This window comes from Dietzia aurantiaca (genome assembly GCF_021033825.1).
In the GTDB taxonomy this organism is placed as follows: domain Bacteria; phylum Actinomycetota; class Actinomycetes; order Mycobacteriales; family Mycobacteriaceae; genus Dietzia; species Dietzia aurantiaca.
Window position 1 is genome coordinate 1 of the sequence record NZ_JAIFXZ010000019.1, and the last position, 57,671, is coordinate 57,671.

At 69.8% G+C, this 57,671-nt stretch carries 53 protein-coding genes (1 of these 53 running past the window's edge); 17 read left to right on the forward strand and 36 right to left on the reverse strand.

Annotated features, from left to right (window positions below):
- Window positions 1–23 precede the first annotated feature (23 nt).
- The 4 genes from K3888_RS15905 to K3888_RS15920 form a co-directional block, all read right to left on the reverse strand.
- A complete protein-coding gene (locus K3888_RS15905) occupies window positions 24–851 on the reverse strand; it encodes an AAA family ATPase (RefSeq protein WP_230931263.1) in 828 nt (275 codons plus the stop codon).
- Complete coding sequence (locus K3888_RS15910; RefSeq protein ID WP_230931264.1) at window positions 848–1,909, reverse strand: hypothetical protein; 1,062 nt, start codon at window positions 1,907–1,909, stop codon at window positions 848–850. Before K3888_RS15910 ends, K3888_RS15905 begins: the two co-directional genes overlap by 4 nt.
- A 295-nt stretch (window positions 1,910–2,204) precedes the next feature.
- Entirely contained in the window at window positions 2,205–2,969 is a 765-nt protein-coding gene (locus K3888_RS15915) for a hypothetical protein (protein ID WP_230931265.1), read from the reverse strand.
- Window positions 2,966–3,163, reverse strand: a complete 198-nt coding sequence (locus tag K3888_RS15920; protein WP_230931266.1) for a hypothetical protein — start codon at window positions 3,161–3,163, stop codon at window positions 2,966–2,968. Before K3888_RS15920 ends, K3888_RS15915 begins: the two co-directional genes overlap by 4 nt.
- 555 nt (window positions 3,164–3,718) lie before the next feature.
- On the opposite strand from K3888_RS15920, the gene K3888_RS15925 reads away from it, so the two are divergent.
- On the forward strand, window positions 3,719–4,870 hold the full coding sequence (locus K3888_RS15925) for a hypothetical protein (protein ID WP_230931267.1): 1,152 nt from the start codon (window positions 3,719–3,721) through the stop codon (window positions 4,868–4,870).
- A 452-nt stretch (window positions 4,871–5,322) separates the two neighbouring features.
- On the opposite strand, the gene K3888_RS15930 is transcribed toward K3888_RS15925, so the two are convergent.
- Complete coding sequence (locus K3888_RS15930; RefSeq protein WP_230931268.1) at window positions 5,323–6,003, reverse strand: DUF732 domain-containing protein; 681 nt, start codon at window positions 6,001–6,003, stop codon at window positions 5,323–5,325.
- Window positions 6,004–6,493: 490 nt separating this feature from the next.
- Here K3888_RS15930 and K3888_RS15935 point away from each other — a divergent pair, with 490 nt between their 5' ends.
- Window positions 6,494–8,383: an MDR family MFS transporter gene (locus tag K3888_RS15935; RefSeq protein WP_230931269.1), complete on the forward strand. Its 1,890-nt coding sequence runs from the start codon at window positions 6,494–6,496 to the stop codon at window positions 8,381–8,383.
- A 99-nt stretch (window positions 8,384–8,482) separates the two neighbouring features.
- Here K3888_RS15935 and K3888_RS15940 read toward each other — a convergent pair whose 3' ends face one another.
- The 24 genes from K3888_RS15940 to K3888_RS16055 all read right to left on the reverse strand — a co-directional run bounded on the left by K3888_RS15940 (window position 8,483) and on the right by K3888_RS16055 (window position 29,986).
- Window positions 8,483–8,932 (reverse strand): SRPBCC family protein, encoded by a 450-nt coding sequence (locus K3888_RS15940; protein ID WP_230931270.1) that lies wholly within the window; start codon window positions 8,930–8,932, stop codon window positions 8,483–8,485.
- Between the two features lie 128 nt (window positions 8,933–9,060).
- Window positions 9,061–9,720: an MBL fold metallo-hydrolase gene (locus tag K3888_RS15945; protein WP_230931271.1), complete on the reverse strand. Its 660-nt coding sequence runs from the start codon at window positions 9,718–9,720 to the stop codon at window positions 9,061–9,063.
- Window positions 9,717–10,802, reverse strand: a complete 1,086-nt coding sequence (locus K3888_RS15950; protein ID WP_230931272.1) for an S-(hydroxymethyl)mycothiol dehydrogenase — start codon at window positions 10,800–10,802, stop codon at window positions 9,717–9,719. Before K3888_RS15950 ends, K3888_RS15945 begins: the two co-directional genes overlap by 4 nt.
- Before the next feature lie 137 nt (window positions 10,803–10,939).
- Complete coding sequence (locus K3888_RS15955; RefSeq protein ID WP_230931273.1) at window positions 10,940–11,668, reverse strand: M23 family metallopeptidase; 729 nt, start codon at window positions 11,666–11,668, stop codon at window positions 10,940–10,942.
- A 176-nt stretch (window positions 11,669–11,844) separates the two neighbouring features.
- The gene (pyk, locus tag K3888_RS15960; RefSeq protein ID WP_230931274.1) at window positions 11,845–13,263 is read right to left on the reverse strand and encodes a pyruvate kinase; all 1,419 of its coding nucleotides are present in this window, start codon (window positions 13,261–13,263) and stop codon (window positions 11,845–11,847) included.
- A gap of 79 nt (window positions 13,264–13,342) precedes the next feature.
- Window positions 13,343–14,284: a prolipoprotein diacylglyceryl transferase gene (gene lgt / locus K3888_RS15965; protein ID WP_230931275.1), complete on the reverse strand. Its 942-nt coding sequence runs from the start codon at window positions 14,282–14,284 to the stop codon at window positions 13,343–13,345.
- Window positions 14,281–15,072 carry a tryptophan synthase subunit alpha gene (trpA, locus tag K3888_RS15970; RefSeq protein WP_230931276.1) on the reverse strand — a complete coding sequence of 264 codons (792 nt, stop codon included), beginning with the start codon at window positions 15,070–15,072 and terminating at the stop codon, window positions 14,281–14,283. Before trpA ends, lgt begins: the two co-directional genes overlap by 4 nt.
- The gene (gene trpB / locus K3888_RS15975) at window positions 15,069–16,364 is read right to left on the reverse strand and encodes a tryptophan synthase subunit beta (RefSeq protein WP_230931312.1); all 1,296 of its coding nucleotides are present in this window, start codon (window positions 16,362–16,364) and stop codon (window positions 15,069–15,071) included. Before trpB ends, trpA begins: the two co-directional genes overlap by 4 nt.
- Before the next feature lie 66 nt (window positions 16,365–16,430).
- Window positions 16,431–17,243: an indole-3-glycerol phosphate synthase TrpC gene (gene trpC / locus K3888_RS15980; RefSeq protein WP_230931277.1), complete on the reverse strand. Its 813-nt coding sequence runs from the start codon at window positions 17,241–17,243 to the stop codon at window positions 16,431–16,433.
- A gap of 98 nt (window positions 17,244–17,341) precedes the next feature.
- Window positions 17,342–17,989 (reverse strand): TIGR02234 family membrane protein, encoded by a 648-nt coding sequence (locus K3888_RS15985; RefSeq protein WP_230931278.1) that lies wholly within the window; start codon window positions 17,987–17,989, stop codon window positions 17,342–17,344.
- Complete coding sequence (locus K3888_RS15990; RefSeq protein WP_230931279.1) at window positions 17,986–19,560, reverse strand: anthranilate synthase component I; 1,575 nt, start codon at window positions 19,558–19,560, stop codon at window positions 17,986–17,988. Before K3888_RS15990 ends, K3888_RS15985 begins: the two co-directional genes overlap by 4 nt.
- Complete coding sequence (locus K3888_RS15995; RefSeq protein WP_230931280.1) at window positions 19,557–19,736, reverse strand: tautomerase family protein; 180 nt, start codon at window positions 19,734–19,736, stop codon at window positions 19,557–19,559. Before K3888_RS15995 ends, K3888_RS15990 begins: the two co-directional genes overlap by 4 nt.
- Before the next feature lie 5 nt (window positions 19,737–19,741).
- Window positions 19,742–20,095 carry a phosphoribosyl-AMP cyclohydrolase gene (hisI, locus tag K3888_RS16000; protein ID WP_230931281.1) on the reverse strand — a complete coding sequence of 118 codons (354 nt, stop codon included), beginning with the start codon at window positions 20,093–20,095 and terminating at the stop codon, window positions 19,742–19,744.
- Window positions 20,092–20,865 carry an imidazole glycerol phosphate synthase subunit HisF gene (hisF, locus tag K3888_RS16005; protein WP_230931282.1) on the reverse strand — a complete coding sequence of 258 codons (774 nt, stop codon included), beginning with the start codon at window positions 20,863–20,865 and terminating at the stop codon, window positions 20,092–20,094. The genes hisI and hisF overlap by 4 nt, the downstream gene beginning before the upstream one ends.
- 7 nt (window positions 20,866–20,872) lie before the next feature.
- A complete protein-coding gene (locus K3888_RS16010; protein ID WP_230931283.1) occupies window positions 20,873–21,787 on the reverse strand; it encodes an inositol monophosphatase family protein in 915 nt (304 codons plus the stop codon).
- A gap of 55 nt (window positions 21,788–21,842) precedes the next feature.
- Window positions 21,843–22,592 (reverse strand): bifunctional 1-(5-phosphoribosyl)-5-((5-phosphoribosylamino)methylideneamino)imidazole-4-carboxamide isomerase/phosphoribosylanthranilate isomerase PriA, encoded by a 750-nt coding sequence (gene priA, locus K3888_RS16015; RefSeq protein ID WP_230931284.1) that lies wholly within the window; start codon window positions 22,590–22,592, stop codon window positions 21,843–21,845.
- Between the two features lie 5 nt (window positions 22,593–22,597).
- Window positions 22,598–22,858: a hypothetical protein gene (locus tag K3888_RS16020; RefSeq protein ID WP_230931285.1), complete on the reverse strand. Its 261-nt coding sequence runs from the start codon at window positions 22,856–22,858 to the stop codon at window positions 22,598–22,600.
- 22 nt (window positions 22,859–22,880) lie between these two features.
- Window positions 22,881–23,546, reverse strand: a complete 666-nt coding sequence (gene hisH / locus K3888_RS16025) for an imidazole glycerol phosphate synthase subunit HisH (RefSeq protein WP_230931286.1) — start codon at window positions 23,544–23,546, stop codon at window positions 22,881–22,883.
- Window positions 23,543–24,790 carry an MFS transporter gene (locus K3888_RS16030; protein ID WP_230931287.1) on the reverse strand — a complete coding sequence of 416 codons (1,248 nt, stop codon included), beginning with the start codon at window positions 24,788–24,790 and terminating at the stop codon, window positions 23,543–23,545. The genes hisH and K3888_RS16030 overlap by 4 nt, the downstream gene beginning before the upstream one ends.
- Window positions 24,791–24,797: 7 nt before the next feature.
- Window positions 24,798–25,421 carry an imidazoleglycerol-phosphate dehydratase HisB gene (gene hisB, locus K3888_RS16035; RefSeq protein ID WP_230931288.1) on the reverse strand — a complete coding sequence of 208 codons (624 nt, stop codon included), beginning with the start codon at window positions 25,419–25,421 and terminating at the stop codon, window positions 24,798–24,800.
- Window positions 25,418–26,557 (reverse strand): histidinol-phosphate transaminase, encoded by a 1,140-nt coding sequence (locus K3888_RS16040; RefSeq protein ID WP_230931289.1) that lies wholly within the window; start codon window positions 26,555–26,557, stop codon window positions 25,418–25,420. The genes hisB and K3888_RS16040 overlap by 4 nt, the downstream gene beginning before the upstream one ends.
- Complete coding sequence (hisD, locus tag K3888_RS16045; protein WP_230931313.1) at window positions 26,554–27,891, reverse strand: histidinol dehydrogenase; 1,338 nt, start codon at window positions 27,889–27,891, stop codon at window positions 26,554–26,556. The genes K3888_RS16040 and hisD overlap by 4 nt, the downstream gene beginning before the upstream one ends.
- A gap of 173 nt (window positions 27,892–28,064) precedes the next feature.
- Window positions 28,065–28,811 (reverse strand): ABC transporter ATP-binding protein, encoded by a 747-nt coding sequence (locus K3888_RS16050; protein ID WP_372459585.1) that lies wholly within the window; start codon window positions 28,809–28,811, stop codon window positions 28,065–28,067.
- 119 nt (window positions 28,812–28,930) lie between these two features.
- The gene (locus K3888_RS16055) at window positions 28,931–29,986 is read right to left on the reverse strand and encodes an FtsX-like permease family protein (protein WP_230931290.1); all 1,056 of its coding nucleotides are present in this window, start codon (window positions 29,984–29,986) and stop codon (window positions 28,931–28,933) included.
- Between the two features lie 155 nt (window positions 29,987–30,141).
- Between K3888_RS16055 and K3888_RS16060 the strand changes: the two genes are divergently transcribed.
- From K3888_RS16060 to K3888_RS16110, 11 genes are all read left to right on the forward strand, one after another.
- Window positions 30,142–31,359, forward strand: a complete 1,218-nt coding sequence (locus K3888_RS16060) for a sensor histidine kinase (protein ID WP_230931291.1) — start codon at window positions 30,142–30,144, stop codon at window positions 31,357–31,359.
- Window positions 31,356–31,985 (forward strand): response regulator transcription factor, encoded by a 630-nt coding sequence (locus K3888_RS16065; protein ID WP_230931292.1) that lies wholly within the window; start codon window positions 31,356–31,358, stop codon window positions 31,983–31,985. Before K3888_RS16060 ends, K3888_RS16065 begins: the two co-directional genes overlap by 4 nt.
- Before the next feature lie 290 nt (window positions 31,986–32,275).
- Window positions 32,276–32,893: a helix-turn-helix domain-containing protein gene (locus tag K3888_RS16070; RefSeq protein WP_230931293.1), complete on the forward strand. Its 618-nt coding sequence runs from the start codon at window positions 32,276–32,278 to the stop codon at window positions 32,891–32,893.
- 127 nt (window positions 32,894–33,020) lie between these two features.
- Entirely contained in the window at window positions 33,021–33,632 is a 612-nt protein-coding gene (locus K3888_RS16075) for a biotin transporter BioY (RefSeq protein WP_230931294.1), read from the forward strand.
- 79 nt (window positions 33,633–33,711) lie between these two features.
- Window positions 33,712–34,389: an energy-coupling factor ABC transporter ATP-binding protein gene (locus tag K3888_RS16080; RefSeq protein ID WP_230931315.1), complete on the forward strand. Its 678-nt coding sequence runs from the start codon at window positions 33,712–33,714 to the stop codon at window positions 34,387–34,389.
- A complete protein-coding gene (locus K3888_RS16085) occupies window positions 34,390–34,989 on the forward strand; it encodes an energy-coupling factor transporter transmembrane component T family protein (RefSeq protein WP_230931295.1) in 600 nt (199 codons plus the stop codon).
- A 148-nt stretch (window positions 34,990–35,137) separates the two neighbouring features.
- Entirely contained in the window at window positions 35,138–37,966 is a 2,829-nt protein-coding gene (locus tag K3888_RS16090) for an aconitate hydratase (protein ID WP_230931296.1), read from the forward strand.
- Between the two features lie 63 nt (window positions 37,967–38,029).
- Window positions 38,030–39,517, forward strand: coding sequence for a DUF3375 domain-containing protein (locus tag K3888_RS16095; RefSeq protein ID WP_230931297.1), 1,488 nt, complete (start codon window positions 38,030–38,032; stop codon window positions 39,515–39,517).
- A gap of 2 nt (window positions 39,518–39,519) precedes the next feature.
- Window positions 39,520–40,224, forward strand: coding sequence for a DUF4194 domain-containing protein (locus tag K3888_RS16100; protein WP_230931298.1), 705 nt, complete (start codon window positions 39,520–39,522; stop codon window positions 40,222–40,224).
- Window positions 40,217–43,549, forward strand: a complete 3,333-nt coding sequence (locus tag K3888_RS16105; RefSeq protein ID WP_230931299.1) for an ATP-binding protein — start codon at window positions 40,217–40,219, stop codon at window positions 43,547–43,549. The genes K3888_RS16100 and K3888_RS16105 overlap by 8 nt, the downstream gene beginning before the upstream one ends.
- Window positions 43,536–44,738: a Wadjet anti-phage system protein JetD domain-containing protein gene (locus tag K3888_RS16110; RefSeq protein ID WP_230931300.1), complete on the forward strand. Its 1,203-nt coding sequence runs from the start codon at window positions 43,536–43,538 to the stop codon at window positions 44,736–44,738. The genes K3888_RS16105 and K3888_RS16110 overlap by 14 nt, the downstream gene beginning before the upstream one ends.
- Window positions 44,739–44,793: 55 nt before the next feature.
- On the opposite strand, the gene K3888_RS16115 is transcribed toward K3888_RS16110, so the two are convergent.
- From K3888_RS16115 to K3888_RS16140, 6 genes are all read right to left on the reverse strand, one after another.
- Window positions 44,794–45,840, reverse strand: coding sequence for an oxygenase MpaB family protein (locus tag K3888_RS16115; RefSeq protein ID WP_230931301.1), 1,047 nt, complete (start codon window positions 45,838–45,840; stop codon window positions 44,794–44,796).
- A 103-nt stretch (window positions 45,841–45,943) separates the two neighbouring features.
- A complete protein-coding gene (locus tag K3888_RS16120; protein WP_230931302.1) occupies window positions 45,944–46,891 on the reverse strand; it encodes a siderophore-interacting protein in 948 nt (315 codons plus the stop codon).
- A complete protein-coding gene (locus K3888_RS16125) occupies window positions 46,888–47,799 on the reverse strand; it encodes an ABC transporter ATP-binding protein (RefSeq protein ID WP_372459586.1) in 912 nt (303 codons plus the stop codon). Before K3888_RS16125 ends, K3888_RS16120 begins: the two co-directional genes overlap by 4 nt.
- The gene (locus K3888_RS16130) at window positions 47,799–48,857 is read right to left on the reverse strand and encodes a FecCD family ABC transporter permease (protein ID WP_230931303.1); all 1,059 of its coding nucleotides are present in this window, start codon (window positions 48,855–48,857) and stop codon (window positions 47,799–47,801) included. Before K3888_RS16130 ends, K3888_RS16125 begins: the two co-directional genes overlap by 1 nt.
- On the reverse strand, window positions 48,854–49,963 hold the full coding sequence (locus tag K3888_RS16135) for a FecCD family ABC transporter permease (protein WP_230931304.1): 1,110 nt from the start codon (window positions 49,961–49,963) through the stop codon (window positions 48,854–48,856). Before K3888_RS16135 ends, K3888_RS16130 begins: the two co-directional genes overlap by 4 nt.
- A gap of 4 nt (window positions 49,964–49,967) precedes the next feature.
- A complete protein-coding gene (locus K3888_RS16140) occupies window positions 49,968–51,071 on the reverse strand; it encodes an iron-siderophore ABC transporter substrate-binding protein (protein ID WP_230931305.1) in 1,104 nt (367 codons plus the stop codon).
- 221 nt (window positions 51,072–51,292) lie between these two features.
- Between K3888_RS16140 and K3888_RS16145 the strand changes: the two genes are divergently transcribed.
- Genes K3888_RS16145 through K3888_RS16160 form a run of 4 tightly spaced genes read left to right on the forward strand, consistent with a single transcriptional unit; the run spans window position 51,293 to window position 57,200 of the window.
- Window positions 51,293–52,783 carry a pyridoxal phosphate-dependent decarboxylase family protein gene (locus K3888_RS16145; RefSeq protein ID WP_230931306.1) on the forward strand — a complete coding sequence of 497 codons (1,491 nt, stop codon included), beginning with the start codon at window positions 51,293–51,295 and terminating at the stop codon, window positions 52,781–52,783.
- Entirely contained in the window at window positions 52,780–54,222 is a 1,443-nt protein-coding gene (locus tag K3888_RS16150; protein ID WP_230931307.1) for a lysine N(6)-hydroxylase/L-ornithine N(5)-oxygenase family protein, read from the forward strand. The genes K3888_RS16145 and K3888_RS16150 overlap by 4 nt, the downstream gene beginning before the upstream one ends.
- Window positions 54,219–56,810, forward strand: a complete 2,592-nt coding sequence (locus K3888_RS16155) for a GNAT family N-acetyltransferase (protein WP_230931308.1) — start codon at window positions 54,219–54,221, stop codon at window positions 56,808–56,810. Before K3888_RS16150 ends, K3888_RS16155 begins: the two co-directional genes overlap by 4 nt.
- Window positions 56,811–56,813: 3 nt before the next feature.
- On the forward strand, window positions 56,814–57,200 hold the full coding sequence (locus K3888_RS16160; RefSeq protein ID WP_230931309.1) for an MmcQ/YjbR family DNA-binding protein: 387 nt from the start codon (window positions 56,814–56,816) through the stop codon (window positions 57,198–57,200).
- 62 nt (window positions 57,201–57,262) lie between these two features.
- Here the strand turns inward: K3888_RS16160 and K3888_RS16165 are convergent, their stop codons facing one another.
- Window positions 57,263–57,671, reverse strand: the 3' portion of a protein-coding gene (locus tag K3888_RS16165; RefSeq protein ID WP_230931310.1) for a hypothetical protein. 86 nt of this gene lie beyond the right edge of the window; the window shows 409 of its 495 coding nt (coding positions 87–495); the start codon falls outside the window, past its right edge — the gene reads right to left on this strand; the stop codon is at window positions 57,263–57,265.

Here is a 57,671-nt window from a genome sequence, read left to right on the forward strand (position 1 = left end):
CGAGCAGAGTTACTACGCCGCTCTCAAACGAGAGCTTCAACCCACATAGGAGCGGCGGAGAACCTGGGGCGGTTCAGCTTCTTGTTGTCGGCGGTGGGCTTCTTTGTGTGGTGGATACCGAGCCATTCGACACCGCTGTTGACGAGCAGTTGGGTTGCGCGGTTCAGTCCGGACCCAGCTCGGTCCTCGTTCAAGTTCGGAACGAGGTCCTTGTACGAGTCAACAACGACGGTCCCCGGTTCCGCACCAGCGCGGTACTTGCTGACCTCCACGACCCACTCCGCAAACAGCTCCGGGGCATCGGCGGCATTGAAGTCGGGCGCTCCGGGATAAATCACCAAACGCTCCCCTACCAGACGCGCGGACGGCGAGTCCGGATCGACCATCCGCTTGATGGAGCGGCGAATCTGCGCCACACGGTCCATCGCGAGGTAGACCACGGGCCGTTCGTCCACTTCAACCGGGAACCCGAGTAGTGCTCCATTCCCGGAGTAGCCGAGCCTTGCGAGGACGAGCTGCTGCGCAAGCGTCGACTTCCCCACGCCGGGTGGACCTGCGATCATCAGCGACTCACCGGCAGCCCACAGCACCTCTGAACCTCGCCCCCACACGGGATCAGGTTCTGGTGCGCTGAACAGGAATTCTAGGCCCGTGACCGCGTTGCTTACTGCCCGTGCCATCACCTCCTCGGCACGCTCGCGCGCCAGCATCTCGCGGGCGAGTTCTCGGCGACGAAGCGTCGACAGTTCCAGTTGGAGCTTCTGGGCTTCGCCATCGTCAAGCGTTACATCGTCACCAGCGGCAATCGCATCAGGCACCGCGGTGAGGGGCGTTCGAGAAGGCTTGGTCATGACGCGTCCTCCGAACGGGTCCGGAAGATCAGCCGGCCATCCGGCCCTCTGGGGACGACGCCGCGCCTGCGCCCTTCTGCGACCGCCCCGCGCACCGCTCGCATGAACTCGACTTCGGCTGTAGCCGCATCGCGGGCGTGCCCATTGACCTCAGGGAAATCGGGGGAACCCCTCCGGGCCATCGTCTCGCCGTAAGACCACTGGATTGATATCAAGGCGCATGCCAGACCGGCGTGGCCCTCGGTCGCCATCATGACCGCCCGCCAGACGAGCTTTGTCATGTGCTCGTAGGCCGATGCTGCTCCGTCCGCACCGAAGCAGAACTCATCGACCAACCGGTGACGGTCGACAAGCTCCCGCAACTCTGGGGACATCTCGTGCGCGTCAGCGTCCGCCCCCGGCACCGAGTTCACCCAGTCGACAACCTCACTTTCGGGAATCGCCCGGTCCACGCTTCGCAGCACCGACCGCCTGCCTGAGATCGGCTCCGCGCCGACCTCGCGGAGGATTCGACCGAGGCGAGAAAGCCCGATTGCCGGGGCGCGACCGCGCTTGTCGCGGGCTGCGGGGTCGAGGAGGTCTACGACGACCGGGGCCGGGCTATCAGGGTCCTTCACGTTCATGGACCCTGGCAGCCGCATGATCCGGGCAAGGTCGTACACGTTGTCCACCCGCGCCCCCGGCTCGACGCTGTCGGCGACACGCTGGACGAGACCGCCCCACCGCAGCACGAGGTCAGCAACCCAACCACGATTCCGGTCGGTGACGTCGGCGGAGTCGTCGGCGGAGTTGCGCACCCGCCAATAGGCGTGGACGCCGTTCCCGGTGTGAACGACGGCAGCACACGGCGAGTCGAGCACGTCCGACAGCGCGTCCACGACCGCGAGCGCATTGTCCTCGGTGTGAAGGGTCTTATAGTCGAGGTCGCACCATAGCGCGCGAATCTTCGCCACGTCCCCGGCAGCCCGCGACACGGCTTCATCCGCCAGCGGACACACGGAAAAGTAGACGTTGTGATCGTCGGGCGGATCAACCTCTCGGAGGTCGCGCACGGCCATGATATCCGTGGGGAATCCTCGGACGGTGTCGACGCAGTACGCGAGACGGTCTGACGGTCGGTAGCCCAGCACCCGCAGGACTTCCCCGAGAGTAGGGCTCAGTGGGCGAATCGGCGTGGACGAGTGACGCTTGCCGGAGACCGGCGTTCGGGCGGATCGGTTACGTTTCTTAGCGGACACAGGGGTCCTTCCAGTAATGCGATACCCCGCCGCCAGCCAACCGGGATCGGCTGACGGCGGGGTATCGCGTGTTTTACGGGTGATGTGGCGGAGTCCGCCAGGGGCAGCGGTGGGGCTACTCGTCGTCCAGCTCGCTCAGCGGCGGGACCTCGGTGAGCTTCACGCCCGCCTCAGTCGCCTCCAGGCGGAGGATCGCGGCGTGGCGGCTACACAGGACGACCGGGATATGGACCATTCCCACCGACACCACGAACAACGGGGCGTCGAGAACGACGGGTCGCCGGTGGTCCCCCTCGACGTGCTCGAACTGCCCCGGCGATACGCACCGGTCACACGCCACGACGCGCCCCCGATGACGGGCCTGAGTCCACGTCTCCCGGTCGACCAACCGTGCGTACCGCAGAGGGTTCATACTGTGCGGGATGACGAGATGGTGTATCTCGTCGCGGATGTCGGTGTCCGAGCGTCCGTACTCCTCCTCCAGCGAGTCGTCCCCTTCGGCAAAGCCGGTCAGACGGGCCTTCACGAACGGACGGTGAACCAGCAGGCACGGCTGGGACGGGTCTCCCTCGGCGGACTGCGTGAGGAGACGCTGCACATCCTGGGAGTCGTTTGCGCCCCAGTCCGGCACGAACTCTCCCGAAGGAGGAGAGACACGCGCCCCGAGGCGTCCCGCTCGCGCCATCTCCACGAACCACCGGAGCCATTCGACTCGCCGGAACCCAGGCGAGTAGCCAGGTGTGGCGAGCTGGTCCGTCAACGCAGACGCCAGCGGCTCGCCCAGCTTCGAGTGGTGGTCGAGTCCGACTCCGAACATGAGCGCGGACGCAGCACGCTCCGCTGGGGTGAACTCTCGTGGCGTGTGGTTGTTGGCGCTCATGCGGCGTCACCGCCCGTCCCGACTCGGCGCATCGACTTGATCCAGTCGAGGACGTCAGCCTCGCTGTACCAGTTGGCCACGCCAATCCGGTGCGCGGCGAGTCGACCGTCAATGGTTGCGTACTTCACCAGTCGCTCGGTGATGGCGGGGACGCCATTCTCGCGGCAGAAGGTCGGGACATCTGCCTTTCGCATCGAAGGCATCTCCGAAGGAGTGCGTGTGGTTCCAGGGGCCTTGCTCATCGTGGTCCTCTCATAGAGAGGGGCGTTCGGTATCCAACAGCAAATTGCAGATCACGAGACACCCCAAAGCCGTACTTGAGTACGGCAGTGAAGCGGGCAGAAGCCCGCTCTTGCGTTGTCTCGTGACCCGACGAACCGTCCATTACCTGTAGGAATTAGCATCGCCGCGCTGGTTCACCATCCGTTGCGGAGAGACCTGAGGTACTCCACATGTGGCCTGAACAGTCACGCACTCTTCAGTTGTCCGCCCCGTTTCCGGGGCCGAGCTTTACTATACCGGTTCGATCCCGAACGGGCCTATAGCGACCTGAACCGTCTGGCCTGTCTGACCTGCGAAGACCTTACCGAACCGGATTCAGCCGTCTCGGGAGTACCGTTCCCTTCGTAGGCGTCGGAGACGCCGCAGGATATTCACCGCCAACCGTGCAGCCAGGGGCAGCCAAGACAGGGCGGATCAACGAACACTTCAGCCGATCCGGCTACCCACTCTTGATTCGAGGCTCACCCATGAACACTTACCGCTACCCCCAACTGACCGGCAGCGACGGTACAGCCCCCGGCGGCTACGTCACCGAGGGCGACGTCCTCGTCAACTCCACCGCCGACGGCGTAGACCTCAACGCGATCTACTCCGAGTACCGCGAGTCGCTGGAGCTGTACAACGCAGAACGTTCCGCGCTGGTGTCGCTGCTGTCGTTCTCAACCACCCGCGCATTCGACACCGTGCCCCAGGGCGCTCTGTCCGAGGGCTTCGAACTGGCGTCAGAGTTCGGCGTGCCGAAGGCAGCCGGGGTGCCGGTCGATGAGCTCCGTCTCGCGTACACGTTCGAGGACTACGACCGCGCAAGTCGGTTCACTTGGCGGGCATTGCGAGACATGACCCAAGATCAGGTGGATTCCGTCCACCGCGGCATCCTGGAGGCAAGCAACCGCCTCGTCACGACCTCAATCCTGGCGCGGTTGTTCGACCCGACCCAGGGCATCTCCCCCGAGGGCAACGCGGTCTACGGCCTCTTTAATGCAGACGGGTCATTTGTGCCCCCGTTTCTCGGTCGGTCGTGGGACCCGGCGACCACGAGCCACTACCTCACCTCCGGCTCCGACACCCTCGATCCGTCGGATGTGGAAAGCCTGATCCGCCTCGTCAAGCTCAAGGGCCACACCGCTTCCGGCCAGCGGCTCCTGCTGCTGGTGAACCCGAGCGAGTCCGAAACCATCGCCTCTTTCCGCGTGGGGGTCGAATCCGCCGACCTCACCCGCGCCCGCTACGACTTCGTGCCCTCCGGGACCGCCCCGGCGAGGTACGTCACCGAGCGACTGGAGGGCGCGGCCCCGCCGGTCGAGTACGGCGGGCTGCCGGTCATCGGGTCCTATGGGGACGCGCTGGTGATCGAGTCGATGTTCGTGCCGTCCGGGTACGTGGCGATGGCCGCCAGCGGCGGGCCGAACTCCGACCGCAACGTCGTCGGCCTCCGAGAGCACGAGAACCCCGCCTACCGGGGCCTGCGCCTCATCCCCGGCAACCAGCAGCGCTACCCGCTCGTGGAGAGCTTCTACGCCCAGTCGTTCGGCGTCGGCGTCCGTCGCCGGGGCGCAGCCGCCGTCATGCAGCTCACCGCAGACGCGGACTACACCGCGCCGACCGGCTGGAAGTGGTGACGGCGATGATCGGCGGAGACTTCCGGCGACAGTCCACCGAGGCCCAGCGCCCCCGCCGGGACGGTCGAACCCGGCGCGGGCGAGTTCTCCTGGGGGCCTGGGCTGGCTCCTCCGGGAGTTGCGCCCTACCGGGGCCGCGAGGCCTCCGAAACGCTCGCCGCAGCCCCTACGGGCAAGCGCACGAGCTAAACAATCACAGACTCCCGGCGGATACCTGCGTGCCCCGTCGGGCGCTCATGAGACTCCCTCTCAGAGCACGTCCCCCGGTTCTTGCCCCAAGCTCGCCGGGTGACGACGAAGGGCGGCTGGCCTGTTCGACTTGTCACAGCAGCCGCCCAAGCCGGAACGCCGGTCCGTCTGGTCCAGTTGACATGTCCTGGTCAGTGGCGGCGAGTCCGACAAAGCGACCCCGCTTCGGTATCGAGCCACCGGAGCGGGGTCGCTGCCGTTCGTCAGGGCATGTGCCGTGGACAGTAGACCACCATCGACATCATCGCGATATATCGAGCGGATGTGTCCGAGAGCCAGCCGTCACCCTCTATGGATTGGGCAGCAGAGGCCACCTCATCCGCAACTTGGGCAGCTGGGACCCCGCCGTCAAGCGCAGCGCAGACGGCCTCCGCCATCCCATCCAGTCGACTTAACGGAACATCTCCGGCAACTGGCCGAACGGCGGCCGCAAGCTCCGAGGCACTGCGGCTGCCGATCTCCGGCTCAACCGGTGGGCGCCATGACGTTGACGACGGAGCCTGAATTTGCAGAAGCTCCGGGCAATATTCGGCCATCGAGGCTTCAAGCACAACCGCTTCGTTCGGATAGTTCCAAGTCTCGCCAAACATAAGGTCAATATTCTCGGCGGCCTCGGACATCAAGCTGCCGCGCTCGATGATGTCGCAGCTGAACTGGGCGAAAGACTCCAGCGCCTCGGGCGGCTGCTTTCCGATGTGTGGCTCCAGCTCTGAGGCAAGGCGTACAGAGTTCCCGGTATAACTGTCTGGCCCGGTCGTTGCCGTGCTCTGGACCTCGGTCGTAGTCGCCGCCGTCGAGCCTTCGCCAGAATCCCCCGACGATGAGCACCCCGCCACGGCGAGCGCCGCAATCAATGCGACTGACGCCGCCACAAGTCTTTTCATGAGAGAAACCTTAACGGAATGTTGTCGCTGTCACTACATCGTGTCCGCACCCGCGATTAGCTCAGCGCCGCGTCTCCATCCCGCCGGTCCCCCAGCGCCGTCGTCCGCGAGGGCAAAACCCGGTGAAAACCCGTGACTGGGGGCAATTCGAGGGCGTTTCGGAGGGGTTCCGGGCCGGATCGAAGGCGACCCGAAAGCGTCTCAATCTATGCCTTGACCTGCGTGGACCCCAACAATCCTCGCAGGTCAGCGCGGTCCACACGAACCCACCCCGGTCGTTTTCAAAACCCGTCCAGTGTCGGTTCGAGTCCGACCGGGGGCACCACGTACGGCCGACCCTCTCCCGCCCTGTCCCACAGACGTGTCCCCGGACCGTCATTTGACGTCGGACGGCATGGCCCCCACATATACTCGCGTGGCATACGGCTGCTTCCCGCCGCTCTCTGCAGGGCGCCGCTTCCCGGCTCCCTGATCCGTAAGAGGAGACTCGTTGACGACCCCGAGATCCGCGGCACCCGACACAGGCGGCGACCGCGGTGGTACCGACCAGAGTGGTTCCGACGGCAGTGAACTGAGCCGCAGACAGATACTCGTCATTCTCGCGGGCCTGATGGCCGCGATGTTCCTGTCCAGCCTCGACCAGACCGTGGTCTCGACGGCGATCCGGACCATCGCCGACGACCTGGACGGGCTCAGCGCCCAGGCATGGGTCACCACGGCGTACCTGCTGACGTCGACCATCTCGACACCCCTGTACGGGAAATTGTCCGACATCTACGGACGCAAGCCGTTCTTCATCGTGGGCATCGTCATCTTCGTGGCAGGTTCGATACTGAGCTCGTCCTCCACGTCGATGTACGAACTCGCCGCGTTCCGCGGTTTCCAGGGCCTCGGCGCGGGCGCCCTGATGTCGCTGTCGCTGGCCATCCTCGGTGACATCCTCCCGCCCCGCGAGCGCGCCAAGTACCAGGGCTACATGCTGGCGGTCTTCGCCACGTCGTCGGTGCTCGGCCCGCTCATCGGCGGGTTCTTCGCCGCCACCAGCTCCATCCTGGGCATCGCCGGGTGGCGGTGGGTCTTCCTGGTCAACGTCCCGATCGGGGCGATCGCACTGACAATGGTCATCCTCACCCTCAACGTGAAGAACGTGCGGGTGCAGCAGCGGGTGGACTGGGCGGGCGCGGCCGCCATCATCGTGGCGCTCGTCCCGCTGCTGGTCGTCGCCGAGCAGGGCAGCACGTGGGGTTGGGGCTCGCCCATCGCGCTGGTGTGCTACATCGTCGGTGTTCTGGGCATCGGCGTGTTCGTCATCGTCGAGGCCCGCGCCGGCGACCACGCCCTGATCCCTTTGAGGCTGTTCCGCGATCGCACGTTCACGATCATCACCATCGGCAGCGTCATCGTGGGCATGGCCATGTTCGGGGGGCTGATGACCCTGCCGCTGTACATGCAGATCGTGCACGGCGCCGACCCCATGAAGTCCGGCCTCATGATGCTGCCGCTCGTGGTGGGCATGATGGGCGCCTCGATCGTCTCGGGCCAGCTCATCTCCAAGACCGGCTACATCCGCGGGTACCCGATCGCCGGTACCGCCATCGCCGCGGTGGGGCTGTTCCTGCTGTCGACCATCGATGCCCACACCTCGCTGTGGCTGGTGATGGCCTACATGTTCATCATGGGGATCGGCCTGGGTAACTGCATGCAGCCGCTGACCCTGATAATCCAGAACACGGCGAGGCCCCAGGAGATCGGCGTGGCCACCGCCGCTGCCACGTTCTTCCGTCAGCTCGGCGGCACCGCCGGCGTCGCGGTCTTCCTGTCCATCCTGTTCAGTCGCGTCGGAGGGGCGATCCGCGACCAGCTCGAGATCGCGGAGAAGAACGGCAGCCTCGCACGCGGGATCCAGGAAGGTCTGGCCGACCCGTCACTGCGGCAGGACAAGGAGGCCTACTCGATCCTGGAGGCCCTCGCGGATCCCGGCGGCGGGGCGGCGGCCGGCGCGCTCGAGGCCGCGACCAAGGATTCCGCGGTGATCAACCGTCTCCCCGCTGCCGTCGCGTACCCGTTCGAGCAGGGCTACGCGCTGAGCATGTCCAGCATCTACCTGGTGGCCGGGATCCTGGCCGTCATCGCCACGGTGGTCCTGTTCTTCCTGCCCCGCATCGTGCTGCGGACGACCTCACCGCAGGCGGACGCCGCCCGGGCCGCTGCAGCGGCCGCGGCCTCCAGCACACATCCGGAGGCCGCGGAGGTCGCCGCCAATTCAGCCCCGGTCGTGGCGGACGGTCCGCAGACTCCGGACGTGGGCGGAGCAGCCGACCCCAGCGGGGCCGGAGGGGCGACGACGACGAGCAGTTCCCCGCCCGACCCGGCACGCTGAGGCGCGGACACCCGGCGGGCCTGCCCGGGCCCGACCGAGCAGGCCCGACGGCCGGAGGAACGCTACCGTCCGGCGAGCTCCCCGTGCTGACTGCGCAGCCTACTTCTCGGCGTCGGCCTTGAGGTTGGTCAGCAGCTCGTGCTGGATCCGCTTGAGGCCGGCCGGGGCGAAGGTGCGCTCGAAGAAGCCACCGACTCCCCCGGCGCCGTCCCACGAGGTGGTCATCTCGACCAGCGAACCGCCGGTGGCCTCCCGCACGGTGTAGGTCGTGGCCATGGAGGAGTTCGCGTCCTGCTCCACGAGCGACCAGTGACCGGCGGCGTCCTCGACCGTGACGCTCACCTTGACGTCGCGGCTGCGCTTCTTGGTGGCCTGGAGGTGCCAGGCGGCGACGGTGCCCTGGCCCTGCCCGCCCTCAATCAGCCGGTAGGCACTGAACTGCTCGGGCTGGATGCGCGGGCGCACGCCCGCATAGTCGGCGATAGCCGTGGTCACGGCCTCGACTGGCGCCTCGATGACGATGGTGTTGGTGGCGGTGACCCTGGCCATGTGTGGTGTTCCTCCTCGCGAGGCCCGACCTGGTCGCGGACCGGTGTTCGCCGGACCGGCACCCACGGAAGGGCGCGTCGGACAGGAACCATCCTGCCCGACGCGCCCATCACCGTGCGAGGTGCGGATCAGTGCCCGCGCCGGATCCACTCCTCCAGGTGCGGGGACTCGTCCCCGACCTTGGTGCCGTCGCCGTGCCCGGTGTGCACGAGCGTCTCGGCGGGCAGGGTGAGGATGCGCTCCCGGATCGAGGTGATGATGGTCGGGAAGTCCGAATACGAACGGCCGGTGGCGCCCGGCCCCCCGGAGAACAGGGTGTCGCCGGAGAACAGGACTCCCGCCTCGGGGACATGGAAAACACATGATCCCGGCGAATGACCGGGGGTGTTCATGACGTTGACCCGCGTGCCCGCGATCTCCAGTTTCTGACCGTCCGCGAGGTCTCCGTGGGATACGTCGGGATGGGTCTCGTCCCACAGCATCTGGTCACCGGGGTGCACCAGAATCGGGGCGTCGAGTTTCTCGGACAGCTCTGGGGCCACCGTGATGTGGTCGTTGTGGGCGTGCGAACACAGGATGCCCTTGACCTTGCGCCCGGCCACCGCGTCGATGATCGGCTGAGCGGTGTGGGCGGCGTCGATCACGTACACCTCGGAGTCGTCACCGAGGATCCAGATGTTGTTGTCCACCTCCCATTCGCCGCCGTCGAGCGCGAAGATCCCGCTCGTGACGACCTTCTCGATCCGCAGCCCTCCGGTGTGACCGGCACTGGTGTAGGTCTCGCTCACAACGTCACCACCGATCGCAGGACAGAGCCCGCCTTCATCGCATCGAACGCCGCCTCGACCGCGTCGATACCGATCCGCTCCGAGACGAACTTGTCCAACGGCAGACGTCCCTGCAGGTGCAGATCGACGAGCATCGGGAAGTCGCGCTCCGGCAGGCAGTCCCCGTACCACGAGGACTTGAGGGAGCCGCCACGACCGAAGAAGTCGAGCAACGGCATCTCGAGTCGCATCTCCGGGGTCGGGACGCCGACCAGGACCACGGTCCCGGCGAGGTCTCGCGCGTAGAAGGCCTGCTCGTAGGTCTCCGGGCGACCGACCGCATCGATCACCACGTCCGCGCCGAACCCTCCGGTGAGCTCCTGGATCGCCGTCACCGGGTCCGTCCCGCGCGAGTTGACCGTGTGGGTGGCGCCGAAGTCCTTGGCCCATTCGAGTTTGGTGTCATCGATATCGACCGCCACGATCGTCGAGGCGCCGGCGAGCCGGGCGCCGACTATGGCCGCGACGCCCACTCCGCCACACCCGATGACCGCGACCGACTGGCCACGGCTCACGCCGCCGGTGTTGACGGCGGCGCCGATGCCGGCCATCACGCCGCATCCGAGCAGGCCCGCCACGGCCGGATCGGCCGACGGGTCCACCTTGGTGCACTGACCCTCGTGCACGATCGTCTTGTCGATGAACGCGCCGATACCGAGCGCGGGCGTGAGTTCGGTGCCGTCGGTCAGAGTCATCTTCTCGGAGGCGTTGTGGGTCGCGAAGCAGTACTGCTGCTGGCCGCGCTTACAGGCCCGGCACTCGCCGCACACCGCGCGCCAGTTGAGAACCACGAAATCGCCCTCGGCCACGTGTGTCACTCGCTCGCCCACGGTCTCCACGATTCCGGCGGCCTCGTGGCCGAGCAGGAACGGGTACTCGTCATTGATACCGCCGTCGCGGTACGCGAGGTCCGTATGGCAGACACCACACGCCTGTACGCGGACGATGACGTCGTTCGGCCCGGGGTCGGGGACCACGATGTCGACCAGCTCGACCTCGGCCCCCTTGCTGCGGGCGATGACGCCCTTGACGGTCTGCGACATTGATCGCCTCTCCGCTAGATCTGAATACTCCCGCACCACTGTGTCAGAAAGCCCGACCGGTGGCGCGACAACGGCTCGCGCCCCGCCTCCCGGGTGGGAGACGGGGCGCGAGATCAGGTGTCGAGCCGGTCGAAGTATCAGACGACGACGCCGTTGCCGCGCAGCCACGGCACCGGATCGATCCACTGGCCGGCGGCGTTGCGGACACCGAAGTGCAGGTGCGGGCCGGTCGAGTAACCACGGTTGCCGACGGTGCCGATGACCTGGCCGGCGTTGACGCGCTGGCCGACGGAGACGTAGTTCGTGTCGTTGTGGCCGTACTCCAACAGCTCGCCGTCATCGGTCTGGATACGGATCCACAGGCCGTAGCCGGACGCGGGCCCTGCGGCGACGACCTGGCCGGACTTGGCTGCGTACATCGGGGTTCCGATGGGCGCCCCGAAGTCGGTGCCGTTGTGGAACGTGCCCCACCGCGGGCCGAAGCCCGAGGTGATGGGACCGTGGGTGGGTGCGTGTGCGCCCCCGACGCCCGGGATGCCCAGCGAGCCGAGCATGGACGGATCGATCGCGAAGTCGTTCGCGTAGTCCCGCAACTGCTGCTCGTTCAGCCCGATGCCCTGGATCACGCCCTGTGCCATCTCGGCGAGCTGGTCAGGATTGACCTCCGCCGACTGCGCGGAGGCGGCGGGGGCGGCGGCCATGGCGACGCCACCGGAGAGGGCTGCACCGGCGACGGCGCCGGCGACGAGGCGACCCATCCGGGCCGACGAACGAACTGCACGGTGACGGCCGGTGGCCGCGACGGAGGCATCGACACCGAGCCGGTCGGCGAGCTCGGCGAAGGGGATGCGAGTGGCGTCGGTCATCAGGGAAACCTCAAAGTCTGTTGCGGGGTAGAGCAGAGGGCCGACCGGCTTCCCCGGTGGCCTCCAAAAAGGTAACAGAACTATATCGGCGCTGTCACGCCAAAAAAACAAATAGGCACAAAGATGCCGGTCAGCGAACTGCTGACCGGCACCTACGTGACGTTATCCGACAGTGATCAGTGGTCGGCCTCGCCCATTCGGTGAACCAGGATGAAGTTCGTGGACCCCTCGACCCCCGGCACATTCCCGGCCACGAGCACGATGAGATCGTCCTCGTTGTACCCCTCCAGCGGGAGCAGCATCTCGTCGGTGACCTTGACGACCTCCGCGGTGTCGTTGATCCGATCGGTGAGGAACGTCTCGGTGCCCCACGTCAGCGCCAGCTGGCTACGGATCCTCGGGTCGCCGGTGATCGCGATGAGCGGCAGGTGACTGTGCAGACGCGCCAACCGCCGCACGGTGTCGCCGGTCGAGGTGACCGCGACCAGAGCCTTCGCCCCCAGCCGCTCGCCGATCTCCTTGGCCGAGTACGAGATCACGCCGCGCTTCGTGCGCGGGATGTGAACGAGGTCCGGCGCCGCGGTGGAGTCCGACTCGACGGCGAGGGCGATCGACGACATCGTCCGAACCGCGTCGATCGGGTACTTGCCCACGGACGTCTCCCCGGACAGCATCACCGCGTCCGCGCCGTCGAGCACCGCGTTGGCCACGTCCGACGCCTCCGCCCGGGTCGGCCGGGAGTTCCCGATCATCGACTCCAGCATCTGGGTCGCGACGATCACGGGCTTGGCGTTCTCACGGGCGATCTGGATGGCCCGCTTCTGGACGAGCGGCACCTCCTGGAGCGGCAACTCCACGCCGAGATCGCCACGGGCGACCATGATCGCGTCGAACGCCAGCACGATGGCTTCGAGGTTCTTGATGGCCTCGGGCTTCTCCAGCTTGGCGATGACGGGCGCGTGGATGCCGACCTCGTCCATGATCTCGTGCACCAGGTCGACGTCGGCAGGCGAACGGACGAACGACAACGCGATGAAGTCCACGCCCAACTCGAGCGCGAAACGCAGGTCCGCGATGTCCTTCTCACTCAGCGCGGGGACGGAGACGTTCATTCCGGGCAAGGAGACGCCCTTGTTGTTGGAGACCGTTCCGCCCTCCGTGACCAGGCAGTGCACATCCTCGCCCTCGACCCGCTCAACGGTGAGGCCGATGTTGCCGTCATCCACGAGCAGACGGTCGCCGGGGCGCGCGTCATCCGCGAGCCCCTTGTAGGTGGTGGAGACGCGCTCCTTGGTGCCCTCGACCTCCGCGACGGTGATGACCACGCGGTCACCCTCCGCCCAGACGTGGCTGCCCTCGATGAAGCGGCCGAGGCGGATCTTGGGCCCCTGGAGGTCGGCGAGCACGCCCACGGCGCGGCCGGACTCGTCCGAGGCCTGACGGACCCAGCGGTAGTTCGTCTCGTGATCGGAATGCTCGCCGTGACTGAAATTCAGTCGCGCGACGTCCATTCCGGCGTCGACGAGTTCACGGATGCCGGCTTCGGAGGCGACGGCGGGACCCAGGGTGCAGACGATCTTCGTACGACGGTTCACCCGGACCAATCTAGTCCCCTCGGTCGGACTGCCGGTGAACCGGACGTCAACGACCGGCCAACGGGGGTGCTTCCCCCGACTATCCGGTGCCGTCGCCTCCCTCCGGGCGGTGCGAATCGGCGCCGGCACGGCCGGGTGCCGAGTCGTCGGTGTTGTCCGAGGCGACGGCGTCGATCTCGTCCGCAGCCCGCAGATCCGCGGGTTCCTCGCGGCCCCGACGGGCCCGCCAGACGTAGATCAACGCCACCAGCATCACGACCACCGAGACGATGGTGTTGATGCGGAGACCGAACACGAGGGTCGCCTCGTCGGCGCGCATGAGCTCCACCCAGAACCGACCGAAGCAGTACAGCGCCACGTACAGGGCGAAGACCCGGCCGTGGCCGAGCTGGAATCTGCGGTCGACCAACACCAGGACGACCGCCACGAGGACGTTCCACACCAGCTCGTAGAGGAACGTGGGGTGGACGGTCGCGAGCACCTGGCCGGTGGATCGCCCGATGGTCTCGGAGTAGCCGTAGGTCTCGTCGTAGCGCTGATAGATCTCCAACGCCCACGGGACATCGGTCTCGCGACCGTAGAGCTCCTGGTTGAAGTAGTTGCCCAGTCGGCCGATGCCCTGCGCCAACACGATGCCGGGAGCCACGGAGTCGCCGAACGCGCCGATGGCGCGGATGCCCTGCTGCCGCAGGCCGATGTAGGCGCCGAGCGCGCCGAACAGGACGGCGCCCCAGATACCGAGGCCGCCGTCCCAGATCTTCAGCGCGTCGACGGGGTTCTTCCCCTCACCGAAGTAGCGGTACCAGTCGGTCGCGACGTGATAGATGCGGCCGCCGATCAGCCCGAAGGGAATGGCCCACAACGCGGTGTCGATGACCACGCCGGCCCGACCGCCGCGGGAGACCCAGCGCCTCTCGCCCCACCAGATCGCGACGACGATGCCGAGGATGATCCACAGCGCATAGGCGCGCAGCGGCAGCGGTCCGATCTCCCACACCCCCTGCGGTGGGCTGGGGATCATGACGGACGCCCCGGCCGGCGCACGCCCTCGGCGAGCTCGGCGGTGAGACGGCCCAGTTCCCCGAGTCCCTCCGACGCGGCGGTGATCAACGCCGAACCGACGATTACGCCGTCGGCGTACGAGGCGATCTCGGCGGCCTGGTCGCCGTTGCGGACCCCGAGTCCGACGCCACAGGCCAGACCCGAGAGCTCGCGCACACGGGCCGTGAGCACCTCGGGGGCGTCCGTGACGACGTCCCGGGCGCCGGTCACCCCCATGACGGCCTGGACATAGACGAACCCACCGGTCTGTGCCAGCGTCATGGCGAGGCGTTCCGGCGTGGACGATGGCGCGACCAGGAATACCCTGTCCACGCCATGTGCGTCGGTGGCCGCGATCCACTCGTCCGCCTCGTCCGGGATCAGGTCCGGGGTGATCACTCCGGCTCCACCGGCCTCGGCGAAGTCGGCGGCGAACCGCTCGACGCCGTACTGCAGGATCGGATTCCAGTAGCTCATCACCGCCGGCACGGCGCCGGCCTCGGCGACGGCGCGGACCACCTCGAAGGTGTCGCGAACCCGGAAGCCGGCCTCGATGGCAGTGTTGGCGGCCGCCTGGATGGTCGGGCCGTCCATCATCGGGTCGGAGTACGGGATGCCCACCTCGACGACATCGCAGCCATTGGCCACCATCGAGCGCACGGCCTCGATCGATCCCTCCAGCGTCGGATACCCGGCCGGGTAGTACCCGATGAGCGCGGCCCGGCCCTCGGCCCGGCACCGCTCGAACACGTCACTGAGAACGCTCATCCCTCGACTCCCCCGTCCGCGTACGCACCCTCGCCGTCGTCGTCGGCCTGGTGTGAATCAACCCCGGCCTCGGGCGGGGCGCCCCCGTCCAACAAGCCGAACCACCGCGCGGCGGTGTCGACATCCTTGTCTCCTCGACCCGACACGTTGACCAGGATCAGCCCGACGCCCTCGGCGGCGAGCTGGGCCGCGCCCGCGACCGCGTGCGCGGACTCGATCGCCGGGATGATGCCCTCGGTGCGGCACAGCTGGGCGAAGGCATCCATGGCCTGCGAATCCGTGACAGGGCGGTACTCGGCCCGGCCGACCTCGGACAGGTGTGAGTGCTCCGGCCCGACGCCGGGGTAGTCCAGGCCCGCGGAGATGGAATGCGACTCGATGGTCTGGCCGTCCGCGTCCTGCATCAGGTGCGCGTACGAGCCCTGGAACACGCCCGGGCGGCCGGCGTTGACGGTGGCCGCGGTCCGCCCGGTGTCCACGCCGTCCCCGCCGGCCTCGCAGCCCACGAGTCGTACCGAGGCGTCGTCGATGAACGGATGGAACAGGCCGATCGCGTTGGAGCCGCCGCCGACGCACGCGACCGCCGCGTCCGGGAGCCGGCCCGCCTGGTCGAGCATCTGCGCTCGCGCTTCCGTTCCCACGATCCGCTGGAAATCACGGACCATCGCGGGGAACGGGTGGGGCCCGGCGGCCGTGCCGAAGGCGTAGTAGGTGTCATCCGCCCGGGACACCCAGTCCCGCATGGCCTCGTTGATGGCGTCCTTGAGCGTGGCCGAGCCGATCTCCACCGCCTCGACCTCCGCGCCCAGCAGCCGCATCCGGGCCACGTTCAGCGCCTGGCGCCGCACGTCGACCGCGCCCATGTAGACCTTGCACTCGAGCCCCAGCAACGCGCACGCGGTGGCGGTGGCGACACCGTGCTGACCGGCGCCCGTCTCGGCGATCACCCGCGACTTGCCCATCCGCTGGGCCAGCAGCGCCTGCCCGAGAACGTTGTTGATCTTGTGCGAGCCCGTGTGGTTGAGATCCTCACGCTTGAGGAACACGCGGGCTCCCACCTCGGCGCCGAACCGCTCCGCTTCGTACAGCGGTGACGGGCGTCCGGAGTAGTGACGCTGCAACCGGTCCAGCTCCCCGAGGTATTCCTCGTCTGCGCGCGCCTTGCCGTAGGCGTCGGTCACCTCGTCGATCACCGCCATGAGCGCCTCGGGGACATAGCGTCCGCCGAACAGCCCCCAGTGGCCCCTCTGATCGGGCTCGTGGCCGGTGGGGGTACGCAGAACGTCCCCCATCGTGGGAAGTGGTGGCAGATCGTAGGAAGTCACGATCCCAGTCTGCCGGAAGCCTGCGCAGAAGGCCTACCGGGGTCCCTGCGGGCAGGAGGGGTGAGCACCCGCCGTGGCCAGCGAGTTGCACGCCGCCCGCGGATCGCCCTGGGTCACCAGGCCCTCGCCCACGAGGACCGCGTCCGCGCCCACGCTCGCGTACGCCAGCAGATCCGAGGCGTCGCGAACGCCGGACTCGGCGATCTTCACGACCCCCGACGGCAGGCCCGGTGCGATGCGGGAGAACACGTCACGGTCGACCTCGAGAGTCTTGAGGTTGCGGGCGTTGACGCCGATGACCGTGGCACCGGCCTCGAGAGCGCGGTCCGCCTCCTCCTCGGTGTGCACCTCCACCAGGGCGGTCATGCCCAGGGACTCCGTACGGTCGAGCAGCGAGACCAGCGCCTCCTGCTCGAGCGCCGCGACGATGAGCAGGACCAGGTCCGCTCCGTGCGCCCGGGCCTCGTGGATCTGGTACGGACCCACGACGAAGTCCTTACGCAGGACGGGGATGTCCACGGCACGACGCACGGCGTCGAGATCCGCCAGGCTGCCGTTGAACCGGCGCTCCTCGGTCAGGCAGGAGATGATCCGCGCGCCACCGTCCTCGTACATCCGGGCCAGCACGGCGGGATCCGGGATGTCGGCGAGCTGCCCCTTGGACGGGCTCGCCCGCTTCACTTCGGCGATGACCCCGACTCCGGGGTCACGCAGCACCTTGAGCGCGTCGCGCGGTGCCGGGGCGGATTTGGCCGCCTTCTTCACCGACTCCAGGTCGATAACCGCCTCGCGGGCCGCGACGTCCTCGCGGACCCCGTCGAGAATCGAGTCGAGCACGGTGCCCACCGTGACCTCCCTCAGTAGAAATGGGGGAAAAGTGTGATCGAGATCAACAATAGAGGTCCGCGGCGAGGTTCCCGAATCGGGTCCGCCCGGCGGGCCCGTCACACTGTCGGATCGCGCCCGTCATCCAGGTCCTGCCACAGGTCACGGCCGGAGTCGGGATCCGGCTCAACAGTCGTAGCAGCGTCCTGTCGGCGGGCGGCGGGCGTGACGTACCGATCGTCGCGGCTCACCGCCCGCGCCGGCCGGAGCATGACCACGACGCCGGCGGCCAGGAGCGCGAACGCGCCCGCGCCGGTCGCCGCGGGCCCTGCCGCCCGGGCGGAGATCTCGGTGATCTGCGACCACTCCGGGACCGCTGCCGACCCCTCGGCGCCCGGTCCCGCGTCCGTACGGGCCTGCCCCTCGCTGCTCGTGACGACCGAGTGGGCTCGATCAGTGTCGATATCGCCCACGCCGGAGAGCACCAGCAACACTGCCGCGAGCCCCAGCAGTGCGATGACCGCGCCGATCACCCGTGCACCGATGCCCCGCACCAGGGCGACGGCGGCGATCGCCGCGACCGCACCGAGCGCCAACGGCACCAGGGCGGGTTGCCAATCGCTCCCGGTCAGGCTCCGGACGACCTCGCCCGACTGGTCGTTGAAGGCAACCACCTCGAGCCAGGTGGCCCGGGAGGCCAGCCACAACAGAACCGCGGCCACGAGAAGCAGAACGACGGGGACCAGAAGGCGGGCACGCTGCGTCACCGCGACTCCCCCTCGCCGATTCGGTCCGCGGAGCCCGGGTCCGCGGCGTCCCGCAGCGTCTCCGCGGACGCCACGGCGCGCAGGACCGCCATCGCCTTGTTGCGGCACTCCTCGTCCTCGGCGGCCGCCACGGAGTCCGCGACGATCCCCGCGCCCGCCTGGACGTAGGCGGTGCCGTCCTTGATCACCGCCGACCGGATAGCGATCGCCTGATCGGTGTTGCCCGCGAAATCGACGTATCCGACCACTCCCCCGTACACCCCACGGCGGGTGTCCTCGAGATCCTCGATGATCTGCAGTGCACGCGGCTTGGGCGAGCCGGAGAGGGTGCCGGCCGGGAAGCAGGCGGTCACCGCGTCGATGCCCGAACGTCCGTCGGTCAGCCTCCCGGTCACCGTGGACACGAGATGCATCACGTGGCTGTACCGCTCCACCTGACGGAACTCGGTCACGGTCACCGTGCCCGGCTCGCAGACCCGGCCCAGGTCGTTCCGGCCGAGGTCGACGAGCATGAGGTGCTCGGCATTCTCTTTGGCGTCATCCACCAGGTCCTTGGCGAGCAGGGTGTCGTGCTCGTCGTCGTCGCCCCGGGGCCTCGTCCCCGCGATCGGGTGCGTCGTCGCCATCCGGTCGGTGACCGTCACCAGGGCCTCGGGACTCGAGCCGACGATCGTGAACGCCGTGCCACCGAACCCGTCCTCGCCGGAGCCGTCCGGGATGGCCATCAGGAACATGTACGGGCTGGGGTTGGTGGTGCGCAGGATGCGGTAGACGTCCCGCGGCGAGGCCGAGGTGTCCACCTCGAACCGCTGACTGATCACCACCTGGAACGACTCGCCGGCGTGGATCTGCTCGATGATGTTCGCGACTCGGGAGTGGTAGGTCTCCTCGTCGGTACGGCGTCGTACCTCGGGCGTCGCGGCGTCGAACACGCTGACCCCCCCGCTTCCGGGAGCGGCAAGTCGGGCCGTCATCGACTCCACTCTCGCCACCGCGTCCTCGTACGCCTCCTCGATCCGCTCGTCGCTACCGTCCCAGTTGACGGCGTTGGCGATGAGATGGATGCGCCCCTCGTGGTGATCGAACGCGGCCAGGTCCGTGGCCAGCAACTGCACCAGCTCGGGCACCTGCAGGTCGTCTGTCGTGTCCGGCTCGATCCGTTCGAGTCTGCGCACGATGTCGTAACCGAGATAGCCCACCATGCCGGAGGTCAGCGGTGGCAGGCCCTCGATCTGATCCGTACGCAGCAGTTCGAGGGTGCGACGCAGCGCCGTCAACGGGTCGCCGCCCGTCGGCGCCCCGGCGGGCACGTTCCCCCACCAGGTCGCCTCACCCGCTTCATCGACCGTCAGCGCGGCGGCCGCACCGCAACCGATGAACGACCACCGCGACCACGACCTGCCGTGCTCGGCCGACTCGAGCAGGAACGTGCCCGGCCTGTCGTCGGCGAGCTTGGCGTAGGCCGACAGCGGGGTCTCGGAATCGGCGAGGACCGTACGGACGACCGGCACCACACGGTGTCCGGCCGCCAGGGCCCGGAACTGCTCGAGAGTCGTGGTCCGGGTGCTCATCCGAGAACCCTGCCCCCGACGCCGAAGGAGTCGTGAGGCATGTCAGCGACATGGACCCACACCTTGGCCGCGTCCTTGCCCGCTGCCTCGGCGTAGGCCGCGGTCACCGCGTCGATGACACGGGCCTTGTCCGCGGCGGGCATGCCGGCGAGCTGGTTGATCTGGATGAAGGGCACTGGGTTCAGTCCTCCCGGAGAAGTGTGGCGGTGTCGAAACAGCTGGTGGTGCCGTTGTGACAGGCTGCGCCCGTCTGGTCCACGCGCAGTAGCACGGTGTCGCCGTCGCAGTCGATCTCGACGCTGCGAACGGTCTGGACGTGCCCGGAGGTCTCGCCCTTCACCCACCGCTGCCCACGGGAGCGCGAGAAGTACACCCCGCGACGGGTCGCGAGGGTCTCGGCGAGGGCGGCGTCGTCCATCCAGGCCATCATGAGCACGCGATTCGACGTCGCGTCCTGGACGACCGCCGCGACAAGGCCGTCATCCGTGCGGGAGAGTCGCCCGGCGATCGCCGGGTCGAGGACGTGGTCGCTCATCGGACCGTGATCCCCTCGGACGCCATCGCCTTCTTGACGTCCCCGACGGTCATGTCCCCGAAGTGGAAGACGCTGGCCGCGAGCACCGCGTCGGCGCCCGCGTGGACGGCGGGCGCGAAGTGTTCCACCGCCCCGGCCCCGCCCGAGGCGATGACGGGGATGCTGACCGCCTCGCGGACCGCGCGCAGCATCGCCAGATCGAAACCCGCCTTGGTGCCGTCCGCGTCCATCGAGTTGAGAAGGATCTCGCCCACTCCGAGCTCCTGGCCGCGCTGCGCCCACTCGACCGCATCGATGCCGGTACCCCGGCGCCCGCCGTGGGTGGTGACCTCCCAACCGGACGGGGTGGGCTGCTCACCCTCCGGAACGGTGCGCGCGTCGACCGACAGGACGATGCACTGCGAGCCGAAGCGGCGGCTGAGCTCGCCGAGCAGCTCGGGGCGGGCGATGGCGGCGGTGTTGACGCTGACCTTGTCGGCGCCGGCGCGCAGCAGCTGGTTCACGTCGTCCTCGGTCCGGACGCCGCCCCCGACGGTGAGCGGGATGAAGATCTGCTCGGCGGTCCGCCTGACCACGTCGAGCATGGTGCCGCGCCCGGACGACGACGCGGTCACGTCGAGAAACGTCAGCTCATCGGCTCCCTGCTCGCCGTAGGCGGCCGCCAACTCGACCGGGTCGCCGGCGTCACGCAGGTCCAGGAAGTTGACCCCCTTGACCACACGGCCCGCGTCGACGTCCAGGCAGGGGATCACTCGGGTTGCAAGAGTCATGATCGGTTCACCGTCCTCCCTCGAGCCACGGACGAGGGCTCTCGGGTTCCGGGGCCGCCCGTCGACGACCCGCTTCGAAGAAGTTGCCCGGCTCGCCGAGCTGCGTGACTGTGTCCAGGACCTCGGCATGGGCCCGCGAGGACGCCGCCAGCATCGACTGCGACCGGGTGGACCACTGCTCACCCGCAAGGTCCGTGACCACACCCCCGGCGGCCCGGATATGCGACGCGCCCGCCGCGTTGTCCCAGGCGTGGTTCCCGAAGCTCACCGCGGCCGACAGCCTGCCCGAGGCCACGAACGCGAGGTCCACCCCGGTGGAACCGAACTTCCGAGTCCGGGCGGCGGCCAGTGTGAGCTGCTCGAAGACCTCGCGCCGGTAGGCCGGAGGGTAGGTGGCCCGGGCCCCGGTGTTGAGGGAGCCCAGACCGAGCGCGACGTCGCGGATCGACACGTCGGGCAGGGCCGGCACGATCTCGTCGTTCTCGCGCAGCCGGCCGCCGGCCACGGACGTGAAACGCAGCCCCAGCAGTGGCAGCCACGTCAGGCCCAGAACTGGTTGGCTCTCGTGGACCAGCGAGACCAGGATTCCCGTCGTGGGGATGCCGAGTGAATAGTTGGCGGTGCCGTCGATCGGGTCGACGACCCACAGCGTGCCCGTGTTGATGGGAGGGCCGCCGTACTCCTCCCCGTGGACCTCGAGCCCGGTGCCCTCCCGCAGTGCGTCGGAGATGCGGCGCTCGAGTTCCAGATCGAGCTCGGTGGCGAAGTCGGTGCGACTGCTCTTGGTCTGGACCCCCGGCGCTCCGAGGCCCTCGATGAACCGGGGCGTGGCCTCGTCGAGGACCCGGGTGGCGAGCGCGAGCGCCTCGTCCGGGTCGACGGGGAGATCCGTCGGCAGGGTGTTTCCGGGTTGATCTTCCATCTCGGGCCTCCTGCTCGAGGTCATGCTGCGGGTGCCTACCAGGTGGTCGTGGCGCTCAGCGGGTGCTTACCGCAGCGAGCGCCTCGGGCAGCGTGAAGCGGCCGGCGTACAGCGCCTTCCCGACGATCGCCCCTTCGACGCCCTCCGGGACGAGCGAGGCGATCGCCTCGAGGTCCGCGACCGAGGACACGCCACCGGAGGCGACGACCGGCGCGTCGGTGGCCGTGCACACCTGCGAGAGCATCTCGAGGTTGGGGCCGCCCAGCATGCCGTCCTTGGAGACGTCCGTCACGACGTAACGTGCGCACCCGTCACGGTCCAGGCGCTCGAGCACCTCCCAGAGGTTGCCGCCGTCGGAGACCCAGCCGCGGCCACGCAGCCGGGGGTCGCCGTCCACGACCCGAACATCCAGCCCCACTGCGATCCGGTCACCGTGGCGGGCGATCGCCGAACGGCACCAGTCGGGGTTCTCCAGGGCGGCCGTGCCCAGGTTCACTCGCGCGCAGCCGGTCGCCAGAGCGGCCTCCAACGACTCGTCGTCGCGGATACCCCCGGACATCTCGACCTTGACGTCGAGCGTGCCCACCACCTCGGCGAGGATCTCCCGGTTGCTCCCGCGGCCGAACGCCGCATCGAGGTCGACGAGGTGCACCCACTCGGCTCCATCGCGCTGCCACTGCATCGCCGCGTCCAGCGGTGATCCGTAGGAGGTCTCTGTCCCCGCCTCGCCCTGGACGAGGCGGACGGCCTGCCCGTCCGCGACATCGACAGCGGGCAGGAGTTCGAGGTAAGAAGCGTTGCTCACGGGGGTCAGCCTAGTCCGTGCGGGCCGGGGTCACCGTCATCGGCCACCTCGCCCGAGGGGTCATCCCCGTACTCCGCGCGGATCGCGCGATCGGTGATCCTTCTCGACGCCACACCCATCGCCACGATGGTCAGGACGATCCCGGCGAGCGCCGCCACGGCACGGCCGACCGGGCCTACCGGGAGCACCGCCACCACGACCGCGGTGAGCGCGAGTCCGAGCACGCCCGCGCCCGCCACCCACAGAGCGAGCGAGGCGAACGACACCGGCGCCGGGGACTTTCCTCCCCTAGCCAATGGCGCGGATCCAGTTCTCGAGAAGCTGCAGCCCGGCATCCCCTGATTTCTCCGGGTGGAACTGGGTGGCGGTCAGTGGTCCGTTCTCCACCGCGGCCACGAACCGGGTCCCGTGCGCCGCCCAGGTGACGTCGGGCGCGCGCAGGTGATCGGACGTCTCCATCACCCAGTCCCTGACCCCGTAGGAGTGGACGAAGTAGAAGCGCTCGTCGGCGGGCATACCGGCGAACAGGACGGAGTGCTCCGCCGCCTCGACCGTGTTCCAGCCCATGTGCGGCAGGACGGGCGCCTCGAGCCTCTCGACGACCCCCGGCCATTCCCCGCAGCCCCTGGCCCCGGCGGACTCCGCGTGCTCGCCGTCGGCGAACTCCGTGCCGCGGTCGAACATCACCTGCATTCCCACACAGATGCCGAGCACCGGGCGGGAGCCGGCGAGACGTTCGCCGATGATCCGGGGGCCTTTGACGGCCTCCAGACCCTGCATGCACGCGGCGAACGCACCGACACCCGGAACCACCAGCGCCTCTGCCTCGGTGGCCACACGCGGATCGGAGGTGACGTCGACGGTCGCTCCGACGCGCTCGAGGGCACGCCGGGCCGACAGCAGGTTGCCGGATCCGTAGTCCAGAATCGCCACCCGCGTGGCCGTTGAGCTCATCCGTTCACCTTATCGCCGGAATCGAGCAGGGGCAGTTCGCGAGGGGGTCGGGTGCGCCTGGCGTTCACGGCGGCAGGGCCGCCCACGACGAGGACGATCCCGGCGGCCACGGTGAACAGGACCACGTAGCCGAAGCCCGCGAGCCCGCCCATGACGATCGAGCCGAGGCCGGTCCCCGTGTCGAACGAGATGTTCCACGACGCCGACGCCGTCCCCAACCGGGACCGCGGCATCCGTTCGAACGAGCCGACCAGGGCGTCGTTCTGTACCGCGCCGAACCCGAGTCCGAAGACCACGGTGGGCACGAGGAACCACCACGGATTCACCCCGATCGACAGCAGTACGGCGATGCCGGCCATGCCGAGGGCCGCGAAGCCCAGTCCCGGCCAGACCAGGGCGCCCGGGCCCTGCCGGTCCGAGATCAGCCCCGCGAAGGTGCGACCGATGATCACACCGACCCCGAGGAGACCGAGTCCCACACCGGCGACGACCGCCCCGCTGCCATGGACGATCTCATCGAGCGCGGGCGACAGGAACGAGGCCGCGGCCCCGTAGGGAAGAGAGACCGCGAGCATCACCAGGAACGGCCCGGCCAGAAGCACGAGGACCTGCCTCGAACTCATGGCGGCGATGTCCGAGGGCTCCGGTGGGGTCGGGTAGACCCGCGGCAGCCGGGCCGCGGCGACAAGCCCGACGACCCCGAACGCCGTCGCGCTCCAGGCGACCGCCGGGAGGCCGAACCCATCGAGAAGCCACAGTCCCGCCGGGAGGAACAGCGCCTCGGAGATCCCGATCGCCAGGCCGATCAGCGAGGTGGCGCGGCCGAGCATGCCCGGCGGTGCGAGCTCGGCCACCAGGGCCGACCCGGCGACGGTCATCATGCCGAATCCGGCCCCGCGGACCCCGCTGATCGCGAGTACCGCGAACGGCCCGTCGAACACCGCCAACAGCCCGGAGGGCACACCGAGGAGCGAGCTGCCGATCGCGAGAACCCAGCGATAGCCGATCGCCGCGGTGATCCGCGGGGTGATCAACTGGAACAGGACGGTCACCGTCATGAACACGCCGGTCGTCGCGCCGGCGACGACCTCGCTGCCACCACCGCGGACCACCGCGAGCGGCACGACCGGCAGCAGCAGCGAGAACCCACCGAAGGCCAGCAGGACCAGAGCGAAGGCCGCGAGGACCCCGGGGGTCCGGGTCAGTTGCGACAACGCACCCGGCTTGGCGCCACGCGGGGTCACGCCGGCATCACAGGGCACCCTTGGTGGACGGGATGCCGGTGATACGCGGATCGGGCTCGACGGCCGCGCGCAGCGCGCGGGCCACGGCCTTGTACTCGGCCTCGGTGATGTGATGCGGATCGCGGCCGTAGTGGACGCGGACGTGCAGCGCGATCCGGGCGTTGTAGGCCAGCGTCTCGAAGACGTGCTTGTTGAGCACGGTGCCGTACGGCGCACTGTCGTGGCCGATTACGACGTAGCCGATCATCATGTCGGGCTCGCCGGTGTGCACGCAGTAGGGGCGTCCCGAGACGTCGACGACGGCCTCGGCGAGCGTCTCGTCCATCGGCAGGGAGCACTGTCCGAACCGACGGATCCCGCGCTTGTCCCCCAGCGCCCGGCCGAGGGCCTGACCCAACACGATCGCGGTGTCCTCCACGGTGTGGTGGGCCTCGATGTCGACGTCACCGGTCGACCGGACGGTCAGATCGAACGCGCCGTGCTGGCCGAAGGCGGTGAGCATGTGGTCGAAGAACGGGACCCCCGTGGAGATGTCCGTCTGTCCGGTCCCGTCGAGGTCGATCTCCACCACGATCGACGACTCCCTGGTCGTCCTCTCGACCCGGCCCCGCCGCGTGGTTTGCTCACTCATCGCTTCTCCTCTGTCAGTGGCCCGAGTTCCTCGGCCGCCAGGTCGGCGCTCACCTGCAGCAGCCGGTCGTTCTCGTTCTCAAGCCCGATGGTCGCACGAAGTCGTCCGGGGATGCCCACGTCGCGGATGAGCACGCCGGCGTCGAGATAGCGCTGCCACGCGCGCGCGGCGTCGGTGAAGGGGCCGTAGAGCACGAAGTTGGCCTCACTCGGCAGCACCTCGTACCCCTGTTCCTCGAGGCCTGCGGTCACCCGCTTGCGTTCGTCGGCCAGCAGCGCGACGGAGGCGAGCGTCTCCTCCGCGTGACGTAGCGCGGCACGTGCGGCAGCCTGCGTGACCATCGACAGGTGGTACGGCAGCCGCACCAACAGCACTGCCTCCACGAAGGAGGGGTCCGCGGCGAAGTAGCCGAGGCGCCCGCCGGCGAACGCGAACGCCTTGCTCATCGTCCGCGAGACCACCAGCTTGGCCGGGTATTCGGCCAACAGAGTGCACGCGCTCGGCGACGGCGAGAACTCGGCGTACGCCTCGTCCACCACCACGATCCCCGGCGCCGCGTCGAGCAGTCGCCGCAGGTCGTCGAGGTCCACGACGTGCCCGGTCGGATTGTTGGGGGTCGTCACGAACAGCACGTCGGGGCGGCACTCCGCGAGGGCGGCCTCCGCGGCGTCGACGTCGATCGACAGGTCCGCGGCGCGCTCGACCGGGATCCACCGGGTGTCGGTGCCGGCCGCCAGTATCGGGTGCATCGAGTAACTGGGGACGAATCCCATGGCGCTGCGGCCCGGCCCGCCGAACGCCTGGAGCAACTGCTGCAGGATCTCGTTGGAGCCGTTGGCCGCCCACACCATGTCCGCATCGAGCGGCACCCCGGTCTGACGGGTGAGGTACCCGGCCAGATCGGTGCGCAGCCCCACCGCGTCCCGGTCCGGGTAGCGGTTCAGATCGGCGGCCGCCTCGGAGACGGCGGCGGCGATGTCCGCCACCAGCTCCGCACTCGGCGGGTGCGGGTTCTCGTTGGTGTTGAGCTGTACCGGGACCTCGAGCTGCGGGGCGCCGTAGGCGGTGCCGCCCCGGAGGTTGTCGCGCAACGGGAGGGCGTCCAGCCCGACGCCCCGGCGGGGCGCGGCGGTCACTGCTCCTCCCCTGCGGTGAGGTCCTCGAACCGCGCGCGGACGGCTTCGCCGTGGGCGGGCAACCGCTCGGCGTCGGCGAGCGCGATCACGGTGGGCGCGATCTCCTTGAGCGCCGCCTGGTCGTAATCCACGACGTGGATCCCCCGGAGGAAGGTCTGCACGCTCAGTCCCGACGAGTGACGGGCGGTGCCGGAGGTGGGCAGGACGTGGTTCGAGCCGGCGGCGTAGTCCCCGAGCGGCACCGGCGAGTAGGCGCCGACGAAGATCGCGCCGGCGTTGCGCACCCGGGCGGCGTCGGCCGCGGAGTTGCGGGTCTGGACCTCGAGGTGCTCGGCGGCGTACGCGTCGACCACCTTCAATCCGCTGTCGATGCCGTCGACCAGCACGATGGCCGACTGGGGTCCCTCGAGGGCCTCGCGTACGCGGTCGGCGTTGAGGGTGACCTCGTAGCGGGCCTCGATCTCACGGTCGACCGCGTCGGCGAAGGCCTGGGAATCGGTCACCAGGACGCTGGCCGCGTTCGGGTCGTGCTCGGCCTGGCTGATGAGGTCGTACGCCACGTGCACCGGGTCCGCCGACTCGTCGGCGAGTACCGCGATCTCGGTCGGGCCCGCCTCGGAGTCGATCCCCACCACGCTGCGGCACAGCCGCTTGGCCGCGGTCACGTAGACGTTGCCGGGCCCGGTGACGATGTCGACCGGCTCCAACTCCGCTCCCTCGGGGTCTTGCCCGCCGTAGGCCATCAGCGCGACCGCCTGTGCGCCGCCGACGGCCCACACCTCGTCGACCCCGAGCAGCGAGCACGCCGCGAGAATCGTGGGGTGCGGCCATCCGTCGAAGTCCGCCTGCGGCGGCGAGGACACGACGAGCGACCCGACGCCTGCGACCTGGGCGGGGACGACGTTCATGATCACGCTGGACGGGTAGACGGCCTTGCCGCCCGGCACGTAGAGCCCCACGCGCTCGACCGCCACCCAACGCTCGGTCACGAACCCACCGGGGGCGACCTCGGTGACGGTGTCGGTGCGCTTCTGGGCCGAGTGGACGATGCGCGCGCGACGGATGGCCTCGACGAGCGCGTCACGGATATCCCTGTCCAGTTCCTCGGCCGCGCGGGCGATGACGTCCGCGGGCACCCGCACCGACCCCGGGCGGACGCCGTCGAACTTCTCGCCGTAGTCGAGTGCGGCCGTGGCGCCGTGCTCCCTGACCGCCTCGACCACCGGACGCACCGTGTCGACGACGGAGTCGACGTCCGCGGCGCCGCGCGGGAGTGTGCGACGCAACTCGGCGGTGGCGAGCGTGCGACCGCGCAGGTCGATGCGGGAGAGCATGGGCATGGCCTTTCCTAGAGTTCACCAGGTCACGGGCGACCCCGGATCGGTTGAGACCCCGGAACCGGCGCGATGCGCCCTCGAGGCACGCGACCACCGCGAACCAGTCTAGTTGCGCTGTCTGCCGTCGCGATCCGGCACACCTGAGAGGGTGCCCGGGGACGGTGCTCCCGTCAGACCACGGCTCCGTCGACGAGCTCCACCTTCGCATCGCACCGTGCGGCGTTGCTCGCGTCGTGGGTGACCAGCATCAGGGCCACGTCGAACTCGCGCGCGGTCCCCAGCAGAAGGTCCATGACCGCCTCACCGGATTCTGAATCCAGGGCGCTCGTCGGCTCGTCGGCCAGGAGCAGGGACGGCCGCCCCATCAGCGCGCGGGCGACCGCGACCCGCTGCCGCTGCCCGCCGGACAGCGCTCCGACGGATCGTCCGGCGGCGCCGCCGAGACCCACCACGTCGAGCAGTTCGTCGGCCCGACGCCGTGCGGCACGACGTGTCCGACCCGTCGGCCGGGCCCCCAACCAGACCATGGCTTCGAGCTGTTCGCGGGAGGTGAGCGAGTCGATGAGGTTGGCCTGCTGGAACACGATCCCGATCTCGGTGCGTCGCAGCTCGGCGGCCCGGCCGCGGTCGACCATCGCCAGGTCGACGAGCGAGTCGGGGGTCCGGAGCCACACCTGCCCGGAGTCGGGGCGGGTCAGCGTGGCGGCCACCGCGAGCATGCTGGACTTGCCCGACCCTGAAGGGCCGGTCACCGCCAGGCTGCGGCCGCGATCGATCTCCAGGCTCACGTGGTCGACGGCGGTGACGCGCCCCTGTCCGTCCGGGTAGGTCAGGACGACGTCCTCCATCCGGAGAGTGGGGGCGGTGGCACCGGCCCGGTCGGTGGGGGCGGTGGTCGCGGCGTAGGCGGTGGTCATGGCGGTTCTCCTGGTGGTGTCGATGGACGAGGAGTGGGTCGGGGAAGGTGACGTGAGGCGCGACGGGGTGGCTGGCGACGACGACAACGACGTCTGCAGCCGGCGCGCGGGGAGCGGACTCATCGCGCGGCGCCCAGGGCGGAATTGGGGTCGGCGGTCACGACGGGCCGCAGCGACACGGCGGCTCCGGCCAGACCGAGAGCCACGAGGATCGCGGCCGGGAGCAAGGTCGTTCCGGCGGACACCACGAACGGCACGGCTCCGGCCACCGCGAGTCCGAAGAGCGCGGCGATCGCGACCCCGCCGCCCACCCCGACGACCAGCACGATCGCGGCCTGTCCCACCGAGTCCCTGACCACCGCGACGGTGGAGGCGCCGAGGGCCTTGAGCACGGCCACGTCCCGGCGACGCTGCATACCCCACACGGCGAAGAACGCGCCTACGACCAGTGCGGTCACGGCCAGCAACATGTAGGTCATCGTGTTGAGTGAAGTGTTCTCGGCCCGGTGCGAGGGCAGTGCGCCCACGAGCCCGTCGTCGTCGACGAGCGCCAGCCCCGAGCCGTCGACCACCAGGTCCGGGTCGACCACGTCCGCGTTCACCGCCATCGCCGTGGCGGGCCCGCCCCTGGGGGCCAGGCCGCGCCAGGTCTCGAGATCGGTCACCACGACCGGGGTGTGTGAATGCCAGAGGCCACCGGCCTGACCGGCCACCGCGAGGTCCGTTCCGTCGGCTGCGATCGAGCGGACGTCCGCGCCCAGCTCGTCGTCGATCCCGTCGGAGACCAGGGCCTGGCCGCCTGCGGGCGGAGACACCGATCCCACCGGTGCGGACAGACCCACGGCGACTGCCGATACGCCCGTCTCCGTCCCGTCGTCCAGGTTGATCCGCGCGATCCCCACGGGCACGGCTGCGGGGTCCGACGCGATGACGGCGTCGATCTGCTCGCCGGTGAGGGCGGCGCGGTCGAGATCGACGGGGCCGGACTCGTCGGCCGGGAGCACGAACGACGCGCCGCCCGACCCGAGAGACCGGAGCGCGGACACGCTCTGGTTGGCCAGGCCGGCGGTGAGGCCGAGAAGGCCGGCGACGAGGACGGACAGCAGCAAGACGACGCCCGTGATGAGGGCGAAGCGCCACCGGGCGGTGCGCAGGTCACGCAGTGCGAAGAACATCGGGTTTCCTCTCGTGAAGGTCTGTCTCCACCCTCGTCGCGTCCTCGCGGATCCGAATCGGCCGTGGGGTTGGTTCCGCGGGCACGAACGGAGGACGCCCCGCTCCACCTTTCGATGGATGCGCGGGCCTCGCCGAAGCGACTAGCGTCGTCGGCGTGACCTCTGTGCCCGCGCCCGACATGGAGCTCCCGCCCGAGTCCGCGGGGGTGCGCGCGGTGTTGGCGCAGCTGCAGGTGGCGTTGCACACGTTGGTGGCCGCGTTGCTGGTCCTCACGCTGGTCAGCGCCCATCGTGACGCGGCAGGCGGGCCCAATCTCCCGGCCGTCACCGCGGCGATCGGGTTTGCGGTCGTGTACGTGGCCGGGACGGTGTGGGAGCGGCGGCGGCACACCGGCCGCGCCGCCCGGCTCGGATGGTTGGCCGCCGTCCTCGCGTTGTGGGCGGCATTGGTGGTGCAGGTCCCGGAGGCCGCCTACCTGGTTTTCCCGCTGTTCTTCCTCGCGATGTTCCTGCTCGGTTCCTGGGCCGGGGCGGCGGCGGTCGCGGGCCTGGCCGCGGTCGCTGTGGTCGCACTGGGCGTGCATAACGGCTTCACACCCGCCGGCGTGGTGGGGCCCGTCGTCGGCGCACTCGTCGCCCTGGGGCTGGCCGCCGGGGTCCGGGCGCTGTACCGCGAGTCCCAGGCCCGTCGCGAGGTGATCGCCGAACTGGTGGCCGCACGATCCGAGCTCGCCTCGAGGGAGCGTGAGGTGGGCCGTGAGACCGAGCGGGCCCGTCTGGCGGGCGAGATCCATGACACCGTGGCGCAGGGCCTGGCCAGCATCGGGATGCTGCTGCACGCCGCCGAGCGCGCCGATCCGGGGCATCCCGCGATCGAGCAGATCCGCCTGGCCCGCGAGGTGGCCGGTGAGAACCTCACCGAGACCCGGCGGCTGATCGAGGCACTGCGACCGGCACCGCTGGAGGGGGTCTCGCTCGACGGCGCACTGCACCGGGTGGCCGGGCGGGTCCGTGCAGAACACCCGCGGGTGGAGGTGTCGGTGACGGGCGAACTGCCCTCGGAGCCGCCGGCCGAACTCGCGGCGGTGTCAGTGCGTGTGGCGCAGGAGGCCCTGGCCAACGCGGTCAAGCACGGCATGCCTTCGCGGATCGTGATGACGATCGCCGAATCCGCCGACCACATCGCGCTGACGGTCACGGACGACGGCCGCGGATTCGACCCGGAGGCCCCGCGGGCCGCCGCCTCCTTCGGCCTCGACGGTATGGCGCGTCGCGTGGCCGACCTGGGCGGGACGCTCACCGTCGACTCCGAGGTGGGGCGGGGCACGACGGTGCGAGCGGTGTTGCCGTTGCCGGTGGAGCGGACGAGATGACGACGACGATCCGGATTCTGATCGCCGACGATCACGCGGTGGTACGCACCGGCCTGCGGGCGCTCCTGACCTCCGACCCGGCGATCGAGGTGCTGGCGGACGTCTCCGAGGCTTCAGCCGCGGTGGAACGTTCGCGGGTCGGGGACGTGGACGTGGTCCTCATGGATCTGCGATTCGCCGGCGATGCCACCGCCGGCGTCCGCGCCACGGCCAGTCTCCGCGAACTCCCCGACCCGCCGCAGGTACTGGTGTTGACCAGTCACGACACTGATGCCGACATCGTGGGCGCGATCGAGGCGGGGGCGTGCGGATACCTTCTCAAGGACGCCGGGCCCGACGAGCTCCTCGGCGCGGTCCACGCCGCGGCGGCCGGGGAGAGTGCGCTCTCCCCCACCGTCGCGGCGACTCTCATGGGCCGGTTACGCAATCCCCGGCCGGCCCTGACCGAGCGCGAGGCGGAGGTCCTGCACGCGGTGGCCGAGGGATCGACCAACCGGCAGGTGGCGGCCTCTCTACATGTGTCGGAGGCGACCGTGAAGACCCATCTGGTGCATGTCTTCGACAAGCTCGGGGTGACGTCTCGGACGGCCGCGGTGGCCCGGGCCCACGAACTCGGCCTGCTGTAGGCGGCTCCGGTGGTTCCACCGGTGGCGTGCTCGTCTTACACCTGGACGACTTTCGTCATCCTGGTCTCCGACGGCGACAGCGAACCCCCCGGTGTCTAGCGCAACCGCGCTGGTCGACCGCCGGCTGCGTAGTGCGTGCGTGGGCAGATTCGCAGGCCCGCTGACGCCTGCTCACCAGTTCTGCTCCGGGCAATCCGGTACCGCCGGCGGATGCCACGACGAGCACACCCGTCAATGGCCCGCGGCGCCAGCGCCCGCAAGCTGCCTTGCCGGAGTGGCAAACTGTCGACATGAGCGCCAGTGACGACAGGTCGGACTCCGCCACGGGCGACCCCGACCTCCAGACCCTCGACGCGGTGGGACCGCGCCTCAAACAGTTGAGACAGCGACGGAACCTCACCCTCTCCGACCTCGCCGGACGGACCGGAATCTCCAGCAGCACGCTGTCCCGGCTCGAATCCGGCGGACGCAGGCCCACCCTCGAACTCCTCCTCCCTCTGGCCCGCGCGCACGGCGTCACTCTGGACGAGCTCGTCGACGCGCCGCCCACCGGCGATCCGCGGGTGAACATGCGCCCCATCGCGACCGACTACGGCGCGACCGTCATCCCCCTCAGCCGGCGGCCCGGCGGGATCCAGGCCTACAAGTTCGTACTACCGCGGGGAAGGGACGACGACGAGCCGCATATGCATGTGCACGACGGATACGACTGGGTGTTCGTCCTCGACGGGCGCCTCCGGCTGGTCCTGGGCGAGCACGATCTGATCCTCAAGCCCGGCGAAGCCGCCGAGTTCGACACCCGCACCCCGCACTGGTTCGGCGCCACCAGCGCGGGCCCCGTGGAGTTCCTCAGCCTCATCGGCAAGCAGGGCGAACGGGCCCACGTGCGCGCTTCGCCGGCACACTGATCGCGGCTGGGGCGCGGGGATGCGTCAGCCCGACGGACCCACCCCGGATGTGCGCTGCAGCACTGCGTCCTGACACAATGAACACTGTTCAGGTCGCGCCGCGGCCGTCACGCGTCCAAGGAGTGTCATGAGCATGTCGATCGACAGGGCTCCCGCCCGCAGCGCCACCCGCGATCTCGCGCAGATCGCGGTGTTCGCGGCCCTCATCGTCGTCCTCGGCCTCCCCGGCCAGATCAGCATCGGCTCGGCGGGCGTGCCCATCACCCTCCAGACGCTCGGCGTGATGCTGGCCGGCTCGTTGCTCGGCTGGCGGAAGGGAGTCCTCTCGGTTCTCGCCGTGATGGTGATCGGCCTGGCACTGCCCGTGCTCGCCGGCGGCCGCACGACGCTGACGTCCCTCGCCAGCCCCACCGCGGGCTTCCTCATCGGCTGGATCCCCGCGGTCATCGTGATCGGTCTGCTGACCGCCTGGCTCATGCCGCGCTACCGCCTCATCCCTGGCCTGCTCATCAACATCCTCGGCGGCATCGTCGTGATCTACGCCGTCGGCGTGATCGGCATGCTGTTGCGCACCGACCTCACAATGGGCGCCGCCATCGCCGCCATCGCCGCGAACGGCGTGTTCCTGCCCGGCGACCTGGCCAAGGCGGCCGTCACCGCGGTGGTGGCGCAGCAGGTCCACAAGGCGCGCCCGGGCCTGATCGCGCCGCTGCGGCGACGCCGCCCGGCGGCGGCGTAACGTACCCGGCGTGACCGATCCCAGCGCGCCGCAGCCGGCGTCGTCGAACCAGACGGAACCGACGGGCACCGGGGTCGAGATCCGGTTCAACGACGTCGGCCACGACTACGGCGACCGCACGGTCCTGTCCGGCGTCGACCTGAGCCTGACCGAGCGCCGCATCGGGATCGTCGGCGTCAACGGCGGCGGCAAGTCCACCCTGGCGCGGATGATCAACGGGCTCGTCGTCCCCACCTCAGGCACTGTCACCGTCGATGGACTCGACACCCGCCGCAAAGGCGCGAAGGTCCGTCGCAAGGTGGGCTTCTGCTTCACTGATCCGGACACCCAGATCGTCATGCCCACGGTGGCGGAGGACGTGGATTTCTCCCTCCGCCGTTCGGGATTGTCGAAAGAGGAACGACGACGACGCATCGACCGGGTACTCGACACCTACGGCCTGGCGGGGCACGCCGACCATCCCTGCCATCTGCTCTCCGGCGGCCAGAAGCAGCTGCTCGCCCTGGCCGCGGTACTGGTCATGGAGCCCACACTGGTCGTAGCGGACGAGCCCACCACGCTGCTCGACCTACGCAACCGGGCGCTGGTCGCGGAAACGTTCGCCGCCCTGCCCCAGCAGCTGGTCGTGGTCACGCACGACCTGGACCTGGTCGCCGACTTCGACCGCGTCCTGGTGGTCGACGGCGGGCGCGTGGTGATCGACGATTCCCCCGGGCCGGCACTGGCCGGATACCGCCGTATCGCGCTGGAGCGCTAGATGTTCGCCACCTACCAGCCGGGGAACTCGCTCCTGCACCGACTTCCGGCGGGATGGAAGATCCTGCTGGTGTGCGTTCTGATCGTGGCAGTCTCGGTCATGGTCCGCGAGCCCTGGCACGTCCTCCCCGCCCTGGCCCTGACGGTGGCGTTGTACGCGATCGGTCAGATCCCGCCGCGCGCCGCCTGGGACCAGGTTCGCCCGGTGCTGCCGATGCTCATCGCGATCCTCGCTCTGCAGTGGATCGTCGCCGATCTCGACACCGCCCTTCGCGTGACCGGGGCGCTGCTGGTGGCGGTGGCGGTTGCGGGGCTCGTGGCGCTGACGACCCGCGTTGCGGACATGCTCGATGCAGTCACCCGCGCGGCCGGACCGCTTCGCCACGTCGGCGTCTCCCCGGACCGGGTCGCCCTCGTACTCGTGCTGACGATCCGCGCGATCCCCCTGCTCGCTCGGCAGCTACGCCAGGTCACCGAGGCCCGCAAGGCCCGCGGCCTGGGCATGTCGATCCGTGCGCTCGTCGTCCCGACGGTGCTCGGTGCGCTCTCCACCGCCGACCAGCTCGGCGACGCGCTGGCCGCGCGCGGCGTCGACGACTGAACCTCCTGGGCCGCCGAACCTGACCGGTGTCCTTTCACGCGAGGCAGGCCTACCGTGGGATGTGACTGAACTCACAGGAAAGGCGACCGGCGGCTCGGAGACCCCGGACGCCCCGGCTGTCGCCGGACGCATGGAAGGTGGACGTGCGATGTCACTGAACAAGGCGGAAGCAGGACCCGACAGCTTCGGAGCCCGAGGCGAACTCTCCGTCGGTGGGACCTCCTACGAGATCCACCGGCTCGACCGGATCGAGGGTTCCGGGCGACTCCCGTATTCACTGAAGGTCATGCTCGAGAACCTCGTGCGCAACGAAGACGGACGCCTGGTGACCGCCGCGCAGATCGAGGCGCTCCGTGACTGGCAGCCGGAATCCGAGCGCAATCCCGAGGTCCAGTTCACACCGGCACGTGTGCTCATGCAGGACTTCACCGGCGTACCCTGTGTGGTCGACCTGGTCGCCATGCGCGACGCCATGACCGAACTCGGCGGGGAGCCGTCCACGATCAATCCGCAGATCCCGGCCGAGCTGGTCATCGACCACTCCGTTATCGCCGATTCGTTCGCCAGTCCCGACTCTTTCGGCATCAACGCCCAACTCGAATTCGAGCGCAACCAGGAGCGGTACCAGCTACTGCGCTGGGGGCAACAGTCCTTCGACGACTTCCTCGTGGTCCCGCCCGACACCGGCATCTGTCACCAGGTCAACCTCGAGTACCTGTCCCGCGTCGTCTTCACCCGGGAGCAAGCCGGGAAGCGGCAGGCGTATCCGGACACCCTCGTGGGCACCGACTCACACACCCCGATGGTCAACGGTCTGGGAGTGCTGGGCTGGGGTGTCGGCGGCATCGAGGCCGAGGCGGCCATGCTCGGGCAGCCCATGAGCATGCTGATCCCCCAGGTCGTCGGTATCCGGCTCAGCGGCGAGCTGCGGGAGGGCACCACCGCAACCGATCTCGTACTCACGGTCGCGGAGCTTCTGCGCGGTCTCGGTGTGGTCGGCAAGTTCGTCGAGTTCTTCGGGCCCGGTGTCGCCAATGTCCCGCTCGCCACGCGAGCCACCATCGGCAACATGAGTCCGGAGTACGGCTCCACGGCCACGATGTTCCCCGTCGACGCCGAGACGATCGACTACCTGCGCCTGACCGGCCGTGAAGACCACCAGATCGAGCTGGTCGAAGCCTACGCACGCGAGCAGGGTCTGTGGCACGACCCCGACCACGTGCCCGATTTCACCCGAGTCGTCGACCTGGACCTGTCGACCGTCGAGCCGTCCATCTCCGGCCCTCGACGCCCCGAGGACCGCATCCCACTCGGCGACGCCCCTCGGACTGTCCTCGGACTGCTCGCGGGCGAGCACGAGAAGTCCGATTCCGACGAAGGCGGCGTCGACGACACGTCGGCCGACTCCTTCCCGGCCTCCGACCCGGTCTCGCCGGGAGCCAAGCCGGGGAGAGACGCGCCTCCCCGGCACCTGACCGAGGAGCAGCTCACCGCGAACGAGAAGCTCGGTTGGCCCAGCGACCCGACCGAGGTGGTCATCGACGGCACGGAGGCGATCGTCGACCACGGAGACGTGGTGATCGCCGCGATCACCTCGTGCACGAACACGTCCAACCCGTCGGTCATGCTCGGTGCGGCCCTGCTGGCGAAGAAAGCCGTCGAGCGCGGACTGCGGACCCGGCCGTGGGTCAAGACCACCCTCGCCCCGGGATCACGCGTCGTCACCGATTACTTCGAGCGCTCCGGGCTCACGCCGTATCTCGAGGAGCTCGGCTTCCACCTGGTCGGCTACGGCTGCACAACGTGCATCGGAAACTCCGGACCGCTCATCCCCGAGGTCAGCGCCGCCGTCAACGACAAAGACCTCAACGTCTCGTCGGTACTGTCGGGAAACCGCAACTTCGAGGGGCGGATACACCCCGAGGTCAAGATGAACTTCCTCGCCTCCCCGCCGCTGGTGATCGCCTACGCACTCGCCGGCAGTCTGCACACCGACCTCCTCACCGAGCCGCTCGGCAGGAACAACGACGGCGAGGACGTGTACCTCCGCGACATCTGGCCCAGCAGCGCGGAGATCAAGGAGGCTGTCGATGCCAACGTCGAGGCGACGATGTTCACCGAGGGCTACTCGGATGTCTACGCCGGTGACGACAACTGGCGCGGAATGCACATCCATGAAGGCGAAGTCTACGACTGGGACGACACGTCCACCTATATCCAGCGGCCGCCGTACTTCGACGGGATGGAGGCCGAGCCGGCGCCGATCCGCGACATCGCCGGCGCACGGGTGCTCGCCAAGCTGGGTGACTCGGTGACCACCGACCACATCTCCCCGGCCGGCGCGATCAAACGTGACAGCCCGGCCGGGAAGTACCTCATCGACCAGGGCGTCGACCCGAAGGACTTCAACTCCTACGGTTCGCGCCGCGGCAACCACCACGTGATGATCCGCGGCACGTTCGCGAACATCCGGCTCCGCAACGAGCTCGTCCCGGGTGTCGAGGGCGGCGTCACCAAGCACTGGACCAGCGGCGACGAGATGAGCATCTTCGACGCCGCGATGGCCTACCAGTACGAGGACGTCCCCCTGGTCATCATCGCGGGCGCCGACTACGGCTCCGGTTCCTCCCGTGACTGGGCCGCCAAGGGGACAACCCTGCTCGGCGTCAGAGCGGTACTCGCGGTCTCCTACGAGCGCATCCATCGTTCCAACCTCATCGGGATGGGAGTGCTGCCGCTGCAGTTCCCCGACGGGCAGGACGCGGAGTCGCTGGGACTCACCGGCGACGAGGTGTATTCCGTCACGGGGCTGGAAGGTGCCGACAGCGTCCCGGACGAGGTCACGGTCACCGTCGAGAAGGACGGGCGGTCCCGCGAGTTCTCGGCCACGGTGCGGATCGATACCCCGGCAGAGGAGGCGTACTACGTCAACGGCGGCATCCTGCCGTATGTGTTGCGTCAGCTGCTCCGCGCGTGACCTGAGCCGGCTCGGCCGCGGCCTGCGCGGCCCGGTGTCGTGGTCACGTGCCACGATGAGACCATGTCCGCGCTGGCACGCTACCTCGCCCTCACCCGTCTGGGTGGCGAGTCACCGGCGCTCGCGCTCCTGCGCAGCCCGCTGTGGCCGTTGATCGTCGCGGTGCTGACCCAGGTGTTCGAGAGTTCGTCCCGGCGGGTCGCGTCCTCGGAGTTCTACGAATACCTGGACCGGACGCTGGTGGCGGTCCGCGATGCGGGCGCCGAGGTATCCGGGAACGCCCAGTCCTATGTCCGCACCTGGGTGGACGCCGGCTGGATGCTCCGGCGACCCGGTACCGCCGCCACCGGAGAGACCCTCGAGCCGACGCAGTCGGCGCTCGTGGTAGTGGATTTCCTGGAGAGCCTGCAGACACCGCGACGAGGCCTCACCGTGTCGCGGGTCGAGACGCTGACCCGGCAACTCGAGGATCTCGCCCGTGACACCGACCCCTCCGTGCAGGGCCGTCTGGCCGCGCTTACCCGGGAACGCGACCGCATCGACGCCGCCATCGCCAGGGTGCAGGCAGGGGATCTCGAACTCGTCGACTCCGAGCAGGTCGGCGAGAAGATTTCGGAGATCATTCGTGGAGCCGACGACATCCCCGCGGATTTCGCTCGCGTGAGAGCCGAGTTCGACTCGCTCAACCAGGATCTCCGTCGTCGTCTCCTGGATCAGGACGGGGCCCGTGGTGACGTCCTCGACGCGGTGTTCGGCGGGGTCGACCTCATCGGGGACTCCGAGGCCGGCCGCAGCTTCTCGTCCTTCTACTCGGTCCTGCTCGATCCTGAGCGCTCGGCTTCGGTGGATACCTGGATCGACGACATCCTGAGCCGGCCGCAGGTGGCCGACCTACCCCCGTCGGCCAAGCGCGCGTTGCGTGAGGTTTTCGCGGAAATGGAGACCGCAGGCGCCGAGGTCAATGGGGTCCTCACCTCGCTGTCCCGCAGTCTGCGTCATTTCGTGACCACCGACGCCTATGTCGAGCACCGGCAGATGCTCGCGCTCATCCGCTCGGCCAGGTCCGGCGCCGCCGAGGCCAGCCGGAGCCGCGCGGTGCGACCGACCAGCCAGATGTCGGTGCCTCTGCGCCGGGTCGGCATGTCCGTACGATCCGTCGGCGCCCTACGGCTGCGCAATCCGGGTGAGGAGCGCGTGGCTCGTGAGGTCTCGAGGAATGAGGCAGGCACAGCGGATCTACAGGCGCTCACCGCACTGGTCCGGGCATCGGAGATCGACGAGGGCGAGCTCCGCGCCCACGTTGACGACGTGGTGGCCAGGCTGGGCCCCTCGTCGATCGGTACCGTGTTGCGTGAACACCCCGCCACCCAGGGAGTCGCCAGCGTCGTCGGACTGCTCAACCTGGCGATCACCACCCGGGCCCGGCCGCCGACCGGCGAGGCCGACGCCGCTGAGACCATCTCGTGGACGAGCGGTTCCGAGACCACCCTCAGCGCCCGGATACCCACGCTGGTGTTCACCGCAGACCGGCTCCGGGAGGAGAACCAGTGACAATGACCGGATCGGACGACGCCGACCCGGGAACCGAAGACCGGGCCGACCACGACGGGCTCTGGCCCGGCGACGCCGGAACGCTGTCCTTCGCGTCCAGGCGTGCGCTGTCGCGCCTGCTCACCGGTCCTCTGGTGCAGTCCCACCGCCAACCGGAGATCTGGGCGGCGGTGGTGTCGGATGAGCCCGCACTCCGGTCCCGGCTCGCGGATGTGTTCCTCGACCTCGTCCTGGACCACGACGCGGGGATCGCGTTCACCCGGCAGGTCGACACCGGTGGCCGGGTCGATGTCCCGGCGGTGCTCCGGACGGAGACGCTGTCGCACATGGACACCGTGCTGCTCCTCCACCTCAGATCCGAACTGTCCGTGGCCCAGCCCGGCGAGCGGGTGATCGTGGACTGCGAGGACGTCGCCGAACAGATCGACGTCTACCGACCGGTCGTTGATTCGGATCGAAGCCGCTACGTCCGCAAGTTCGATGCGTCGTGGAACCGCCTGAAGACCTACTCCCTGCTCTCGGACATCGAGACCGAGGGGCGGGCCGAGGTCTCCCCGGTGCTGCGCCACCTGTTCGACGCGAACGTCGTCGCGGGGATCCGGGATGAGTACCGTGCGCTGATCGAGGCGCTCGACGGGTCCGCGGCCGGCGTCGACCCGCTACTCGAAGGCGATGACGACGACAACGACGAGGGCGGCGATGTCTGACACCCTGCAGCTCCCCGGCACGCCGGAACACCCGGGCCAGATGCGGCTGTCCCGGATCCAGGTGTGCAACTGGGGCACGCTCGACGGGTACCACGACGTCGACGTACCCCGGAAAGGCTTCCTCGTCACCGGCGGATCCGGCTCCGGCAAGTCCACCCTCATCGACGCCGTGTCCGCCGTCCTCGTGCCGCCGACACATCTCCGGTTCAACGCCGCCGCCCAGGAGGAGGCCGGCCGCGGGTCGGGGCGCAGCCTCGTGTCGTACATCCGCGGTGCCTGGCGCCGAGGCGCCGACGACGAATCCGGGGATCTCGCGTCCGTCTATCTCCGCCCCAAGGCCACCTTCTCCGCGATCGCGCTGACCTACGCCGACGGCGCCGAACGCTGTGTGACCCTGCTGCTCCTGCTCTACCTGCGCTCCGGGGACAACTCGGCGACCGGGGTCAAACGCCTCCACGGGGTCGGCGAGCACTCACCCGACGACCCGCTGGATCTTCCGGACCTGTTCGGTTACCTCCGCGGCGGCATCGACAAGCGGGCACTGAAACGCGAGATTCCGGCCGTCAGGTTCCATGACAGCTACTCGGCGTTCGCGGCGGCCTTCCGGCGCCGACTCGGTATCGCCTCGGAGGCGGCGCAGCTGCTGCTGCACCGGACGCTGTCGGCCAAGTCACTGTCGAGTCTCGACCAGCTGTTCCGGGACTTCATGTTGGATGAGCCGGATACGTTCGCCATCGCCGACCGTGCGGTGGAGCAGTTCGCCGAGCTGCGCCAGGCCCACCGCTCCGTGGTCGATGTCCGCAGGCAGATCGCCCACCTCGGCCCGCTCGCCGAGCTCGCGTCGGCCCGCGACCGGGTGCTTGCGCGGGAGAGCGAGCTCGACGCCGAGAGCAGGGCGTTCCCCGCGGTGCAGTCCGCCGTCACCACCGAGCTCGTCGAGGAGGAGCTGCGGACCGCACGCGGCGCACTCGTGGCCGCGGAGTCGACCGTCGCCTCCGCCCGCGAGGAGGTGAACGCGCAGCAGGCGACCTCCGAGGACCTCCGGGCCCGGCTCCGGGGCAGCGGCGGCGCGGGCCGCGACGAGCTCGCACGCGACCTCGAGCGGGCCCGCGCCCACGCCTCCGCCGTCACGGCCCGACGTGATCGCGCTGCCGGCGAGGTGGAGCGACTGGGCGGCTCGCTGCCGACCTCCGCCGAGCACTTCGCGGAACTGCTCGCCCGCCTCGAACGCGAGGACGCCGAGCAGGAGACCGAACGCGCGCGGGAACGCGAGACCCTCCGCGACGTGGCGGGCTCACTCAACGAGGACCAGCGGGCCCATGCGCGGGCAGAGGCGCAGCTCCAGTCGGTGCTCCGACACCGCTCCAACATCGACTCCCGGTTGCTGACCGCCCGGGACCTCGTCAGCGGCGCCGCCGGGGTCAACGCCCGCGAACTCCCCTTCGCGGGAGAACTCCTCGACGTACCCGCCGAGCACGCCCGTTGGCGCCCGGCGATCGAGCGCGCCCTCTCCGGCATCGCCCGCACCATGCTCGTCCCCGCCCATCTGCGCGACCGGGTGGCCGCCGCCGTCGACTCCACCCATCTGGGCGTGCGGCTGATCTACGAGGTGGTCGACCACGGCGACGCCAATCCGGCTCGACGGACCGGACCTCACAGCCTGGTCCGCAAGGTCCGTTCGGTGGCGGGCCCGTTCCAGCCCTGGCTCAACCGTCGGCTCGCGAGCGAGTTCGACATCGCGTGCGTGGAGACGGCGGACGAGCTCGACCACCACGACAAGGCCGTGACCCTGCACGGTCTGATCAAACGCGGGGCGCGATTTGAGAAGGATGATCGTCGGCGGATCGACGACCCCACGGCCTTCCAGCTCGGCGGCATGGATGACGCCAAGGTGGAGGCCCTCACCTCCCTCCGCGACGAGATCGCCTCGCGAATCGAGGCCCACGAACGGCGGTGGACGTCGCTGGAGCAGGTGGACGCCGACCGCCGCGAGCACCAGCGGGCAGCGGCCCTGCTGCAGAGTCTGAGCTGGGAGGAGATCGACTCCACCACCGCCCGCGATCGGGAGGCGGGCGCGCACGATCGTCTCGAGCGGTGGCGCGAGGACAACCCGCAGGTGGCGGAGCTGGAGCGCGCCCTTCGAGACGCCGAGGAGTCGCATCACCGAGCGCAGGCCGCCTACGAGTCTGCGACCGGGGCGCGCGCCGTCGTCCGCAGCATCGTCGACGGACTCCAGGCCCGGCTCGCCACGCTCGCCGGCTCCGCATCAGACGAGCCGGACGAGGACGCCGCCGCACGGATCGGCGTCCGACTCGACGCGGCCACCCGCCGCCTGACCGCCGACAACGTGCAGGACATCTGTCAGCGGACCGAGCGGGCGATCGCCGCCGAGCAGGTGGCCGCCGCGGGCGAGCGTGACCGGATCCACCGCCGGATCACCACGGTACTCACGTCGTACCTCGAGATCTGGCCGGCGAAGAAGTCCGACCTGCGGTCCGAGCCGGAGTTCGTCGGGGAGGCCGTGGAGTGGCTGGTCCAGCTGCGTCGCGATCGCCTGGCCGAGTTCGAGGACCGCTTCCTCGGACTCATCGGCGACATGCAGACCCGGAACCTGGGCGAGCTCGCCCGCCGGGTCCGGCGCGCCCGGTCCGAGATCGAGTCCCGGATCAGGCCGGTGAACGCCTCGCTGCGCCGATCGGAGTTCCAGAGCGGACGATGGCTGCAGATCGAGGTGCGCGATCGCCGCTCCGAAACGGTCACCGACTTCCTCGCCGACCTCGAGAAGGCGGTGACCGGCGCCCTCGACAAGCGCACCGTCGACAGCGCCGAAGCCGGGTTCGCCGTGATGTCCCGACTGCTGGACCGACTCGGCTCGGCGGACGCCGCGGACAGGAGTTGGCGCAGGACCGTGCTGGACACCCGTCGGCACGTCGGGTTCATCGGGGTCGAGATCGATACCGCGGGCACGCCGACCAACTACCACGATTCGTCGTCCGGCCTCTCCGGCGGGCAGGCCCAGAAGCTCGTGTTCTTCTGCCTCGCAGCAGCACTGCGGTTCCAGCTCGCCGACGTCGACGCGGACGTCCCCGGCTACGGCACCGTCGTGCTCGACGAGGCCTTCGACCGGGCCGATCCCGACTACACCCGCCGAGCGATGGACGTGTTCACCGACTTCGGGTTCCACATGGTCCTGGCCACCCCGCTCAAGCTGCTGCAGACACTCGAGTCCTATATCGGAGGCCTCGTCGTGGTGGGCAACGAGGACGGCAGCCGCTCCCGCATCGAACGCGTCACCTGGGAGCAGGGGCACGATGACGGGTCCTGAGGGCAAGGGACCGCGCACCCCCGATGCGCTGATCGACGCCTGTGCCACCCGATTCGGACGGCGGCACCGCGACTGGCTCGCGGACCCGGACGCCGCGGCAGCCGACACCGTCCGGTTCGCGACCTCGATGCCGACCGCGGCGCGCGCGGCCGACGACCCGACGGGGACGGCGGAGTGGATCAGGACGTGGCGGGACTTCGACTCGGCGCACTCGGCGCCGGGCGTACAGGTGACCTGGGCAGAACGTCGACTCGCCGGTTTCGGGGTGGTGTCGCTCCCCCACCGCGTGGAAGTACGAGGTGCCCACGACATCGCCCGACTCGGCGGTCAGTTCGCGCGGTGGGGCACACTGCTCGACCGGACGCACCGGATTCGCGCACTGGGACCGGACCACGTCGCGCTTCGACGTGCCGCCGCGGGCACCGCGCCGCTGTGGGAGAAGCTCGACGACGAGGACATGGCCCGCCTTCTCACCGTCTGTCGCTGGGCGAGCGACAACCCCACCACCGGCCTCACTGCGCGCGAGGTCGCCGTGCCGGGCATCGACACCAAATGGATCGAATCGCGGATCCGTATGATCGAGCAGCTCGTCGACGCGGCCAGATCGGGACGGGACGGTAGCGCGTCCGGCTCCGGCCTCGGGCTCCGCGGCCCCGGACCGCGGCTACGCCTGCGCATTCTGGACCCCCTGATCGGCTTCCCGCTGCGCGACGTGGAGAGCCCGGTCGATCAGCTCGCCACGCTGTGGGCCGACTCGACGGGACCGCGTCACCTTGTCGTCGTCGAGAACCTCACCACCTTCCTCGCGCTTCCCGCCCTGCCCGGCGCGGTCGCATTGTTCGGCCGTGGATACGCCGTCGACGCGGTGGCCGCGCTCCCCTGGGCGCTCCGGGCGCACATCGTCTACTGGGGCGATCTCGACTCACACGGTTTCGCAATCCTCGACAGGCTGCGCCACCACGCACCCCACGCCGCCAGCGTCCTCATGGACGGCGAAACACTCGACGCCTGGCGGCAGTTCACCGTGTCTGACCCCACGCCGACCCGAGCCGCCCGGGCCCGGCTCACGGCCGACGAGCTCGACACCTTCGAGGCCCTCACGGCAGCCGGGGATCTCAGGTTGGAGCAAGAGCGCATCCCGTGGGACTGGGCGCTCCCCCGTCTGACTGACGCACTCCGCGCCCTGTAGGCAACTCCCCGCCCCACGCTGGGTGGGGGCTATCGCTGCCTGGCGCTCCCGCAGGTCATCCGGCCTTGGCCCGCGGTGCCACGAACTCGAGCGGCGCATCGTGGTGGTTGTGCTCGTACGGGGAAAGAGCCTCGTCAGCGCCGCGAGTCGCGAGCTGGTCCGCATACTGCTCGAGCGGCGTGCGCGGATCGCCGAACTTCTTGCGTGCCTCCGCAGGCGAGTAGACGCTCGAGGACTCGGCCGGCAGACCACGGATATGGCCCGTGAGCACCGGGCCCCCGCGTGGGGCGACCCGCTCGAGGAACCACATCTGCGCCCGTGGACTGCGGGCGAGGGCGGCCATCCCGGGCCGGATCACAGCGGTCACGGCGGTGTCGGCGAGCCTCGACTGCCGCACGCCCATGAGCGGCCGCATCCACCGCGGGTACGTGGCGATCACGCCGGAGCGGATCACCGGACCCAGCACCGCCCGGAGCGGGGCCGGCAGGGTGGTGAAGATCGTGTCCATGCCGTGGAGGATGAAGTCGACGTTGTGGACGGCCGCCTCGGACGCGGCGAGGCGGTCGCGCCAGTCGTCGAAGTACTTCTGGACCTCGCCCCGGGACGTCGGGACGTCGTCGAGGCGAATGGGCTGCACGGCAGCGGCGATCGCGCATTCTCGCCAGTACTCGGTCTCCTCGGCGCGGGAGAGCCTGCCGGGGCCGTACTTCTCGTAGACGTAGAGGATCGAGTGCCAGGCCGTCATGTGGATCCACAGCTGGGAGTCCGGGTCGTTGGAGTCGAATGTCCCGCCTGTCACGGGGTTCGGGCCGTGGGCTCGGGCGTGGATCTTCATGAGGACGTCCGAGGACTTGATCACCGACGCGGCGTCCCCGAACAAAACCGTGGCGAAGTACTGCACGGTCCGGTCGTAACGCAGTGCGGGCCGCTGGAGCACCTGGCCGCTGGCGTCGACCGCCGCGGTGAGATCGGGATCGAGGTGCTCGATGGTCACCGCGCGGATGAAGCCCAGAAGCGCCGAGGTCGGGTACGCCCACACCCGGCGCGCCACCGAATCGGCGGGGAAGAGGCCTTCGTCCGGGCGAAGGTACTGACTCGTCATGGTTGACACCACCCTAGGTTTTGTCCAGTCGGTGTCGTGACCGTAGCACCGTGGCGTGGTCTACGCCACTACTCGCGCCACTACTCTCGCCACTGGCCGGACCCTAGGACTCGGCGGCACCGCGCCGCCAGTAACCCATGAAAGCCACGGAACCCTTCGTGATCCCGGCCGCGTCCACGGCGAGCCGGCGCATCGCCTTGACCAACGCGGCCTCGCCGGCGAGGAACACGTACGGATCCCCCTCCGACACGGCCGTGGCCGGCTGCCACTCACGCTCGGAGGGCCGGCGTCCGCCCATCACGGTCTCGACGCACCCCGCGCCCAGATCGAGGACGCCCGCCAGGTGACGGAGCACTGCCTCACCGGGCTCACCCGACCGTGCCAAGACGGTGACGAACCCGGGCGCGCCGTCCGCCATCGCGACCACATCACCCTCGGTGGGCACCTCGATCACGATGCTCACCTCGCGCGCAGCCGACGCGTCGGCGTCCTCGGCTCCGGCCGGCCCTGCCGCGAGCTCGTCGGCGATCGCCAGCAACGCGGGCGCGGCGGTCTCGTCCCCCGCGCACACGATGCGTCCTGCCTCTCCGGGCGCCCAGGCGGCCCACGGCGCATGCCCCCGCCCCGGTCCGGCGATCCGCAGCTCGTCCCCTACCGCGACGCTGCGCGCCCAGCCGGAACCGGGCCCCTCGTCGTCACCGGGGTGGACCACCATATCGATGGTCAGGGCGGGCACCTGCTCACCGTCGAGATCCACCGTGTCGGCCCGCCGCACCGTGTACGTACGCATCCAGCCCCGCTCTGCCTCCGGCAGAGCGAGCCAGGCCCGGATGTCCTCCGGATCCGGAACGACCCCGGGCCCACCCGGCGGCGGGATGAAGAGCTTGACGTACGCGTCGGCCACGGTTCCCGGGTCCACCACCTCGGCGGACCACCTCAGCAGGTCGGGACCGGCCACGACGAGCCGGATGTACGACTGCCCCACACGTCGCACGTCGATCACCCGGGTCTCCGAGCACACGATCGGTGCCTCTACAGCCATAGCGGTCATGCTGTCCCCTTCCGTCGGCTCCGTGGCAGCACCACGGGATGTCCCGTCACCGGGTCGGTGATGATGTCTGCGTCGAGGTCGAACACCCTGCGCAGGGTCGCGCGCGTGATCACCTCGTCGGGCGGCCCGGCGGCCACCACACCGCCCTCGGCGACCGCCACGAGATGATCCGCGACGCGCGCGGCGAGACTGAGCTCGTGCAGGACGGCCACCACGGTTCTTCGTCCGGCACCGGGCTCGCGCGACCCGCCGGGCATCGGTAGATCGTGGACCAGGTCCAACACGTCGAGCTGGTGCGCGAGATCCAGGAACGAGCACGGCTCGTCCAGCAACAGGGTGGGCGTCGACTGGGCCAGTACGAGCGCCACCCAGACGCGCTGCCGCTGCCCGCCGGACAGCTCATCGACGCGACGATGCGCCAGTCCGGCCGTGTCGGTCAGCGTCAGCGCTTCGGCGACGACCCCCTCGTCGTCGTCACCACCTCCCCACCACCGGCGGTGAGGATGCCGCCCCCGGGCGACCAACTCGGCGACCGTGAGCCCCTCCGGCACCAACGGCGACTGCGGCAGGAACGCCACCGACCGGGCATGCTCGCGCGCCTTGATCTTGGCCAGGTCCCGCCCGGCGACCTCGATCGTTCCCGACATCGGGTGCAGGTGGCGGCCCAGCGCGCGCAGGATGGTGGACTTGCCGCATCCGTTGGCGCCGATGAGGACGGTGGTCCGGCCTGCGGGGATATCGAGGTCGAGATCGCGGATCACCGGGTCTGCGCCGTAGCCGAGCGTCAGACCCCGCATGCGGAATGCGGGCTGTGCCTCCGGTCCGGCCGCGGGAGCCGGCCGAGAGGATGTCTCTGCGACGGGCGTGGGCGCCGGCGCGCGGTCGGCGGTGTTCGCGGGAAGGGTCATCAGACCACCTTTCTCGAGCGCAGGAGGATCCACAGCATGGCGGGGGCGCCGAGCGCGCCGGTCACCACGCCGGTGGGCAGGTCTACGGTGCTCAGCGCCTCGGAGGCCACGATGTCGGCTGCCACGACGATCACAGCGCCGACCAGCGCGGCGGTGAGCAGGCGGGGCCGTCCGCGGCCGAGTGCACCGGCGATGGGAGTGGACAGTAGTGCGACGAAGGCGAGCGGCCCCGCTACAGCTGTAGCGGCAGCGGCGAGCATCGTGCCGACCCCGAGAGCGGCGGCGCGGGTCGGCGCGGGACGTGAGCCCAGTCCCACGGCGAGTTCGGGGCCCAACTCGGCGGGCCGGAGCGCCGAGTGCAGCCACACCCCCGCAGGGATGAGCAGGACCAACGTCGCGGCGAGCCAGGTGATCCGCTGGCCGGAGGCGCCCGAGAGCGATCCGACCGTCCACACCGCGGCCTCCTGGGCGCCGCTGAGTGTCAGACGGGCGATGAGCTGGGTGACCACAGCGGTGCCGAGCGCGGCGACGGCCACGCCGCCCAGCAGGAACCGTTGGCCGACGATCCCGGTGTGCCTGCCGGCGGAGGCGGCCAGCACGATCGCCAGCGCCACGCCCGAGCCGACCAGCGCCGCGGGCACGATCGCGATCCCGCGCAGGCCCCACAGGGCCATGCCGGCGACCGCACCGGCCGAGGCCCCGTGCGCGATGCCGAGGATGTCCGGACTGGCCAGGGGGTTGCCGAGCACGCGGCGGAACAGCGCCCCCGACGCGCCGAACGCGAACCCGGCGAGCGCCCCGAGAACAGCACGCGGAAGCTTGTCCTCCATGACGACGAACGTCGCGCCGGGGATCCGCGCCCCGCCGAGTATCGCCAGGAAGTCGGGGATGGTGACGGTGTAGCGGCCGAGCAGGATCCGCACCGCCATGACGGCGAGGAGAACCACGACGAGACCGACGACCACACGGAACGCGTGACGCCGACGGCGCGCGGAGAGCTCGCGGACGATCTGAGCCGTATCGGCGTGCGTCGTCGGCTTCTCGAGGACCGCGGTCACGAGGTGCTCACCCCCTGGCCCGCGCGAAGGAGCGCGATGAGGAACGGGACGCCGATCGCCACGGTCATCACGCCCACCGCGATCTCACCGGGCGGGGCGATGACCCGCCCGGCGGTGTCCGCGATGAGCAGGACGACGGGTCCGACGATCACCGACAGCCCCAGGACCACGCGGTTGCCGACGCCCACCAGGCGACGGAGCAGGTGCGGGACGAGCAGTCCGAGGAACGCGATCGGGCCGGCGAGCGCGGTGGCGACCCCGGACAGGATCACCACCCCGGACAGCACGACCGCCCGGCCGGCGGCCGGGCCCACGCCGAGCCCGCGGGCGAGGTCGTCGCCGAGCGCGAGCGCGTCGAGAGTGGCGGCCCCGGCCAGGACCAGCACCAGGCCGAGCAGGATGAACGGCAGGGCCGCCCCGATCTCCGGGATCCCGGAGCGGTCCACCGACCCGAGGCCCCAGAAGCGGAAGCGGTCGAGCACTGCGGGCAGGGCGATGACCAGTGACGAGGTCACGGCCGTGCAGCCGGCGGTCACCGCGGCTCCGGCCAGTACGAGGCCCGTGCCCGAGTCCGCCCCGAGCCTTCCCGCGCCGGTCACCACCAGTCCTGCGGCGAGGGCGCCCGCGACGGCGAACAGGGAGACGACCGACGGCGCTGCGGCGGGCGCGAGAGCGAGCCCCAGCACCACGCCGAGCGCGGCGCCGGCGGTGAGGCCGAGCAACCCCGGGTCACCGAGTGGGTTCCGGGTGGCGCCCTGGAGGCCGGCCCCGGCGACCGCGAGCGCCGCTCCCACGAGGATGGCGGTGATCGTTCGCGGCACCCGTGCGGCCACCACGACCTCGTCCATCGAGGCGTTCGAACCGGGAGCCAGCGCCGCGGCCAGATCACCGGAGAGCACCTGGCCCGGCAGGGCGGTGAGGGCCGACCACACCACCGCCGGGTCGACCGTGCGGGCACCGATGAACAGCGACCCCGCGATCGCCACGGCGAGCAACGCCACCGACACCACCGTGCCCACCACTGCCCGACTCGGGCCGTGGCGGGGCGGCCGGGCGGTTACCTTTGTGGTGACCGACGGCGTGGTGGGATCGTCGATGGTGATCACGTGATCAGGACTGCTGTGCTGCGGTGATGATGTCGGGGACAACGTTGTCGAGCGCCCACGGCAGGCTCAGCGGGGATGCCGCGGAGATCGAAAGCACCTGCTGCTCGTCGGTCTGGAGAACCATGCGACCGGCTTCGACGGCGGGGATCCGGCCGAGCAGCGGGTCGGACTCGATCGCCTCACGCACCTGCGGCGAGGTCGCGTACGTCACGAGGATGTCCGACTCCAGCTCGTCAGCGCGCTCGGGCGACCAGGTGACGGCGAACTCGTCGGGCGACCCGCTGGAGGCCTCGGAGACCACCGGGGCCTGGACCATGCCCAGCTCGGTGAGGAATCGGGGGCGGTTGTCGACGTCGGTGAAGGCGTAGATCTTCTCAGCGGCCTCGGGGTCGACGGTTCCGTACACGAAGGTCGTGCCCTGGATGTCCGGGCTATCCGTCGCGACCTGCTCGATCTGGGATTCGACATCGGTGATGAGCTCCTCGGCCGCCTCGGACCGCCCGAGGGCCTCACCGATGAGCCGGGTGGAGTCCTGCCACGCGGTGCCGAACGCCACATCGCCCTCGGGCATCGCGATGGTGGGGGCGATCTTGGAGAGCGTCTCGTACTCTTCGGCGGTCATACCGGAGTAGGCGCCCAGGATGAGGTCGGGCTGCAGTGCGGCGATCGCCTCGGTGTTGATGCCGTCGGTCTCGGAGTACAGCTCGGGCATCGTACCGCCCATCTCCTCGAGCTTCGAGTCGAACCAGTCCGTCGAGCCGGCGGCGTTGGCCCCGAACGAGTTGCGGGGCATCCCGACCGGGACGACGCCCAGCGCGAGAGAGGTGTCTGCGTTGACCCACGAGACGGTGGCGACGCGGGTCGGCGCCTCCGGGATCTCGGTCTCGCCGTAGGCGTGGGTGACGGTCCGCGGGAAGCTCCCCTGGCGCTCGACATCTCCTGTCACCGCCTGGTCACCGCCACCGTCGACCGCACCGGTCGAGCAGCCGGCCACCAGCGCGATGAGGGCGACCATCACACCGAGAACGAGCAGGATGACCCGCCCGCCGGGGCGCGCGGCGCCGGATGGGGCGACGTCGAGCCGGGATCGTGCGGCGGGTGTGGTCATGGGTTCTCCGTCCCTGAGTGTCGCAGCCAGTCCGCTTAGGCTTGGCTAACCTTGGTGCGCGCAACAGTAGAGGCCAGACGGCGCCCGACGCAAGCGCCTGAATGCGCATTCCCACTTCACCTCCCCAACAATGTGATTCATCCCACCCCACCCTTGCTTAGGCAAGCCTAACCTCCCTACCGTTCGCCGGTATCCAAGTCCCCGAGTAGGTCGGAGAGCCTGTGAACGATCCATTGTTGAGCCGCCACAGCCGCGAGGAGCATGCCGCCGCCCTGGCCGCGGCAACCGCTGAAGTGGGTCGATATCTCGATGACCGGGCGACGCCCCGGTCCGCGGCGTCGCCGTCACACCTGGCCGCACGCACCGCCGCTGTCGACCTCTCGGTACCGCTCGGCACCCTCGACAAGGCCTTCGAGGAGGTGCGCGAGCTCTATCTCGACCACGCGGTGGGGTACCACCATCCGCGCTACCTGGCCCACCTCAACTGCCCCATCACCATTCCGGCCATCGCCGCGGAGGCTCTCGCCACCTCGGTCAACACCGCGGTCGAAACATGGGACCAGGGGACATCGGCCTGTCTCATCGAACAGAAGCTCATCGACTGGGTCGCCGACCTCATCGGGTTCGAGGCGCCGGCGGGGACGACGTCGCCGGACGGGGTGTTCACCACCGGCGGCACCGCCTCTAATCTGCAGGCGTTGTTCACCGCCCGCGAGAACCGTCTCGGACGCTCGGGCGACCGCTGCTCGAGGCTCGCCCACCTGCGCATCGTCACCGGCGAGCACGCCCACCTCAGCGTGGTCAAGGCCGCACGACTGCTCGGACTGGCGCCCGACGCGGTGATCGCCCTGCCCGGAGACGGCGACCGCATGGATCCGGCGACCCTCGACCGCACTCTCGCCTCACTCGCCGACGCCGGTCACGAGGTCGCGGCCGTCGTGGCCCTGGCCGGCACCACCGACCACGGCGCGATCGATCCGCTCCGTGCGATCGGCGAGGTCTGCGACCGACACGACGTGTGGCTGCACGTGGACGCGGCCTACGGCGGCGGGCTGCTCGTCTCCCCCGCACACCATGCACTCCTGGACGGGATCGGCGCCGCCGACTCGGTGACGGTCGACTTCCACAAGACCTTCTTCCTCCCCGTCGCCGCCTCCGCCCTCCTCCTGCGCGACGGCGCCGGCTTCCGCCACTCCACCGTCAGCGCCGAGTATCTCAACCCGGCTGATGGCGACCACCACGCCTCGGGCAGCGGGGACCTCGCCGCCGTCGACAAATCGCTGCAGACCACCCGCCGCTTCGATGCCCTCAAGCTCTGGATGACGCTGCGGGTACTGGGCGCCGACGGCATCGGACGCCTACTCGACGCATCGATCGATTCGGCCCGCAGAATCGCGCGGATCATCGAGGAGGATCCCGAACTGGAACTGGTGCGCCGGCCGGACCTGTCGACCGTGCTGTTCCGGCCGTGCCCGCGACCCGACGGCCCCCTCGACTCCCTGGTCCGCCCGGTGCGCGACATCCTCTTCGCCGAGGGCCACTCCCTCGTCGCGGCGACAGTGGTCGACGGCCGCCCCTGCCTCAAGCTCACCGTGCTGGACCCGAATCTGACCGACGTCGACGTCGAGATCGTCCTCGCCGATGTCCGCGCCGCCGCCCGCCGCATCGCCGACGGGCTGCGCCCGGCCCCGGCCGCGGAGGTGCTCACGTGAGCGAGAAGATCCACGACCTGCTGGGAATCGGCGTCGGCCCGTTCAACCTCGGCCTGGCCTGCCTCGCGGAACCGCTGGGCCTGGACGCCGTATTCCTCGACGCCCGCGACGGTTTCGCCTGGCACCACGGGCTCATGTTCGACGACGCGACCATCCAGGTGCCGTTTCTCGCCGACCTGGTCACCCTGGCCGACCCGACATCGCCGTACTCGTTCCTGGCCTACCTCAAACAGGCCGGCCGCCTGTACCCCTTCTACATCCGTGAAGACTTCCAGCCGCTGCGCGCCGAGTACGACGCCTACTGCCGCTGGGCCGCCGAGCGTGTGGGTGGCCTGCGGTGGGGGCGGGAGGTGGTCGACGTCCGCCGCGAGGATGAGCTCACCGCGCCGGGCGACAACAACTATGCCGACGGTTATGACGACGACAACCGCATCGACCCGGCGCCCGTCTACCGGGTCACGGCCATCACCTCCGAGGGCACCGAGGTCTACCGGACCCGGCATCTGGTGCTGGGAATCGGCACCACCCCGTGGACCCCGATCGACCCTGCCCCGCTGGACACCGGTGGGACGGTGGCACTGCACGCCTCCGACTACCTGCACCGGCGCGATGAACTGCTGGCGCTGGAGTCGGTGACCGTGGTGGGCAGCGGCCAGTCCGCAGCGGAGGTCTACCACGATCTGTTGTCCGCGTCCGGCGGTGGTCCGCGCTCCGACGCAGGAGGTCCACGCGTGGACTGGGTGACGCGCTCCCCGAGATTCTTCCCGATGGAGTACACCAAGCTCACCCTCGAGATGACCTCTCCGGAGTACGTCGACCACTTCCACGCCCTGCCCGCCGACCAGCGGGACCGCATGCTGCGCGAGCAGCGCTCGCTCTACAAGGGCATCGACTCCGAGCTGATCAACCGGATCCATGACCTGCTCTACCAGCGGTCCGTCCACGGACTGGAGCCCGGCCTCCTGGCGGCCGCCACCACGCTCGACGGAGCCGGGGTGGATCGATCGATCCGGCTCGACCTGCACTGCAACGACACAGGTCGACAGTGGTCACACCACACCGCCGGACTCGTGCTGGCCACGGGTTACTCCCCCACGCCACCGCGATTTCTCGAAGGGGTCGCCTCCGACATCGACCGCGAGCCCTCCGCGGGCGCCGGCCCAGGCCGCTACCGCGTGGCCCGGGATCACACCATCGACCGCGCGCACTCCTTCATCCACGTCCAGAACGCGGAGGAGCACACCCACGGGCTGACAGCACCGGATCTGGGCATGGGCGCCATGCGCAACAGCATCATCCTGCGCACCATCTGCGGCCGCGAGGTCTACCCGATCGAGACCAGCATCGCGTTCCAGCAGTTCGGCGCACCCGCTGCGGCGCCCGGCCGGCTGCGCGCCCCGTCCTTCGTTCCGGCGACCCGACCCCAGGAGGTCCGATGAGCATCACCGACCAGACCGACGCCGCCCCGCTTCGCGCCACGCACCGCCCCGCGGCCGGCACCCCGGTCAGCGCACACCGCACGCCGGCGGGCATCGTCACGCTCGAACCCCTGGACCTCACCCGCCCTGACGGCGCGGTCCGCACCCTGCACGCCTGGTTGAACCACCCCGAGTCCGAGTACTGGGGTATGCGCGGTACGACGCCCGAGCAGGTCGAGGAGTTCTTCGCGGACTGGACAGCCTCGCCCCACCGTCGGGTGCACGTGGTCCGGATCGACGGCCTGCGTGTGGGCCTGGCCGTCTTCTACGACCCGGCGATCCTCGAGCTCGCGGGCCACTATCCGCACCAGCCGGGCGACCTCGGGATGCACCTGCTGGTCGCGCCCACCCGCACCCCGGTGCCCGGCACCACGGCCGCCGTCATGGGGGCGATCTGCGGCACCGCGTTCGCGGCGCCCCCCGTTTCCGAGCATGCCGGTGCGCCGGATCATGCCGCGGCGCCCGATCCCGCGACCCCGGTCGGGCAGCCCGTGCGCCGATTGGTGGTCGAGCCCGACCTCCGGAACACCGCCGTGCACCGGCTCAACGCCCGGGCCGGCTTCGGAGAGGACGGACCGGTGGCCCTGCCCGACAAGACCGCCCTGCTCTCCACCTGTAGAGCCGACGATTTCGTGCGGTCCGAAATCGGGCGCGGGACGTGGCCGTTGGTGCCGGGAGCGCCGTTGTCGTCGTCGTACTCACACGCGCCGTCACACACCCACCTGACGGGCCACGCGATGCGGCGCGCCCACCGCCATCTGTGCGCGAAGATCCTCGCCGAGTTCTCCCACGAACGGCTCCTCTCCCCCACGCCCATCGCCGAGGCTGCCGCCGGAACCTGCCGGTACGAGGTCCGCGCCGGCGACGAGCGCTGGACCTTTCTCGCCCGCGTGCTGCCGCTGGAGCACTGGGTGATCGACGCCGGATCGCTACGCCGCCAGGTCGACGGTGGCGGCGCTGCAGGTCTGGAACCCGGAGCTGATTCCGGGATCGGAGGCGGCGCCGTTGCCGAACCGGATGCGCAGGCGCTGGTGATCGCGCTCGCGCCGTCGCTGGGGATCCCCGCCGACCTGATGGGCACCTACCTCGAGGAGATCGCCGCCACCCTCGGCTCGGCCGCGTTCTGCCTGCACCACCGCGACCGGCCCGCCCAGGAGCTCGCCGAGGCCGGGCTCCAGGAGGTCGAGGCCGCGATGACCGAGGGACACCCGGGGTTCGTGGCCAACAACGCGCGGATCGGGCTCGGACTCGGCGACCGGCACCGCCTGACCCCGGAGTCCCCCGCCCCGACCCGCCTGGTGTGGCTGGCCGCGCGCCGCGGCCTGAGCCACCTGTCGACCGTCGACGGCCTCGACGAGGACACCCACTACCGGCGCGAGTTCGGCGACGACACCCTGGATCGCTGCCACGCCCACCTCCGAGCCCTGGGCCTGGACCCCGGCGACTACCGGCTCCTGCCGGTCCACCCGTGGCAGTGGGAGCACAAGATCGCTGTCGCGTTCGCGCCGGATCTGGCCCGGCGTGACCTCGTCCACCTGGGCGAATCCGAACACGAGTATCGGCCCCAGCAGTCCGTGCGCACGTTCTTCGACGTCACCGATCCGCAGCGCGGCTACGTCAAGACCGCGCTGGCGGTGCAGAACATGGGCTTCACGCGCGGACTGTCGCCGAAGTACATGCGCGACACCCCGGCGGTCAACGACTGGGTGGCCGGCGTCGTCGACTCCGACCCCGTGCTGCGACGGCTCGGCCTCGGGCTCCTGCGCGAGGTCGCGGCCGTCGGCTACACCGGCGACGCCTACCACCGGGCCGCCACGGCCGGCGTCTCCGACGAGGGGCCACACACCAAGATGATCGCCGCCCTCTGGCGTGAGAGTCCGATCCCACGCCTGGCCCGGGGCGAGCGTGCGTTCACACTGGCCTCGCTCCTGCACGTGGACCTCCATGGGCGGCCGCTCGTCGTCGAACACATCGAGCGTTCCGGCCTACCCGCGCGTACGTGGGTGCGGGCGCTGCTCGACGCCTACCTCGCCCCGGTCGCCCGCTGCCTGCTCGCGCACGGGCTCGTGTTCATGCCGCACGGCGAGAACGTGATCCTGGTGATCGACTCCGCGCATCGGCCGAGGCGCGCCCTGTTCAAGGACATCGGCGAGGAGGTGGCCGTGGTGCGCGAGCGGGACCTGCCCGAGCGGATCGGCCGGATCAAGCACGTGGTGGACGCCGAAACCGCCGCCCTGTCGGTCCACACCGACGTGATGGACGGGGTACTGCGCCACCTGGCGGGCATCCTGGACGGAGCCGGTGTGCTCGCCGCCGACGCCTTCTGGGACGAGGCACGGCGGTGCCTGGAGGAACTCGACGACGACGGACGCGTGCATGAACCCACACGGGACGCGCTCTTCTCGCCACGGTTCGAGCACTCGTGCCTCAACCGGCTGCAGCTGCGCAACACCCGACAGATGGTCGACCTCACCGACCAGGCGGGCTCACTCCAGTTCGCGGGGCATCTCGACAACCCGTTGGCCCGGATGGGTGCCGTAACCTCCTAGGCCATGAACGGACAGGAACTCCAGCGTCTTGCGGCGGAGCGGGCACGCGAGCTCCCCGCCTCCACGTTGGAGTTCCCGTTCGGACCCGAATACGAGGTGTACAAGGTCGCCGGGAAGATCTTCCTGTTCCTCGTCGACCACCGCGGCGAACCGATCGTCACCCTCAAAGCGCTACCGTCGGACAGCATGGCGCTACGCGAGGCGCACGCTGACATCACACCCGGTTATCACATGAACAAGCGGCATTGGATCTCGCTGCGTCCGGGCCGGTCCCTGACAGCCGACGAGGTGTCCGAACTCGTGACGGAGTCCTACCGACTGGTCGTGGCGGCACTGCCGCGAGCGATGCAGCCGGTCGAACCGCACGCCTTCGGCCGGGGTCAGCGATAGGTGCGCCTCGGGAACGCCCGGCCGCGTCACGTTCGCTGACCGAGCCCGCCCCGCGGGCGCCCCTAGCTGCCGGGCAGCTGGGAAGCAATCGAGTCGAACGAGAGCTGCCCCGTCGTGCCGCCGGACCCCTGGTTCGCCGCGGTCCCCACGGCGTCGACCGCCGAATCGGTGGGCACGACCTCGGCCAGGAGGCTGCCGACGTACGGTACTCCGCTGATCATGGTCTCCACGGACCCCCGGTGGTCGCCGTTCATGAACTGGTCGATCGACTCGCCGATCGCCGGCCCGACCATACAGACGGGCCGGACGCTTCCGGGCACGCCGACTCCCGCGAGCCCGGCGACGCTGCCGGCGCTGCAGACCGCAGTGGCGACGGAGCCGACCGGCCCGGTGGCGTAGCCCGGCAGCGACCCGGTCACCGACCCCGGGAGAACCTCCCCTGCCGAGCCCAGGTAGTCGTCAGGGGCATCC

Bases quoted from the DNA above. Each gene is read 5' to 3' on its own strand.
- K3888_RS15905 (WP_230931263.1), bottom strand. From the start codon at position 851: ATGACCAAGCCTTCTCGAACGCCCCTCACCGCGGTGCCTGATGCGATT.
- K3888_RS15910 (WP_230931264.1), bottom strand. From the start codon at position 1,909: ATGGCCGTGCGCGACCTCCGAGAGGTTGATCCGCCCGACGATCACAAC.
- K3888_RS15915 (WP_230931265.1), bottom strand. From the start codon at position 2,969: ATGAGCGCCAACAACCACACGCCACGAGAGTTCACCCCAGCGGAGCGT.
- K3888_RS15920 (WP_230931266.1), bottom strand. From the start codon at position 3,163: ATGCGAAAGGCAGATGTCCCGACCTTCTGCCGCGAGAATGGCGTCCCC.
- K3888_RS15925 (WP_230931267.1), top strand. From the start codon at position 3,719: ATGAACACTTACCGCTACCCCCAACTGACCGGCAGCGACGGTACAGCC.
- K3888_RS15930 (WP_230931268.1), bottom strand. From the start codon at position 6,003: ATGAAAAGACTTGTGGCGGCGTCAGTCGCATTGATTGCGGCGCTCGCC.
- K3888_RS15940 (WP_230931270.1), bottom strand. From the start codon at position 8,932: ATGGCCAGGGTCACCGCCACCAACACCATCGTCATCGAGGCGCCAGTC.
- K3888_RS15950 (WP_230931272.1), bottom strand. From the start codon at position 10,802: ATGTCGCAGACCGTCAAGGGCGTCATCGCCCGCAGCAAGGGGGCCGAG.
- K3888_RS15955 (WP_230931273.1), bottom strand. From the start codon at position 11,668: ATGACCGACGCCACTCGCATCCCCTTCGCCGAGCTCGCCGACCGGCTC.
- lgt (WP_230931275.1), bottom strand. From the start codon at position 14,284: ATGATCCCCAGCCCACCGCAGGGGGTGTGGGAGATCGGACCGCTGCCG.
- trpA (WP_230931276.1), bottom strand. From the start codon at position 15,072: ATGAGCGTTCTCAGTGACGTGTTCGAGCGGTGCCGGGCCGAGGGCCGG.
- trpB (WP_230931312.1), bottom strand. From the start codon at position 16,364: ATGGGGGACGTTCTGCGTACCCCCACCGGCCACGAGCCCGATCAGAGG.
- K3888_RS15990 (WP_230931279.1), bottom strand. From the start codon at position 19,560: ATGAGCACCCGGACCACGACTCTCGAGCAGTTCCGGGCCCTGGCGGCC.
- hisI (WP_230931281.1), bottom strand. From the start codon at position 20,095: ATGAGCGACCACGTCCTCGACCCGGCGATCGCCGGGCGACTCTCCCGC.
- hisF (WP_230931282.1), bottom strand. From the start codon at position 20,865: ATGACTCTTGCAACCCGAGTGATCCCCTGCCTGGACGTCGACGCGGGC.
- K3888_RS16010 (WP_230931283.1), bottom strand. From the start codon at position 21,787: ATGGAAGATCAACCCGGAAACACCCTGCCGACGGATCTCCCCGTCGAC.
- hisH (WP_230931286.1), bottom strand. From the start codon at position 23,546: ATGAGCTCAACGGCCACGCGGGTGGCGATTCTGGACTACGGATCCGGC.
- hisB (WP_230931288.1), bottom strand. From the start codon at position 25,421: ATGAGTGAGCAAACCACGCGGCGGGGCCGGGTCGAGAGGACGACCAGG.
- hisD (WP_230931313.1), bottom strand. From the start codon at position 27,891: ATGCTCTCCCGCATCGACCTGCGCGGTCGCACGCTCGCCACCGCCGAG.
- K3888_RS16050 (WP_372459585.1), bottom strand. From the start codon at position 28,811: ATGACCACCGCCTACGCCGCGACCACCGCCCCCACCGACCGGGCCGGT.
- K3888_RS16055 (WP_230931290.1), bottom strand. From the start codon at position 29,986: ATGTTCTTCGCACTGCGTGACCTGCGCACCGCCCGGTGGCGCTTCGCC.
- K3888_RS16065 (WP_230931292.1), top strand. From the start codon at position 31,356: ATGACGACGACGATCCGGATTCTGATCGCCGACGATCACGCGGTGGTA.
- K3888_RS16070 (WP_230931293.1), top strand. From the start codon at position 32,276: ATGAGCGCCAGTGACGACAGGTCGGACTCCGCCACGGGCGACCCCGAC.
- K3888_RS16075 (WP_230931294.1), top strand. From the start codon at position 33,021: ATGAGCATGTCGATCGACAGGGCTCCCGCCCGCAGCGCCACCCGCGAT.
- K3888_RS16085 (WP_230931295.1), top strand. From the start codon at position 34,390: ATGTTCGCCACCTACCAGCCGGGGAACTCGCTCCTGCACCGACTTCCG.
- K3888_RS16090 (WP_230931296.1), top strand. From the start codon at position 35,138: ATGTCACTGAACAAGGCGGAAGCAGGACCCGACAGCTTCGGAGCCCGA.
- K3888_RS16095 (WP_230931297.1), top strand. From the start codon at position 38,030: ATGTCCGCGCTGGCACGCTACCTCGCCCTCACCCGTCTGGGTGGCGAG.
- K3888_RS16100 (WP_230931298.1), top strand. From the start codon at position 39,520: ATGACCGGATCGGACGACGCCGACCCGGGAACCGAAGACCGGGCCGAC.
- K3888_RS16105 (WP_230931299.1), top strand. From the start codon at position 40,217: ATGTCTGACACCCTGCAGCTCCCCGGCACGCCGGAACACCCGGGCCAG.
- K3888_RS16110 (WP_230931300.1), top strand. From the start codon at position 43,536: ATGACGGGTCCTGAGGGCAAGGGACCGCGCACCCCCGATGCGCTGATC.
- K3888_RS16115 (WP_230931301.1), bottom strand. From the start codon at position 45,840: ATGACGAGTCAGTACCTTCGCCCGGACGAAGGCCTCTTCCCCGCCGAT.
- K3888_RS16120 (WP_230931302.1), bottom strand. From the start codon at position 46,891: ATGACCGCTATGGCTGTAGAGGCACCGATCGTGTGCTCGGAGACCCGG.
- K3888_RS16125 (WP_372459586.1), bottom strand. From the start codon at position 47,799: ATGACCCTTCCCGCGAACACCGCCGACCGCGCGCCGGCGCCCACGCCC.
- K3888_RS16140 (WP_230931305.1), bottom strand. From the start codon at position 51,071: ATGACCACACCCGCCGCACGATCCCGGCTCGACGTCGCCCCATCCGGC.
- K3888_RS16155 (WP_230931308.1), top strand. From the start codon at position 54,219: ATGAGCATCACCGACCAGACCGACGCCGCCCCGCTTCGCGCCACGCAC.
- K3888_RS16160 (WP_230931309.1), top strand. From the start codon at position 56,814: ATGAACGGACAGGAACTCCAGCGTCTTGCGGCGGAGCGGGCACGCGAG.